The following is a 55,568-nucleotide window of genomic DNA, read 5'->3' on the forward strand; positions in this document are numbered from 1 at the left end:
CCAACGCCGCCGTCATCAAGCTGCTGGCCAAGGCGCTGGGGGTGGCGAAATCGCGGCTGGTGCTGGTGCGGGGCGCGACGGCCCGCGACAAGCTGTTCCGGATCGATTGAGGGGGGCTAGCTGCGTTCCAGCCGGTAATTCCCCTCGGGCAGGTTCAGGGCGGCGCGCAGCTCCTCCAGCTGTTCGATGGTCAGGACGATCTGCGCCAGCTCGCCGGTATCGGGGTCGAACTGCTCGACCACCACGCGGTCGTCAAAGGTCTGGATCACCACATCCTCGTTCAGCGGCCGGGTGTTGACCTCGCCCTCGGGCAGCTCGTCGATCAGGGTGATGATCGTGGCGTCGAAGTCATGCTCGATGGTGAACATCCGGGGTCCTTTCCGTTCAGCTTTCCTCAACAATCGCGTGATACGAAAAAAGGGGCAAGAGCGGGGCTTGGCGGTCGGACGATGCCGCGGCTAGAGTATGCACAAAAGGCGCGGTGAAGCCGCGGGTTGAGGCTGGGGTAAGGGCATGATCAGGGCGTGGCAGGCAGCGGCAGTGGTGCTGGGACTGGCGGGATGCGTGGTGGTTCCCGCGGGCCAGATTCCTGTCGGGACAACCGGCGGGCCGGTCGTGCCTTCGGTGCCCACCTCGCCCGACACGCCCCGGGGCGCCCGCGAATCGGCGCGCGCCTTCATCCAGGTGATCAGCCGCATGGAGCCTGCGGTCGAACGGGAATGCCACCAGCGCCGTACCCAGCCGATCAATTGCGACTTCCAGTTCGTTGTCGATGACCGCGCCGGGCTGGAGCCCAACGCCTACCAGACCATCGATTCGACCGGGCGCCCGATCATCGGTTTTACCCTGTCGCTGATCGGCGAGGCGCGCAACGCCGACGAGCTGGCCTTTGTCGTCGGGCATGAGGCAAGCCACCACATCCTTGGCCATATCAAGCGCAAATCCAGCGCGGCCTCGATGGGGGCGGTGATTCTGGGCGGGCTGGCCAGCGCTTACGGCGGCAATTCCGAATCGATCCAGACCGCGCAGGATCTGGGGGCGCAGTTCGGCGCGCGCTTCTATTCCAAGGACTGGGAGCTGGAGGCCGATTATCTCGGTGCCATCATCGCGCTGAACGCGGGCTACAATCCCGAGCATGGTGCGCAGTTTTTTGCCAGAATCCCCGACCCGGGTGATAAAATTCTGGGCACACACCCCTCGAACGCCTCGCGCATGGCCCAGGTGACGCGCGCCGTCGCCGATTACCGCTCGGGGCGCGCGCGCTGAAGCCGCTGTCTGTTGCTTTGGCGCAACATCGGGTGCGACACTTCCGCGCATTGATATACTGGGGAAAACCACAACTTTACCGCGAAATGCAGGGAAATTGCGGGGTGCAAGCCCGGTATGCCCTATTAACCTGACGTTATTCGGAAGAAGTCGTGTAGAATTCTCTTTAATAGGCGAGACTCTGCCGATAGTTTCCGAATTGGTTTTATTGAGTCACTGTTCATTTCAGAAGTTTTGGTTAGGGAGCGTTCATGATCGGGGTCATTCTCTGGAGCAATCCGGCTAAGGAAAAGGCCGTGATCTGGTGTGAGGATCATGGAGCGCTGGCCTATCTGCAAGGCCAGGAAAACCTGATCTTCCCCGGCGACTGGCCGGAAGCTGGCGACCTTGTTGAACTGGAATATGAAACCGTGAACGATCTGCGCCATGCCCGCTCGGTCTCGCTGGTTTCGGGAAACAAGCGCTCCGAACTGCCGGACCTGCTGCGCGGCATGGGCGAGAAATCTGCGGCGAATCAGCCGGCCCTGCGCGTCGTCTCCAATAGCGATCTTGGCCAGACCGGGCAGCCGCACAAGCTGGCGGCCACCCGTTAACCGCGTTCAGGCGCCGCGCGCCAGCGCGGCGACCCCGGTGCGGGCCTGATCCGACAGGCCCAGAGGCCGCATCAGATCAGCAAAGGCATCCAGTTTCTCGGGGGTGCCGGTGATCTCGAAGACAAAGCTTTCCAATGTCGAATCGACCACGCTGGCGCGGAAGATTTCCGCGATGCGCAGCGCCTCGACGCGTTTCTCGCCCTTGCCCGAGACCTTGAACAGGCCTAGCTCGCGCTCGACGCTGGGACCCTCGACGGTCAGGTCATGGACCTCGTGCACGGGCACGATGCGGCCAAGCTGCGCCTTGATCTGCTCGATGACCGAGGGCGTGCCGCGGGTCACGATGGTGATGCGCGAACGGTGACCGGAATGGTCCACCTCGGCCACGGTCAGGCTGTCGATATTGTAGCCCCGGCCGGAAAACAGCCCGATGACGCGCGCCAGCACGCCCGCCTCGTTGTCGACCAGCACCGCCAGGGTGTGGCTTTCGATGGTCTGGGAATGGGGGTCGCGCAGGTCATAGGCCGAATGGCTTGTTGCGCCTTTGTGGATGTTCAGTGCCGCCATGTTCGTCTCGCTTTCCTAAATTCTTGGACCAGCCTGAATCAGACCAGGGCGCCACCGGCGCCGGTGATGGCACCTTCGGTCGAGGCTTCACCCAGCAGCATCTCGTTATGCGGTTTGCCCGAGGGGATCATCGGGAAGCAGTTCTCATGCTTCTCGATCAGCACGTCGAGGATGAACGGGCCGTCATAATCCAGCATTTCCTGGATGGCGTCGTCCAGCTCCGCCGGGTCGGACACGGTGCGGCCTCGGCAGCCGAACGCCTCCGCCAGCTTCACGAAATCGGGCAGGCTGTCCGACCAGCTCTGGCTGTAACGCTCGCCATGCAGAAGCTGCTGCCATTGCCGGACCATGCCAAGGCGTTCGTTGTTCAGGATGAACTGCTTGACGGGCGCGCGGAACTGCACCGCCGTGCCCATTTCCTGCATGTTCATCAGCCAGCTGGCTTCGCCCGCGACGTTGATGACCAGCGCGTCGGGATGGGCGACCTGCGCCCCGATCGAGGCCGGCAGGCCATAGCCCATCGTCCCCAGCCCGCCCGAGGTCATCCAGTGGTTCGGGTCGTCGAAATGCAGGAACTGCGCCGCCCACATCTGATGCTGGCCGACTTCGGTGGCGATATAGGGCTTTCTTGCCGCCGTCAGCGCCTGCAGACGCTGCAGCGCGTATTGCGGTTTGATGACCGTCTCGGAATTGCGATAGGCAAGGCAGTTCACGGCCTTCCACTGTTCGATCTGCACCCACCATTGCTGCAGCCCGGCGCTGTTGGTCTTGCGTCCGCGCGCCTTCCAGATCTTCAGCATGTCTTCCAGCACATGGCCGACATCGCCGACGATGGGCAGGTCGACATGGATGATCTTGTTGATCGAGCTGGGGTCGATATCGATCTGCGCCTTGACCGAGCCGGGGCTGAAATCGGCCACGCGGCCGGTGATGCGGTCATCGAACCGGGCGCCGACCGCGATCATCAGATCGCAATCATGCATGGCCATATTGGCCTCATAAAGCCCGTGCATGCCCAGCATGCCGATCCAGCGCTTGCCCGAGGCGGGATAGGCGCCCAGGCCCATCAGCGTCGAGGTGACCGGGAAACCCGTCGCATCGGCCAGTTCGCGCAGAAGCTGGCTGGCGGCGGTCCCCGAATTGATGACGCCGCCGCCGGTATAGAAGATCGGGCGCTCGGCCTTCTCCATCAGCTCGACCAGCTTGGTGATCGCGGCCAGATCGCCTTTCTTGGCGGGCTGATAGCTGGGGGTCTCGATCTGCTTGGGGCCGACATATTCGCCGGTGGCGAATTGCACGTCCTTGGGAATGTCGATCAGGACCGGCCCCGGACGGCCCGAGGTGGCGATGTGGAATGCCTTGTGGATCGTCCCCGCCAGCTCATCCGTGTCCTTGATCAGCCAGTTATGCTTGGTGCAGGGACGGGTGATGCCGATGGTATCGGCCTCCTGAAAGCCGTCGGTGCCGATCAGGAAGGTCGGGACCTGCCCGGTCAGCACGACCAGCGGGATCGAATCCAGCAATGCATCGGTCAGGCCGGTGACCGCATTGGTCGCGCCCGGCCCCGAGGTGACCAGAACGACGCCCGGCTTGCCGGTCGAACGGGCATAGCCCTCGGCCATGTGGACGGCGCCCTGCTCGTGGCGGACCAGAACATGCTTGATATCGTTTTGCTGGAAAATCTCGTCATAGATGGGTAGCACCGCCCCGCCCGGATAGCCGAATACCGTATCGACGCCCTGATCGCGCAGAGCTTCGATAACCATCCTTGCACCCGTCATTTGTCGGGACATGCCCATTCTCCATCTCTAGAACCAGATCGCGGCGGGGCCGGGCCCATGCTGCGCCGCAGGAAACTATGGGCAGGTGGGGGCGCGGTCAATGGCGATTGTCCAAGAAAATGACCTTGCGGCGCGATTTCGCGACATATTATTTCAAAATTCGTCAGCTCTGGGTAACTATCGGCGATTTTGTGGCAGGGTGATGCGCGCGACCTGCTCGACGATGGGGTCTATGGACAGCGGATGGATGTCGGAGCTGTGCAGCGCCGGGTCGCCGATGGGTTGCCAGACGCCGCCCTTGTAGATCTCGAGCGCGGCGAAACGCGCCTTGTAATCCATCTTGCGGCTGCCCGGCACCCAATAGCCCAGATAGACAAAGGGCAGGCCGGCGCTGCGCGCCAGTTCGATATGGTCAAGGATGATATGGGTGCCCAGGCTGGATGCCTCGAGCGCGGGGTCATAGAAGCTGTAGACAAGGCTCAGCCCGTCATCCAGCACGTCGGTCAGGCAGACGGCGGCCAGCCGGTCGCTGCCGGGCTGTGCCGGATCGGCGGTTTTGCTGGGGGCGGTGCGATATTCGATGACGCGGGTGCGGACCGGGGTTTCCTCGATCATCGCGGCGAATTCAAAGATATCCATGTCGGCCATGCCGCCATCGGCATGGCGCTGGTCCAGATAGGCACGGAACAGATCGTACTGTTCCTCGGTTGCCCAGGCGCTGGTGGCCAGCCGCCGCAGGTGGTCGTTCTTGCGCGAGACGCGACGCTGCGTGCGCGAGGGGGTGAACTCGGACACCCGGATCCGCGCCGACATGCAGGCCACGCAGCTTTCGCAGCTGGGCCGGTACAGCACGTTCTGCGAACGGCGAAAGCCCTGCCGCGACAGGGTGTTGTTCAGCTCATTGGCCGAATCGCCCGCCAGCGCGGTGAACAGCTTGCGCTCGGCGCGCCCATGCAGATAGGGGCAGGGCTGCGGCGCCGTCACATAGAATTGCGGCGCATGCGGAAGGCTATGCCGCATTCGCCAACCCCCGCAGAAACGGGCTCGGCAGGCGCCAGAACGGGCGCTGTCGGTTCGGTCTGATCTGTGCGCGCATGCGGCGGGCCGGGCTCAGGGTCGGGTTGCGTCTTGCGCGAAGCCTAGCAACAGAATTTCACCGCGCCAAGCTTGGAAACCACAAGAATTGGCCGCAACGCTGCGGTGGAGGTTTTTCGGGCCGCATTGACCTTGCCTGCGCCCCGGCTAGGCTGCGCTCATGGATTTCGCAGCCCGCATCACCCGCCTTCCCCTGCCCGTGGATCTAGCCCGCGGACAATCCGCCCTTGAGGCCACCGGCATTGCCGATCCGCGTCTGGGCGACCTGATCCGGGGAACCGCCGGATGCAGCCCCTATCTGGCCGGGCTGATCCTGCGCGAGGCCGATTGGCTGGGTGAGGCGCTTGCGCATGAGGATGTCGTTGCCCGCGAAACCGCCGGTTTCGAGGTGCTGTCTGCCGATGACCTTGGCCCGGCGCTGCGCCGCGCCAAGCGGCGGGTGGCGCTGTGGACGGCCCTGGCCGATCTGGGCGGTGTCTGGCGGCTGGAACAGGTGACGGGCGCTTTGACCGATCTTGCCGACCGCGCCTCGGATCTGGCGCTGCACGTTCATGTCGCGGCCGAACGGGCGCGCGGCAAGCTGCCCCCGACCGATGCCGATGCGGGCGGGATCGTTGCTTTGGCCATGGGCAAGATGGGCGCCGGGGAACTGAACTATTCCTCGGATATCGACCTGATCGTGCTTTACGACGACAGCGCCTATGCCCGCGACGACCAGCACGAGGCGCGCGCCAGTCTGATCCGCGCCACCCGCAAGGCGGCGGCGACAATCTCGGACAATACCGATCAGGGTTATGTCTTTCGCACCGACCTGCGGCTGCGTCCCGATGCGGCGGTGACGCCGGTCTGCATCTCGATCTCGGCGGCGCTGGCCTATTATGAGGCCGAGGGCCGCACATGGGAACGCAGCGCCTATATCAAGGCGCGGCCCTGCGCCGGCGATCTGGCGGCGGGCGAGCGTTTCCTGCGCGACCTGCGCCCCTTTGTCTGGCGCCGGCATCTGGATTTCGCCACCATTCAGGACGCGCATGACATGCGGCTGCGCATCCGCGAGCACAAGGGCCTGCATGGCCGCCTTGCGGTTCCGGGCCATAACATGAAGCTGGGGCAGGGCGGCATCCGCGAGATCGAGTTCTTCACCCAGACCCGCCAGTTGATCGCCGGCGGCCGCGACCCCGACCTGCGCGTGCGCGGCACCGTCGAGGGGCTGGCCCGGCTGGCCGAAAAGGGCTGGGTTCCGCCCGATGTCGCCCGCGAGCTGACCGATCACTACCGCGAACATCGCGAGATCGAGCACCGCATCCAGATGGTCAACGACGCCCAGACCCATTCGCTGCCGAACTCGGCCGAGGGAATCGACACCATCGCCCGGATGATGGGTGATGCCGATACCGCGCATTGGTCGGCCCGGCTGGAAGGGCGGCTGGCGCGGGTCGAGGCCCTGACCGGCGACTTCTTTGCCCCCGCAGAGCGCAGCAATCGCCCCGTGCTTTCCCCCGAAGCCGAGGCCATGGTCGAACGCTGGCGCAGCTATCCGGCCCTGCGTTCACAGCGCGGGCGCGAGGTTTTCGCCCGGATCGAGCCGGAATTGCTGACCCGCTTGACCGCCGCCGCCCATTCGGACGAGGCGCTGGCGCGGTTCGACGGCTTTCTGGCCGGCCTGCCTGCCGGGGTGCAGCTTTTCTCGCTCTTCGAGGCCAATCCGCAGCTGATCGACCTGATCGTCGATATCTGCGGCACCGCGCCGGGGCTGGCGAATTACCTGGCCCATCATTCCGAGGTGCTTGACGCGGTGCTGGGCGGCAGCTTCTTTTCCGAATGGCCGGGCGGCGAGGCGCTGCACCGGCAGCTTGACCAGATGCTGCAAGGTGTGCTGACCGCGCCGGATGGTGGCTATGAACGGGCGCTGGATGCCGCGCGCCGCTGGGCGCATGAATGGCAGTTCCGCACCGGCGTCCACCACCTGCGCGCCCTGATCGGCGCCGAGGAGGCGGGCGGCCAATATGCCGATATCGCCGATGCCGCGGTCGCGGCGCTGTTCCCGGTCGTGGCGGGTGAATTCGCCCGCAGGCATGGCCCCCCCCCGGGACGTGGGGCGGTGGTGCTGGGCATGGGGTCGCTGGGTGCGCGCCAGCTGAACGCGGCCTCGGATCTGGACCTGATCGTGATCTATGACGCGGCGGGGGCGGAAAGCTCGGAGGGGCCGAAGCCCTTGGCGACGCGGCCTTATTATGCGCGGCTGACGCAAGCGATGATCACCGCGCTGTCGGCCCCGACCTCTGCCGGCCGGCTTTACGAGGTGGACATGCGGCTGCGCCCCTCGGGGCGGCAGGGGCCGGTTGCGACCTCGGTCCAGTCCTTTCGCGACTATCAGCTGACCGAGGCCTGGACCTGGGAACATCTGGCCCTGACGCGCGCCCGGGTGATCACTGGCCATGGCGCGGATGCGACAGCGCTTGGTGCCGAGGTCGAGGCGCTGCGCGTCGAGGTTCTGGAAAGCCGTGGCAATACCCCCCGCGTCATGCCCGATCTGGCCGAGATGCGCGACCGCATCTTTGCTGCCAAGGCCCCCGACGGCGCGTGGGAGGCCAAGATCGGACGCGGCCGGTTGCAGGATATCGAGCTTTTGGGCCAGTCCTTTGCCCTGCGCGCGGGCGTTCCGGCCCGCGCGGCGCAGGCGCAGTTGCGCGCCGGTCCCCGCGCCGGGCTGATCGCCCGCGACGAGGCCGAGACGCTGGCCGCCGCCCGGCGCTTTCTGTGGAACCTGCAATGCGCGGGCCGGCTTTTGACCGAAAAGCCGTTGGATATGGACAATCTGGGCAAGGGCGGACAGGCCTTCATGCTGCGCGAGGTCGGGGCGGACAGCCTTGAGGCGCTGGCTGCGCATCTGGCCGAGACGGTCGAACGCGCCGGAAAGATCATCGACAAGGCGTTGACCGTTCCCGAAGGCGCACTGACCGAGTGGGCGCCCTCTGGCACCTGACGACGCCTGATGCGCTGCGCGATCCCCGGGCGCAGGAAAAACCTGTCCCGCCGCTATCGCACCTCGCCCAGCAGCGGGATCAGGGTCCGGGGCGCGCCCACAGCCGATTCGATGCTGGCCATGATCTGTGCAGGGGCGGACACGGTCGAGACCACGCCTTTCTGTGCGGCCCCCAAGGGAATCAACTGCCCCGATCTTGTCGTTGCAGGTGCAGTCACCAGCACATCCTCGGCGCTTGAATCGAAAACCCCGTGCTGGGTCTTGTCCCAGTAAAAGGGCTTGACCACGACCTCGTAGATTGCCTTCCACGCGGCCAGACAGCCCAGCGGGAAGTAAAGATGCATCGTCGGCACCCATGGCAGCAGATGGCGGTGGCGGGATCCGCGCACCGCCCAAAGGCCGATCGAGATATTCAGCAGTTCGGACAGCATGAACAGGCCAAAGAGGCACGCCGTCGCAGGACCGCCCAGCATGCCCTGCAGCGGATGTGGCAGGCCAAAGCTGAGCAGCCAGAAGCTCCACAGAACCGGTGCCAGCAGATATTGCGAGACGGCGGCGAAAAGCTGCACCTGCAACGCGATGAACCGCCGCGCGCCAAGATCGCGCCACAAGGCCACCGGGTCGCGCATATGCACGCCCCAGGTCATCGCGAACCCCTTGAGCCAGCGCGAGCGCTGCTTGACCCAGGGGACAAGGCGGCAATTCGCCTCTTCGTGGGTGACGGTGTCGAGCATCTGCGTGCGATAGCCGCGCCGGGTCAGGCGCACGCCCAGATCGGCATCCTCGGTCACATTCCACGCGTCCCAGCCGCCGACCTTTTCCAGAAGATCGCGGCGAAAGAACAGCGTCGTTCCCCCCAGCGGCACCACCAGATCCAGCGCCGCCGCGCCCGCCAGCGTACCGCGAAACCACGAGGCATATTCGATGGTGAAGGCGCGGGCGAGCCAGTTGCTGCGCGGGTTGTAGTAATCAAGCACGCCCTGCAGGCAGGCGACATCGGGGGCCGCGAAATGAAAGCCGCGCGCGACCTTGTGCAGCTGGTCCGGCTCGGGCCTGTCCTCGGCATCCCAGATGCCGATGATCGAGCCACGGCAGAAATTCAGCGCATAGTTCAAGGCCCGCGGTTTGGTGCGGATCGGGCCGTCCGGCACCTTGACCACGCGCATCCAGCGCGGCAGGGCCGCATCCTCAAGCGCCTGGCAGGTCACGCGGTCGGTTTCCTCGGCCACCAGCAGGATATCCATCAGCTCGCGCGGGTAATCCAGACAGGCCAGCCGGCCGATCAGCTTGTCGGCAATATCCGCCTCGGCGAACAGGGGCACCATGACCGAAATGACCGGCAGGGGTGCCGTCATTTCCGGGCGTGTGGCGTGGCCCTGCGCCACCGCCAGATCCTGCATGGACTGGCGGGCGTGCTGGCGCAGGATGGCGCGGAACGAAAACAGCTTGAGCGTGGTCGAGGCGATCAGCGCCAGCACCGCCCAAAGCGTCAGCAGCGCCACCACCATCAGCGGTGCAAAGGCCAGCCCCAGCACCGCGCCCGCCATCAGCAAAACGGCGATGCGGGCGGTGCGGCGTTCGTTGCGGGTGCGGCAGCTTTCCTGCGGTGCCACGCGCATTTCGGCCTGCCGGATCAGCGCGGTGCGGCGTTGTGCGAGAATCGCCTCGCGCGCGGCGGTTTCCGAGCACAGCAGCATGCGCACCGGCCCAAAGCTTTCGGGAAGATGCGGGCGCAGCGCGTCGAATGCTTCGGGGCGAGCGGTGGCGACAAAGGTCACGCCGCCGACGCGGCGCCAGGGCACGATCCCCTCGGCCAGGCACAGATCTGCCCCAAGCGCATCGATCAGGCGCGGATCGGCGGGCAGGGCGGCCAGATCGACAATGCTGGTGCGCCATTGCCGCGACAGGGCGCGGGTCAGCGCCGCTTCCTGCACCCAACCCTTGGTCAGCAGGATTTCCTCAAGCCGGGCGGACTGGCGCTGGCGCATGACCAGCGCCTTCATCAGGTTATGCGGATCGACCGCGCCATCCTCGATCAGGATCTGGCCCAGAGGGCGCAGGCTGCGGGGTTGAACCGGCTTCGCCGCCACCGGCGGCGCGGCAGCCGGCACCGCGGCCGGTTCGGGCCGCGTCGGCACGAGGTTGAGGAAAGCGGTGCGGCGAGCCATGCGCATTTCCGTTCGGGGTCCAAGGTCGACCCCTCATTGGCATGGCAGGTGTTAAGAACGGGTTAATGGCCCGCGCCCACCCAAGTTAACGTTGCGGAAGGCAACATATGGGCGGTCCGGCGCGGGTGGCAGGAATTCAGGCAGCGCGGCGCTTGCGCATCGCGTCTGCGAAGCGGTCGAACAGATAGGCGCTGTCTTGCGGACCGGGACTGGCCTCGGGGTGGTACTGCACCGAAAAGACCGGCTTGTCGGCCATGCGCAGCCCGCAATTGCTGCCATCGAACAGGCTGACATGGGTCTCGATCACGCCGGCGGGCAGGGTCTGGGCATCGACCGCAAAGCCATGGTTCATCGAGGTAATCTCGACCTTGCCGCTTTCCACATCCTTGACCGGATGGTTGGCGCCGTGATGGCCGTGATTCATCTTGATGGTCCTGGCCCCCAGCGCCAGGGCCAGCATCTGGTGGCCAAGGCAGATGCCAAAGATCGGCATGTCGCGGGCCAGAAGCTCGCGGATCATCGGCACCGCATAGGCGCCGGTCGCGGCCGGATCGCCGGGGCCGTTCGACAGAAACACCCCCTCGGGGTCATGGGCCAGCACCTCGTCGGCGGTGGCGGTGGCGGGCAGGACCGTCACCTCGGCGCCGCTTTGCGCCAGCGAGCGAAGAATGTTGCGTTTCGCACCGTAATCCAGCGCCACCACGCGGAAGGGTTTCGCCTCATCGCCCTTGCCGAATTCACCCGGCCAGGCCCACAGGCCTTCGTCCCAACGATAGCTTTGCCGGCAGCTGACGTCCTTGGCCAGATCCAGACCGACCAGCCCCTTCCAGTCGCGGGCGCGGGCGATCATCGCGGCAATGTCGAAATTTCCTTGCGGATCATGGGCCAGAACGACATGCGGCGAGCCCTGCTGGCGGATCGCACGGGTCAGGCGGCGGGTGTCGATGCCGCCGATGCCGATGCGGCCGCGCCGCGCCATCCATTCGACCAGATCGCTGCTGGCGCGCCAGTTCGAGGGCTCGGTCGGGTCCCATTTCACCACGATGCCCGAGGCGACGGGCTCGGGCGCCTCGTCATCCTGCGCGGTCACGCCGGTATTGCCGATATGGGGAAAGGTGAAGGTGACGATCTGGCTCGCGTATGAGGGATCGGTCATGATCTCCTGATAGCCGGTCATGGCGGTGTTGAAGACCAGTTCCGCCACCACCTCGCCGGCCGCGCCGAAGCCCTGCCCATAGAAAACGGTGCCGTCGGCAAGTGCAAGACATGCGGTCGGTTTCTGGGGCATCTGCGACTCTCCGGCTAAATCGCCGGGAAACTAGGTAAAGGGGGGGCGGGCGTCAAGGCGGAAGGCGGTCGGTCGCGGAACTTTGACGCCGGGGGCCGGTTGGGGCATGCTGCACCGGGGGCGCCCGGATGTCAGGGGAACTTGACGGCAGGGGCGAAGCCGGGCACCACCCCGCCCCGAACCATTCAGCGAGGATCCCATGGGACTGCGTGACCGTATTCTGGCCGACACCAAAGAGGCGATGAAGGCCAAGGAACCCGCGCGGCTGTCGACGCTGCGGCTGATCTCGGCCGCGATCAAGGACCGCGAGATCGCCGCGCGCAGCGACGGCGGCGACAAGGACGGGTTGAGCGAGGCTGACTTGACCGCGATCCTGTCCAAGATGGTCAAGCAGCGGCAGGAATCGGCCAAGGCCTATGAAGAGGGTGGCCGGCTGGAACTGGCCGAGCGCGAACTGGAAGAGATCGCCCTGATCCAGTCCTATCTGCCGCGTCAGCTGGATGATGCGGAAACCCGCGCCGCCATCGACAAGGCCATCACCGATCTTGGCGCCGAGTCGATCCGCGACATGGGCCGGGTCATGGCTGAATTGCGCACGCATTACGCCGGGCAGATGGATTTCGGCGCCGTCGGCCCAGTCATCAAGGAAAGGCTGATGAAGTGAGCGAAACCAGCCGCAGCCGCCAGCGTGCTGCCGTCATGGCACTGGCGGCACGGCGGGGCGAGATCAGCCCCGTCTCGCTGCGCGATCTGGCGCGCGAGATGCATGACAACCTGCCCGAGGCCGAGCTGACCGCCATTGCCCGCGCCCGGCCCGCCGATCCGCCTGACCGCCGCGGCGAGGATTAGGACGAATCGCCCCGCCTGCGCCCGCGTCCAGGACTGCGGGCACAGGCATCCATGAGGGCGGAACTGCGCCGCTTTCTTACCCCTTCCCGATAGGATTTTGCCGCAGCGTCATGATTGGCGCGGCGGGTTGCGGGTTTTTGTTTACATTCCCCGCCCGGACCCGCCATCAAAGCCCTTGGGCATGCCATGGGAGGACGCGATGAAAGCGCTGGTTCTGGAAGAAAAGGGCAAACTCTCGCTACGGGAATTCGATATTCCCGGTGCGCTGGGACCAAAGGATGTGCGCATCAAGACGCATACGGTCGGCATCTGCGGCTCGGACGTGCATTACTATACCCATGGCAAGATTGGACATTTCATCGTCAACGCGCCTATGGTCCTGGGCCATGAGGCCGCTGGCACGGTGATCGAGACCGGCGTTGACGTCACCCATCTGAAACCCGGCGACCGCGTCTGCATGGAGCCGGGCATCCCCGACCCGACCTCGCGCGCGGCGAAACTGGGCATCTATAACGTCGATCCGGCGGTGACCTTCTGGGCGACGCCCCCGATCCATGGCTGCCTGACGCCCGAGGTCATCCACCCCGCCGCCTTTACCTACAAGCTGCCCGAGAATGTCAGCTTTGCCGAAGGCGCGATGGTCGAGCCCTTTGCCATCGGCATGCAGGCTGCGCTGCGTGCGCGCATCCAGCCTGGCGACGTGGCCGTGGTCACCGGCGCCGGCCCCATCGGCATGATGGTGGCGCTGGCCGCGCTGGCCGGCGGTTGCGCCAGGGTGATCGTCGCCGATCTGGCGCAGCCCAAGCTGGACATCATCGGTGCCTATGACGGCATCGAGACCGTCAATATCCGCAACCGCCCGCTGGCCGAGGCCGTGGCCGAGGCGACCGATGGCTGGGGCGCCGATATCGTCTTTGAATGCTCGGGTGCTGCGCCTGCGATCCTTGGCATGGCGGCGCATGCGCGGCCGGGCGGCGCGATCGTGCTGGTCGGCATGCCGGTCGATCCGGTGCCGGTCGATATCGTCGCCCTTCAGGCCAAGGAATTGCGGGTCGAGACGGTGTTTCGCTATGCCAATGTCTATGACCGCGCCATCGCTCTGATCGCCTCGGGCAAGGTGGATCTGAAACCGCTGATTTCGGCCTCGATCCCGTTTGCCGACAGCATTGCCGGCTTTGACCGCGCCGTCGAGGCGCGCGACACTGACGTCAAGCTGCAGATCGTGATGCCGGAATAAGGGGACGGGAATGTATCTGGGACTGGATCTGGGCACATCCGGCATCAAGGCGATGCTGGTGGACGAAAACTTCGCGACCATTGGCGTGGCCCATGCGGGTCTGACCGTCAGCAGGCCCCATCCCGGCTGGTCCGAACAAGCCCCCGCCGACTGGATCACCGCCAGTGAGCAGGTGATCGGCGAGTTGGCACGCCAGCACCCGCAGGCGATGGCGCGCCTGCGGGCCATCGGCCTGTCGGGGCACATGCATGGGGCGACGCTCCTGGATGCCGCGGACAACGTGCTGCGGCCCTGCATCCTGTGGAATGACGGCCGCTCGGGTCCGCAATGCGCGGAACTGACGGCGCGGGCCGATTTTCACGGCATTGCCGGCAATCTGGTCATGGCAGGCTTTACCGCGCCCAAACTGCTTTGGGTGGCCGAGAACGAGCCGCAGATCTTTGAAAAAACCGCCAAGGTGCTGCTGCCCAAGGATTACCTGCGACTATGGCTGACCGGCGAGCATGTCGCCGAAATGTCCGATGCCGCGGGCACGCTGTGGCTGGACGTGGCCCGGCGCGACTGGTCGGATGAACTGCTGGCTGCGACCGGGCTGTCGCGCGCGCAGATGCCCGCGCTGGTCGAGGGCAGCGATGTGTCTGGCAGCTTGCGCGCCGATCTGGCCGAACGCTGGGGCGTGCCGCGCGTGCCGGTCGCCGGGGGCGGGGGCGACAATGCGGCGACCGCCTGCGGCATGGGGGTGATGACGCCGGGCACGGGGTTTCTGTCACTGGGCACCTCGGGCGTGCTGTTCGCCGCGACCGAAAGCTATGCGCCCAATACCGGCGATGCGGTCCATACCTTCTGCCATGCCGTGCCCGCGACATGGCACCAGATGGGGGTGATCCTGTCGGCCACCGACAGCATGACCTGGCTTTCCGAGATCACCGGTCGCCCGGTCCCGGAACTGGCTGCGCTGGTTTCCGAGACCGTCGCCACGCCCTCTCCGGTCAGCTTCCTGCCCTATCTGTCGGGCGAGCGGACGCCGCTCAACGATCCCGATGCGACCGGGGCCTTTTTCGGCCTGCGCCGAGCCCATGGCCTGCCTGATCTGGCCCAGGCGGTGATGGAGGGTGTCGCCATGGCCTTTACCGATTGCATTCATGCGCTGCGCAAGGCCGGCACGCCCATCGAGGCCGCCTATGCCGTGGGCGGCGGTGCGCGTTCCCGCGCCTGGCTGCGGATCATGGCCTCAGCCACCGGGCTGCGGCTGCTGGAGCCCGAGGACGGCGATTTCGGCGCCGCCTTCGGCGCAGCCAAACTGGCGGCGGCCTGCGCCACCGGCGACACGTCCGAGCGGGTCTTTGCCAAGCCGGCGGTTCGCGCCGAGGTTGTTCCTGATGCCGCCTTGGCCGATGCCTATGCGAAAAAGTATGAGGCTTATCGCGCCGCCTATCCGCGCCTGCGCGACCTTCCGGGATTGGCCGGATAGGCGCGAAAATCCAAGGAAAACAGCTATCCCCATGCCCTGCAAGGCCCGCGCTGCTGCAATGCGGCGCGGGCCTTCTGCTGTGCGGCATGAGTTCCGTTTCCGGCCATCGACTGCTATGTGCGTTTCCCGTCGCAACCGGATCAAAAAAGTATCGTTAATTTCTGTGCGGTGATGTGGAGCCGCCAAAGAAGCCCGGCTTATGCTGGTCATCGACGTCCGGATCCGTCTTGGGGGTTGCGCAGGGAACGAGGTGCGCGCCCCGGCCCGATGGTCCCATGACGCGCGCCCCGAGGAGGAAGGCAATGCAACCCGATCTGGAACTGGTCCATATCCGCAAGGGCGAATCCTTCGCCGCGTGGATGCATGGCTATCCGTTCCGCACCGTGCGCTGGCATTACCATCCCGAATACGAAATCCATCTGGTCACCGCGACCTCGGGCACGTTTTATATCGGCGATCATGTCGGCAGCTTCGGCCCCGGCCAACTGATCATGACCGGCCCGAACCTGCCGCAGAACTGGATCAGCGACGTCCAGCCCGGTGAGATCGTGCCCGCCCGCTCGCTGGTGATCCAGTTCCCCGAGGACTTCATCGAGGACGCCGCCGCCATGCCGGAGATGCAGGCGCTGCGTCCGCTGCTGGAACGCAGCCGCCGGGGGCTGTTGTTCGATGACGCCACCAGCACCCGCGTCCGCCCGCTGATGGAGCGGCTGGTCGAGGCGCATGGCCTGCTTCGGCTGGCGCTGTTCTGGGAAATCCTTGACCTGCTGGTGAACGCCCCCGAATATGAGGTGCTGGCAAGCCTGAGTTTCGAGCTGGACCTGACCCGGATCGGCGACAGCGGCATCAACCGCGCGCTGTCGCATCTGCGCGAGCACCTGACCGAACAGGTCGAGGAAAGCGATCTGGCCGCGATGGTCGGGCAAAGCCCCAGCGCATTCTCCCGCGCCTTCAAGCGCCATACCGGGACCACGCTGGTGCGCTATCGCAACCAGCTTCGCGTCGATCTGGCCTGCCAGATGCTTCTGACCGATCCCGACGTCAAGGTGGCCGAGATCTGCTATGATGTCGGCTTCTCGAATCTTTCGAACTTCAACCGGCATTTCCTGAAGCTCAAGGGAATGTCGCCGTCCCAGTTCCGCACGACATTCGCGGCCAACAAGGCGCTGGTCATGGCGGAATAGGACCGACCGATACCGCGACTTTCACCAATTCGGGCGGCAAGGCGTCGCCCGGAAACGGGCAGGGCATGCCTGCCTTCATCCAAATGGGAGGAAATTCCAGATGAAATCGACCCTTCTGACCGCCTCGGCCGTGCTGGCCCTGCTGGCTGCGCCGGCCTTTGCGCAAGACGACAAGCTGAAAATCGGCATGACCTTTCAAGAGATGAACAACCCCTATTTCGTCTCGATGCAGGAGGCGCTGAACGAGGCCGCCGCCGGCCTTGGCGCCGAGGTGGTGGTGACCGATGCCGGTCATGACGTCGCCAAGCAGGTCGCGGATGTCGAGGACATGCTGCAACAGGATATCGACATCCTGCTGCTCAATCCGACCGACAGCGCCGGGATCGAGGCCGCCGTCCATGCCGCGAAAGCCGCCGGCGTGATCGTGGTCGCGGTGGACGCCAACGCGAACGGCCCCGTCGATACCTTTGTCGGCTCAAAGAACCGCGATGCGGGCTATATGTCGTGCAAATATCTGGGCGAGGCGCTGGGCGGCAAGGGCGAGGTCGCGATCCTTGACGGGATCCCGGTCGTGCCGATCCTGCAGCGCGTCGAGGGCTGCAAGGCGGCGCTGGCCGAATTCCCCGAGATGCAACTGGTCGATACCCAGAATGGCCGTCAGGACCGCTCGGTCGCCTTGGGCGTGGTCGAGAACATGATCCAGTCGAAACCGAACCTCGCCGGCATCTTCTCGGTCAATGACGGTGGTGCCATGGGTGCGCTCGCGGCCATTCAGGGCTCGGGCAAGGATATCAAGCTGGTTTCGGTCGATGGCGCGCCGGAAGCGGTCACGGCCATCGCCGAGGGCGGCCCCTTCATCGAGACCACGGCGCAATTCCCCCGCGATCAGGTCCGCGTCGGTCTGGCGCTGGCGCTGGCGCAGAAATGGGGCGCGCGCGTCGTGCCGAAGGAAGTGCCGATCGACGTCATGGTCGTCGATGCCAAGAACGCCGCTGAGTTCAGCTGGTAACCTCACTCCCCGCCTCCCGTCCCTGCGCGCCGCGCGGGGGCGGGCCTTTTCCCGCCGCAAGAGATGAGGGGCATCATGCTGGAACTGACAGCTATCAGGAAAAGCTTTGGCAAGATCGAGGTCCTGCACGGCGTCGATCTTGAGGTCCGCGCCGGCGAGGTCCACGCCCTTCTGGGCGAGAACGGCGCCGGAAAATCCACGCTGATGAAGATCCTGTGCGGCATCATCCAGCCCTCGGCCGGGACGATCCGCATCGAGGGGCAGGAACGCCATTTCGCCGATTATGACGAGGCCATCGCCGCCGGCGTCGGCATCGTCTTTCAGGAATTCAGCCTCATCCCCCATCTGAACGCGGTCGAGAACATGTTTCTGGCCCGCGAATTGCGCGGGCGCTTCGGCGTGCTGGACCGCCGCGCCATGCGCCAGCGCGCCACCGAGATCATGCGCCAGCTTGCCGTCGATGTGGACATGGACGTGCCGGTCAATCGCCTGTCGGTGGCCGAGCAGCAATTCGTCGAGATCGCCAAGGCGCTGTCCCTGAACGCCCGCATCCTTGTGCTGGACGAGCCCACGGCGACGCTGACCCCCTCCGAGGTCGAGCACCTGTTCAAGGTCATGCGCGAATTGCGCAAGCAGGGCGTGGCCATCGTCTTCATCTCGCATCATCTGGAAGAAATCTTCGAGATCTGCGACCGCATCACCGTGCTGCGCGACGGCGAATTCGTCGCCTCATGCGCGGTCTCGGATGTCGACAATGACCGGCTGGTCGAGATGATGGTCGGCCGCCGCATCGAGAACAACTTTCCGCCGAAACCCGCTGCCGACCCGGCCGCCCCCGCGATCATCGAGGTCGAGAAGGTGCAGCTGAAAAAGGGCGGCCCCGTATCCGGCTTTACCCTGCGCAAGGGCGAGATCCTGGGCTTTGCCGGGCTGGTCGGCTCGGGGCGGACGGAGACCGTGCTGGCGATGCTCGGCGCCTGGCCGGCCGCGCGCTGTCTGGTAAAGATGGACGGCGTCGAAAAGCGGTTCTCCGACCCCGCCGAGGGGCTGATGCATGGCATCGGCCTGCTTCCCGAAAGCCGCAAGGAACAGGGGCTGATCACCAGCTTTTCGATCCTACAGAACATCTCGCTGAACAATTACGGCAAGTATCGGCAGGGGCACTGGTTCATCGACCTGAAAAAGGAACTGGCCGCGACAAAGGCCGCGATGGATCAGGTCCGCGTCAAGGCGCAGGGGCCGCATGCCCGCGTCGATACGCTGTCGGGCGGCAACCAGCAAAAGGTGGTCATCGCCCGCTGGCTGAACCACGACATGCGGGTGCTGATCTTTGACGAGCCGACGCGCGGCATCGATGTCGGCGCGAAATCCGAAATCTACGCCTTGATGCGCGAATTCACCGCCGCCGGCGGGTCGATCATCATGGTGTCCTCGGAACTGCCCGAGGTGATCGGCATGTCGGACCGGGTCTGCGTTTTCCGCTCGGGCGGGATCGTGGCGACGGTTCAGGGCGCCAGCATCAATTCCGAAGAAATCATGACCCATGCCACGACCGGGAGAGTTGAAAATGTCGCATGACGCAAACACCGGCGCGGCCGGAAAATCCGGCCTGAACCTTGGCCGCATCCTGCATTCGCCGCTGGCGCTGCCGCTGATCGGGTTGATTGTGGTGTCGATCCTGATGGGCTTTGCCAGCGACAATTTCTTCAGCCTCGGCAATATCATGAACGTGCTGAGGCAGGTCTCGATCGTGGCGATTCTGGCGGTCGGCATGACCTTCGTGATCCTGACCGGCGGCATTGACCTGTCGGTGGGCGCGGTCATGGCGCTGGTCGGCACGCTGTCGACCGGGATGATGGTGAACATGGGCCTGCCCGCGCCCTTGGCGCTGGTGGCAGGAATCTTCATCGGGCTGGGCATCGGTCTGGCCAATGGCGCGCTGGTCGCCTGGGGCAAGATGCCCGCGATCATCGTCACGCTGGCCACCATGGGCATGGCGCGCGGTCTGGGCCTGATCTATTCGGGCGGCTATCCGATCAGCGGCATCCCAAGCTGGCTTTCGTGGTTCGGGGTCGGGCGCATCGGCTTTCTGCCGGTGCCGGTCATCATCATGTTCGTGATCTATGCCGTGGCCTGGGTGCTGTTGCAGCGCACCGCCTTTGGCCGCCATGTCTATGCGCTTGGCGGCAATGAGACCGCGGCGCGGCTCTCGGGCGTCAAGACCCAGCGCGTCAAGCTGGCGGTCTATGGCATTTCCGGCCTGACCGCCGCGCTGGCCGCCGTCATCCTGACCGGGCGCCTGATGAGCGGCCAGCCCAATGCGGGCGGCGGTTTTGAACTGGATGCCATCGCCGCCGTGGTTCTGGGCGGCACCGCGATCGCCGGCGGGCGCGGGCTGATCCTTGGCACGCTGATCGGGGCGGTGCTGCTGGGCATCCTGAACAACGGCCTGAACCTCATGGGCATCAACCCCTATCTGCAGGACGTCATCAAAGGCGCGATCATCCTGCTTGCCATCTATATCGGCCGCGAATGGCGCTGAGCCCGGCCCCAACCCATCATTCAGGAGAAACACATGTCTGAATCACTGCAAGGCAAGATCGCCGTCATCACCGGGGCCGCCTCGGGTATCGGTCTCGCCACCACCCGGGCACTGCTGGATCAGGGCGCAACCGTGGTCATGGTCGACTGGAACGAGGTCGCGCTGAACGAGTTGATCGCCGATCTGGGCCCCAAGGCCATCGCGCAGGTCACGAACCTGCTGGACGCGGAAAGCTGCGCCGCCATGGTGCCGGAAATCCTTGCCAAGGTTGGTCATATCGACATTCTTTACTGCAATGCCGGGACCTATATCGGCGGCGACCTGACCGAGACCAGCAATGACGCCATCGACCGCATGCTGAACCTCAACGTCAATGCGGTGATGAAGAACGTCCATGACGTCGTGCCGCATATGATCGAACGCAAGACCGGTGACATCATCGTCACCTGCTCGATCGCCGGTCATTTCCCCACCTATTGGGAGCCGGTCTATTCCGGCTCGAAATGGGCGATCACCAGCTTTGTGCAGGGCATGCGCCGGCAGATGATCCCGCATGGGGTGCGGGTGGCGCAGGTCTCGCCGGGGCCGGTCGTCTCGGCGCTGCTGGCGGACTGGCCCGAGGAGAACCTGCGCAAGGCCAAGGAATCGGGCAGCCTGATGGACCCCGAGGAGGTCTCGGACGCGGTCATCTACATGCTGACGCGCAAGCGCACGGTGACGATCCGTGACATGATCGTGCTGCCCACCAATTTCGACCGCGTCTGAGGCGCGGATAACCAGCGGAGAGCGCAGATGCCCCAATATCTGATCGGCGTGGATGTCGGCACCGGCTCGGCCCGGGCAGGGGTGTTCGACACTGCCGGCACGCTACTGGCCACCGCCAAGCGCCCGGTCGAGATGCATCGCGAGGATGGCGGCATCGCCGAGCAATCCGGCGAACAGGTCTGGGGGGCGGTCTGCGCATCCGTGCGCGAGGCGGTGACCCGGGCGGGGATCGACCCTGCCGGGGTCGCGGGCATCGGCTTTGACGCCACCTGCTCGCTGGTGGTGCGCGGGCCGGACGGCGCCAGCCTGCCGGTGGGCGATCCCGCCCATCCCGAACGCGACATCATCGTCTGGATGGACCATCGCGCGGTCGAACAGGCCGAACGCATCAACGCGCAAGGCCATGCGGTCCTGCGCTATGTCGGCGGCCGCATCTCGCCCGAGATGCAGACGCCGAAGCTGCTGTGGCTGGCCGAGAACCGCCCCGACATCTATGCCCGCGCCGCGAACTTCTTCGACCTGACCGATTTCCTGACCTGGAAGGCCACCGGCGCGCTGGATCGTTCGGCCTGCACGGTGACCTGCAAATGGACATATCTGGCGCATGAAGGGCGCTGGGACGCGGACTATTTCCGCCAGATCGGGCTTGGCGATCTGGCCGATCAGGACTTCGCCCGCATCGGCCAAAGCGTTGTCGATCCGGGCACCGCGCTGGGGCAGGGGCTGGTGCCGGATGCCGCCGCCGCCATGGGCCTGCGCCCGGGCATCGCGGTCGCGGCGGGGCTGATCGACGCCCATGCCGGGGGCGCGGGCACGGTCGCCGCCGGGGGCGATGCGACGGCCTGTCTGGGCTATGTCTTTGGCACCTCGTCCTGCACCATGACCACGACGCTGGCACCGGCCTATGTGCCCGGCGTCTGGGGGCCTTACTATTCCGCCATGGTGCCCGGCGCCTGGCTGAACGAGGGTGGCCAATCCGCCGCTGGCGCTGCCATCGACCAGTTGGTCCAGCTGCACCCGGCCACCTCCGAGGCAGGCGCGCTGGCCCAAGCGGCGGGAAAATCGCTGCCGCAATGGCTGGCCGACCGGGCGCTGGAACTGGCGGGCTCGGCCAGCGCCGCCGTGCATCTGGCGGACGATCTGCATGTGGTGCCGGAGTTTCTGGGCAATCGTGCGCCCTTTGCCGATCCCCATGCCCGCGCGGTCATCATGGGGCAGGGGATGGAGACGGGGCCGGATTCGCTGGTCGCGCTTTACGTCGCGGGGATCTGCGGGCTGGGCTACGGGTTGCGCCAGATCATTGAAACACAAGCCCAGCACGGCGCGCCGATTGAGACCATCAGCGTCTCGGGCGGGGCGGGCGCGCATCCGCTGACCCGCCAGTTGCTGGCCGATGCGGCCGGCCGCCCGGTCGAGATCACCGAATGCGCCGAGCCGGTGCTGCTGGGCTCGGCCATGCTGGGCGGGGTGGCGGCACGGGTCTATCCCGACCTGCAGGCGGCGATGCCCGCCATGTCGCGCGTGGCTACCCGCTGCGTCCCCGATCCCGGGACCAAAGCCGTTCAGGCGGCGCGCTTTGCCGCCTTCCTGAACCTGCAACAGACCGCGCGCGAGATCCGCGCCGCCATGGCGGCCCTGTCCGCCTGACCCCTTTCAACCCAAGCGAGGACCCATGCAGTTTTCCGGCAAATCCGTCATCATCACCGGCGCGGGCAAGGGCATTGGCCGCGCCTGCGCGCAGGTCATGGCCGCCCGCGGCGCCGAGGTCGTGGCGCTGAGCCGCACCGCCTCTGATCTGGACAGCCTGCGCGCCGAGATCGGCGGCCGCTCGATCCTCGTCGATCTGGCCGATCCCGCCGCCACCCGCGCTGCCATGGCCAAGGCCGGGACCTGTGATTACCTGATCAACAGCGCCGGCATCAACGTGCTGGAAAGCGTGCTGGACATGACCGAGGCCGGGTATGAGGCCGTCATGGGCATCAACCTGCGCGCGGCGCTGATCACCTGTCAGGAATTCGCCCGTGCGCGCGTGGCGGCGGGGGGCGGCGGCGCCATCGTCAACATCACCTCGATCGCCGGGCATCGCGGCTTTCAGGATCACCTGTGCTATGCGGCGTCAAAGGCCGGGCTTGATGGCGCAACGCGGGTCCTGGCGAAAGAGCTTGGGCCCCATGGCATCCGCGTCAACGCCGTCGCGCCGACAATCACCCTGACCGAGCTTGCGGCGGCGGCATGGTCCGAGCCGGCGAAAAGCGCACCGATGATGGTGCGCCACCCCCTGAACCGCTTTGCCGAGACCGAGGAGGTCGCGCAAAGCATCGCCATGCTTCTGTCCGAGGACAGCCGCATGGTCACAGGAGTGGTGCTGCCGGTGGATGGCGGCTTTCTGGCCGTGTGACGGAAAAAGGGCCGGGCGCGATCACGCCCGGCCCCGAAAATCGCCTTGGCGCCCGCTCAGTCGGTCAGCAGCGCGCCCTTGCGGGTTTCCAGAACCTCACTGCCGGCGATCTTGCCGATGACCTTGCCGCGCCAGGCATATGGCTGGCTGTGGCGGGCAAAGAGCAAGCCATCGGTTTCGGCCAGAACCTCGACGGTCTCGCCCAGCGGATCGACGATCTCGGCCACGACCTCGCCGGCGCGGACGCTGTCGCCCAGCCGGCGGCGATAGGCGACAAGGCCCAGCACCGGCGCCTTGACCTGCGACATGGCGGTCAGCTGCGTCGCCTGCGCCTGCAGCGCCGGCAGGGCGCGCGGCTCTCCGGCGATCAGCCCGCGCCGTTCAAGGATGCGGTAAAGCGCCGCCGCCTGATCGCGGGCCAGTTCCATATCCACGTCGTCATTGCTGCCCAGTTCCAGCGTCGCGGCCAGACAGGCGGGCGGGATTGCGGCTTCGGGATGGGCGCGCGCCAGGGCCCACCACGGGCCGCTGAGTGCCTCGTCAAAGGGGTTCCCGCCCGAGACCTCGGCCAGCAGGATGGCACGGGCGTCGATCTCGGCGGCGATGTCGGCGGCATCGGGCCAAAGCGCGGTGCCGGTATAGATATGGGGCAGGGCCTGATTGTCGGCATGCAGGTCAAGGACCAGATCGGCGTCATGGGCCAGCGACATCAGCCGGTGGCGCAGGGCGGTCAGGGCCTTGCGTGGCTTCATCGCGGCCAGCGCCTTGCCCATGGCCTCGCGGATCAGCGCGACGTTTTCTGCCGCGTCCTGACCCAGCCCGGACAGATCGCCCAGCTTTTCGGTCAGGTCGGGATAGGCACGGTTGAAGTTCTCGCCGGTCTCGGCCTCGTGACGGCCATAAAGAAAGCCATTCGGATGCTGGGTCAGGCCCAGCGGATTGGCCTGCGGCAGGATCAGGATCTCGCCCGTGATCAGCCCGCGCTCGGCGGCACGTTCCAGCATCGGGCGCAGGACATGCAGGGCCAGCATGCCGGGGAACTCATCGGCATGCAGCCCGGCTTGCAGGTAGGCCTTGGGGCGGGCGCCCTCGGTGCCATAGCGAAAACAGGTGACCTGGTGAACAGCCCCCGCCCCGGTCGGGGGCAGGGGGAAATACAGCGTCTCGGACAGGCTCATGCGATCAGGCGCCCTTGGCGTCGGATTTGGCCGGCGTGGCCGGGGTTTCGATGACGGCGGCCTCGGTGACGACTTCCGCGATCACCTCATCGGCGGCGGGGGCGGCCAGCGCGTCCTCCAGCGAGAAGGTCTCGACCTCGTAATATTCGGCGGCGGCGGCGTTCAGGACCGACAGGGCGTCGCCGCCCTCGGCCTTGGCGGCGGCCTCGATCAGCTTGCTGGCCGGGGGGATGTCGCGCGTCTCGATATCTGCCGCGTCAAGAAGGGCTTGAACCTGCGCCGCGGTCTCGGCCCCGTTCTTGCCCGAGCCCAGAACCAGCACCGCCTCGACGATGGCCAGCGGCGAGGTGAAGCGCTTGCGCAGCGCGGCGATGGCGGGGGCGGCCTTTTGGGCCGCATCCTCGTCCGAGATCAGTTGCGTGATGGCCTTGGCGTCGAAATACATGGCTTGTGTCTCCTGTGATTGAAATGGCGCGGGGGTCAGCCGTGCCGGTCGCGGATGCTCTCGATATCGAGATGGCCGGTGCCATTGCCCTCGGGGCGGTAGCGCAGCGCGATATGGGCCTCGACCTGATGGCCGGGGCGGGTGTCGGTGCCGAAGCTGCCGCAGCAATCCTCGACCACTTCCTTGACCATGAGGTCCAGCATGGTGCTTGCGGCCTGCGGATCGCCCTTGCGGATGACGGTGCCGGTCTTGAGGTCGATGACATCGCCCGGCAGGGCAAAGGCCAGCTTCGTGCCCGGCGCGGTGAAGTCGTCGCCCTGCAGTTCGGTATGGATCAGGTCGATCTCGATCAGGACCGCGCCATGGGCGCCGATCACGGTCAGCTTGGTGTTGTCGTGATTGGCGATGACGCCGCTTTCCTCAAGGACGCCGATGCCGAAGCGCACGCCCTCTTCGGCGCAGGCGACGGCCAGACGGCCAAGACGGCGCGCGGAATGCAGGTTCTGGTCCAGAATGGCGGTGCCAAAGATGCCCAGCCCTTCCTGAATGACCAGCCCGCGCCGGCCCATGTCGGAGGCGATGCCAAAGCGCAGCGCCTCATAGCTGGTGCCGCCCGCGATCATGAAGCCCGACAGCGCCGAGGCCGCCCCGCTGACCGCGATCACCGTGGCGCCGGCCGCATGGGCGCGGGCGATGGCGGTCAGAACGGGCGTGATTTCGCCCCGGTGCAGCAGGGTCTCGATCAGGCGGATCTGGTTGCCGCCGGTCAGCAGGATGGTTTTCAGCCCGGCGATCTGCTCGATCAGTTCCTGATCGCGCGACAGGCGTTCGACATTGTCGATGGTGATGCCGAAATCGATCGTATCGATGCCGGCCGCCTCAAGACCGCGCATATAGGTGCGGGCCTCGGCGCGGGGATCGGCCGAGGCGGCGGCGATGATGCCGACCGGCCCCTTGGCCTGCGCCTTGATCTCGCCCATCAGCGCCGAATCCGCGCGCAGGGGCGTCGAGCCCAGCAGCATCAGCCGCGCGGCGCGGCCCGGCTTGACGCCATAGTCGCGCGCCAGCGCCGTACGGCGGTTCGCGGCCAGCTGCTTGGCGTTCAGCTTGCGCGTGCTCATGCCGGCGCGGAAATCGATGGCGGTCATGCGGAAATCGCGGTCGCGCTCGAACATCAGCGCCTGCGAGTCGGGCACGCGCGCGAATTCGACGGTAGTGGCATAGCCGGCCTTCGGCTCGATCGCGCGGGCGCGGTCGGCGGGATAGGTCTTGGCATCGCCCAGCACCAGCCGCGCCAGCAGGTCGTAAAGCGTATAGGCGCCAAAGACATTGCGCAGCGATCGCGCGGCGGCGCGATAGGCGATGTCGCGCGACCCCACCGGGCGCTTTTCCGGGCCGGGCAGGACGCGGCCCTTGGCCAGGTCGATGCTGTCGCCGTCATCGGCATAGCTGAAGGTCACGTTCTCGATGCTGTGGCGGCGCCTGTCCTGCTTGGACCCCTTGAGGTCCAGGATGAAGGCGCCGAATTCGCCGATCACATGGCCCTGCGCGCCATCGACGAACAGTGCCGTGTTCTCGTCAATGCCGAAGCCGCGCCTGACCCGGCTTTCGGCCATGGCGATCAGCAGCCGGCCAAAGCGGCCGCGCTTGATGAAATGCTGGTCCACCATGCCCCAGGGGAAAAAGCCCAGGCCCTGACCCATCAGCAGCCCCGCCTTGTCGGGGTCCGAAACGACGCCGTAGGTCGCCGCCTCAAGCGAGGTCCCGCCCGAGATCATCACCTCGGACATGATCGCCGCCCCGGCGGACGAGCCGGCAATCAGCCCGCCCGCCGCATGGGCGGCGCGGATCGCGGCCAGAACCGGGCTTTCGCCGCCTTTGGGCGCCAGTGCGTCGGTGATCAGCGCCTGATCGCCGCCGGTAAAGAAGACGCTGCCATAGTCGGCCACCTGCGCCACGATGGCGGGGTCGCGCGCGGCTTTGGCCGCATTCTCGCCATGGACGGCGGCCAGCACCACATCAAAGCCGTGGTTGCGAAACACCTCGACCGTCTCGGCGCCCACCACATCGGGTTCCGAGGAGGCCGTTGGAAACACCACGATCCGGCCGCCGGACAGGCGGTGCATTTCGGCATAGATCGCATCGTTATCGTCCTCAAGCCGGCCGCCGATGACGGCCAGCTTGGGATTGTTCCCCGCAAGGGGCACGTTTTTCACAGTCATTATCAACCTGAACGGTCAGAGGTCAGGATGCGGGCGCGATGAGCACGCCGCGATCATCCGTGACGACGGTGAAGCCGTCGGGAATGTCGAAGCTGCTGTCCTGCACCCGCCGCGCGGCGCGATCCTCTTCGGGTTCCGCCGCCTCGAAGGCAGGGGTGAAGTTGATGATCTGCTTCCACGAACGGGTGATCGCCTCGCAGAAGAACAGGATCAGGTCGTCGCGCTCGGCCATGTTCAGCGCGGCGGCCAACGCGTCCTGCTCTTCCTCGATGATGGTGATGGCGCTTTCGGGCACTCCAAGGTCGATCAGCGCGGCGCGCATCAGCCGCGGCATCTCGTCGGGGGCGCGGTTGCGCAGGTCGTCGTCGCGGTGGCAGATATAGGTGTCGAAATGCCCCGCGACCTTGGCGGCGATATCGCGCAGATCCTCGTCCCGACGGTCGCCGGGGCAGGTGACGCAGACGATGCGCTTGCCGCGCGGCCGCAGCCGGTCGACCAGATCGACCATGGCGCCGATGGCGGCCTCGTTATGGCCGTAATCCAGAATGACGCGGAAGCCGTGCTCGTCGAAGACGTTCATCCGGCCCGGCGACTGGAAGAAGGTGTTGTCGAAGGTGCGCAGCCCGGTACGGATCTGGTCCAGCGTCTTGCCAAGCGCATAGGCCATGGCGGCCGCGAACATGGCGTTCTCGACGTTGTGCAGCGCCTTGCCCTCCAGCGTCGCCGGGATCAGATGCGTCCAGATCAAGGGGATATGGGTGCCGTTGTCATAGATGACGATCTGGTCGCCATTGATCCCCTGCTCCAGCACCACCGCGCGCTTGCCAAGGCGGATATGCTCGCGCACCAGCTCGTGCTCGGGGTTGCGGGTGACGTAAAGGATGTGCTTGGCCGGCGAATAGGCGGCCATTTTCAGCGTATACTGGTTGTCGGCGTTCAGAACGACCGTGCCGCGCGTGACCTCGGCGATGACGCGCTTGACCTCGGCCAGCCCGTCCAGCGTATCGACGCCGCCCAGACCCAGATGGTCCGAGGTGACGTTCAGCACCGCGCCCACGTCGCAGAAGTTATAGCCCAGCCCCGAACGGACGATGCCGCCGCGCGCGGTTTCCAGCACGGCGATATCCACGGACGGATCGCGCAGCACCATCTTGGCCGAGACCGGCCCGGTCATGTCGCCTTTGACCGTCACGTTGCCGTCGATATAGACCGCGTCGGTCGAGGTCTGGCCGACGACATGGCCGGCCATCTTCAGCAGATGGCCCAGCATCCGGGCGCAGGTGGTCTTGCCGTTGGTGCCGGTCAGCGCGGCGATCGGCACGCGGCTCTGGCTGCCCGGCGGGAACAGCATGTCCATGATCTTGCCGCCGACGTCGCGCGGCTTGCCCTCGGAGGGGGCGATGTGCATGCGCAGGCCGGGGCCGGCGTTGATCTCGCAGATGGCGCCGCCGGTTTCGCGATAGCTGCGGGTGATGTCGGTGGTCAGGAAATCGACCGCGCCCACATCCAGCCCGATGGCGCGGATGGCGCGTTCGGCCATCAGCTTGTTGTCGGGATGGATGGTGTCGGTCACATCGACCGCCGTGCCCCCGGTCGAGATATTGGCGGTCTTGCGCAGATAGACCTCTTCGCCCTCGGGGGGGACGGTTTCGGTAGTATAGCCGCGCTCTTCCAGCAGGCGCAGGGCCTGCGCGTCCAGCTCCAGCCGGGTCAGCACGTTTTCATGGCCGACGCCGCGGCGCGGGTCCTGATTCACGATATCCACCAGCGAGGCGATGGAATGCTTGCCGTCGCCCTTGACATGGCCCGGCACGCGGCGGGCGGCGGCGGCCAGTTCGCCGTTCACCACCAGCAGGCGGTGATCGTCGCCCAGGATCATGCTTTCCACGACCACGGCGCTGCCTTCCTGATCGGCGACGGCGAATGCCGCCTCGACCCCGGCCTCATCGGTGATGTTCACGGTCACGCCGCGCCCGTGATTGCCGTCCAGCGGTTTCACCACCACCGGATAGCCGATGCGGTTCGCAGCCGAGACCGCCTCGTCGGCGTCATAGACCAGCCGCTGTTTCGGCACCGGCAGGCCCAGATCGCTGAGCAGTTGGTTGCACATGTTCTTGTCCGAGGCGATCTCGACCGCGATATGCGAGGTCTTGCTGCTCAGCGCCGCCTCGATGCGCTGCTGATACTTGCCCTGACCGACCTGAATGAGGCTCGCCTCGTTCAGGCGATACCACGGAATGTCGCGGGCCTCGGCCGCGCGCACCAGCTCCATGGCCGAGGGGCCCAGCGTGCGCTTGTCGGCAAAGCGCAGGAAGCGGTCGACGTCTTCCTCGAGATCGGCGGGGGCGTCGTCCTCGGCATTGGCGATGGCGGCCAGAAGGTCGCAGGCGACCTCGCCGGCTTCAAGGCCGATATCCTCGGAATCGAAGCTGTAGAAGACCTCGATCACGTCGCGCTCGTCGGTCGGTTCGGCCCAGGCCAGATCGCCGCGCTGACCGGCGGCGCGTTGCAGTTCCAGCGCCAGACGCGCCAGCATGTCGCCCAGGTCAAAGCGGTTCGCGGACCGCACTTCGGCCAGCCAGTCGGCGTCGCGGGCACCCGGCGCGGCCCAACCCGGCAGCACGGCCAGAAGCGGGTCCAGAACGCGCCCGCCCAGCTGGGCCAGGCGCTCGGCATAGGACGGTTTCACGTCGATGGTCAGGCGGATCAGCGGCTCTTTGGCATGGACGTTGGGACCGACATAGACCGAGGTGCCCTCGATATTCATTCGCGCTTCCTTCCTGTGTAACTTTTGAAATACGGGGCGGCCGCAAGGGCCGGTTCTGTGACTGGATCACTGCCCGACAACGGGCGCAAGCGCGTTGTCGGGCAGCCGGTTCATTCCGTGATGCGGGGGACGATCATCCGCGGGATGGGGGCGTGGCGCAGGATCTTGCCCGAATTCGAGCCGACAAAGACCCGCATCAGCGGTCCCAGGCGGCTTGAGCCGATGACCAGCAATTCGCAGGGCTTCCAGTCCAGCGCGCCGACCGCCTCTTTCCAGTTCCGCCCGTCGCCAAAGACCGAGTCGGGCAGATCGGCTCCGCGCCATCCGGCGCGGATGGCGTCATGCACGGCATTGGCCTGGGTCAGGAACTTGTTCGAGACGAGGCTTTCGACATCATAGCCCGCGCCGCTGGGATACATCTGGCGGTCGCGCACGATGAAGGTCGCCAGCCGCAGCGGCACATGGAAGCTGGCGGCGATCTCGCCGGCCTTGTGCGCCAATGCCATCGAGTCGCTTGAGCTGGCGATGGCGCAGGTGATGCGGCTCAGCTTGGCTTCCGGCGCCCGATAGCCACGCGGGGCCAGCGCCACCGGGATGCGGGCGCTGCGCAGGACCTCGGTTGCGACCGTGCCCTCCTGAAAGCGCGCCATCGGCGCCTTGCGCGACGATCCCAGCACGATGGCATCGACGCCCATTTCCTCGGCCAGAGCCAGAAGCCCGGCGCTGGCCGATTCCGCATGGCGGTGCAGAAATTCCGCCGGCACGTCCGCGGGCATCTCGGCGCGCGCCGCCGCCAGCGTCTTTTCGGCGTGGCGTTCAAGGAACTGGACATATTCCACGTCCACCATCGCGGGCGAGGGGTGGTCCCAGGTCTCGGGCAGGATCACCGCCGCGACCACGCTGCCGCCGGCCGAGCGCGCCAGCATCGCCCCCAGCCGCAGGGCCTCGCAGCCGCCCTTGTCCGCCGAATATCCGACCAGATAGCGTTTCATTCAGACAGATCCGCGTTGGCGTCCGAACCCGGCTCAAGGACCGAGTTCCGCGAGGAATAGAAGATATACATGATCCCGGCCAGAACCGCCCAGATCGCGGTCAGCTTGAACACGATCGAGGACAGGCTGGAGATCAGATACAGGCACGAGATGATGCTGAGGATCGGCAACACCGGGAAGAACGGCACCGAGAAGCCGCGCGGCGCGTCGGGCCGGCGATAACGCAGGATGATGACGCCTGCCGAAACCACGGTGAAGGCAACCAGCGTCCCCATGCTGGTCAGGTCCCACAGAACCGCCGAGGGCAGGAAGGCCGCGATCGCCGCCACCACACAGCCGACGATGATCGTGTTTGCCGTCGGCGTCAGCGTATGCGGATCGACGCGGCTGAAGATCGGCGGCAGCATGCCGTCGCGCGACATCGCGAACAGCACCCGGGTCTGGCCGTAAAGCACGACCAGCGTCACCGAAAAGACCGAGATGACCGCGCCCGCCGACAGGATGACCGAGGGGATCGACGAGCCGGTGACGTTTTGCAAGATCACCGACAGCCCGGCCTCTTGCCCCTCGAACATGCCCTGCGACTGGGCGCCCAGGGCGGCGATGGTCACCAGCAGATAGAAGCTGATGACGATGATCAGCGCATAGATGATGGCGCGCGGCAGGTTGCGGCGCGGGTTCTCGACCTCTTCGCCGGCAGTCGAGACGGCGTCCAGACCCACGAAGGTAAAGAAGATCGAGCCGGCCGCCGCACTGATCCCGGCAACGCCATGCGGCGCGAAGGGGGTGAAGTTCTCGGCCTTGAAGGCGGTCAGGGCGATGGCGATGAACAGCGCCAGCACCCCCAGCTTGATCACCACCATGATGGCATTGGCGCGCGCCGATTCCCGCGAGCCGCGGATCAGCAGCACACAGCACATGCCGACAAGGATCGCGGCCGGCAGGTTGATATAGCCGTCGCCGCCGAATTTCAGCGAATAGCCCTCGGCCACCAGCGGCGCGTGCAACAGCGCGCGCGGCAGCTCATAGCCGGTGGTAATCAGCAGAAGGTTGTGCAGATATTCGCTCCAGCCGACGGCGACGGCGCCGGCCGAGACGCCGTATTCCATCACCAGACAGGCGGCGACAAGGAACGCCAGACCCTCGCCCAGCGTTGCATAGGCATAGGAATAGCTGGAGCCCGAGACCGGGATCATCGAGCTCATTTCCGCATAGCAAAGCGCGGTCAGACCGGCCGCGAACCCGGCGATCAGGAAGGAAATCAGAACCGCAGGCCCGGCCACCGGCACCTGCTCGGCCAGCACGAAGAAAATCCCCGTGCCGATGGTTGCGCCGACACCGAACATGGTCAGCTGGAACAGCGTGATCGAGCGCTTCAGCTCGGCGCCGTGACCATGCGATTGCGACTGTGCGAGAAAGGTCTCAATCGGTTTCTTGCGCAAAAGGCGCTGCGCAAGGCTTGGCGCGCTGTTCATTCGTGACCCCCGTTTTCAGTGCTGTTTTGTGGTCGCAACGACCCTGTTAACGAAACTTTACACAGCGTGAGCGCAGAAAGTCCTTTCGAACTTGATCCGGCTTTTGGCACATGCTGCGCCCGCCACCCCCCGCCAAGGCACGAACTGCCAGCGTCGTTGCGGCCCGATCGCCGATCCCGGCGATTTTGAACAAGAATCGGCTTGCGCAATCCGTGGGTTGCGGGGCTATCTTTATAGCCACACGCCGGAGAGACGCGATGAAGGACAATGAAGGAAGCCTGACGCTGGACCAGATCGACCTGCGCATCCTTGAAAGGTTGCAGGTGGATGGCCGCATGACCAACCAGGAACTGGCCGAGGCCGTCGGCCTGTCGCCCAGCCCCTGCCTGAACCGGGTCAGACGGCTGGAAAAGGCCGGTGTCATCTCCAGCTACCAGGCCCATGTCGAGCTGACCAAGGTTTGCCGCCATGTCGACGTGATCGCTGCCGTCACCCTGCGCGACCACGGGCTGGAGGATTTCGAGGTCTTCGAGGAGATGGTCGCCGGGATGCGCTTTGTCATCGAATGCACCAAGATCAGCGGCACGATCGACTATCTGGTGCGCTTCATCTGCCCCGACATTGCCGCCTATCAGATGCTGTCGGACGAGCTGCTGAAGCTGGGGCCCAAGATCAACAACCTGTCCAGCTATATCGTGCTGAAGACCGTCAAGCCGTTCCGCGGCATGGCGCTGGAGGGACTGGTGCCGTTCCGCTGACAAGGCCGCCAAGGCCGCCATGGCTGACATCGGCGCGCCTCAGCCCAGAAGATAGGCGGCGGCGCCGCTGTCAAAGCCGGTGATGCGCTGGCCTTTGGCAAAGGCTTCGGTCAGGGCGGCGCGCAACTCCATGCGCGCTTGCAGCGCCGCAGCCGGATCGTCGCGCAAAAGCGCGTCGATATCGCGCGGGATCGCGACCTTGCTGACGGCATTCGGAGGGGGCGGGGTCCGGCCCTCGGCGCGGGCGGCGACGCCCTCGCTTTCCAGATGCCAGTCCAGCATGATCCGGTCCGAGGGCAGGCCGGCGTTGATGCCCGCCATCACCCCGTAATAGTCGTTCAGATAGCTGTCCGAGACCCCGCCCAGAGAGGCAACGTTCAACCCGGCATTGACGGCGCGCAGCGGATCATAGGTCCAGCGCACGCGGGTGATGTCGCGCGCCAGACACCATTCCCGCTGATACCATTTCAGCCGCACGCCCAGCCGCAGCCCGCGCGCCTCGGCCAGCACCGCCAGCCGGTGCGAATGCTGCACGCCCGGCGTGGCGCTGGGGAATGCAAACAGAAAGCCCAGCATTCGCCCGTCCCGAAAGGCGCCCGCGACCAGCCCGCCCTCATGCTGGATGGCCAGCATCAGGTCGGCATTGTCGGGCATGTCGTCATCGCCCCAGACCTGCCGCTGCACCTCCTCGGCCAGCTTCAGCTCGTCAAGCGAGGCGAGTTCGCGGAAAGTGACCTCGCTCATGCCCGGAAAACCTCGGTCTGGCTGGTGACGCGGTTCAGGAAATCATGGTTCAGCGTGACGCCCAAGCCGGCACCGTGGCGCGGCACTGCCATCAGCCCGTTTGCCGCCTCAAGCGGCTCATTGACGATATCGTGCCGGAAATAGCGGCTGGATGACGACGTGTCGCCCGGCTTGGTGAAATTGGGCAGCGTCGCCAGATGGATGTTCTGCGCCCGGCCGATGCCCGATTCCAGCATGCCGCCGCACCAGACCGGCACGTCAAAGGCGGCACAAAGGTCGTGGATCGCGCGGGATGCGGCAAAGCCGCCGACGCGGCCCACCTTGATGTTGATGACCCGCGCGGCATTCGCCACCAGCGCATGACGCGCATCCGTGGCCGAGCGGATGCTTTCATCCAGACAGATCGCGGTCAGCAGATGCGCCTGAACCTTCGCGTGGTCCTGAATGTCGTCGAAGGCCAAAGGCTGCTCGATATAGTCCAGCGCGAAGGCATCCATCGCCTTCAGCAGCGGCAGATCGTTCAGCCGGTAATCGGTATTGGCATCGACCGTCAGCTTGGTCTTGGGGAATTCGGCGCGCACGGCGGCCAGCAGGTCCAGATCATGGCCGCGCTTGATTTTCAGCTTGATGCGGCGATAGCCGCCCTCGACCGCCTCGCGCACGCGTTCAAGCGTGCGCGGGATATCGGCGATGCCCAGGCTGACGCCGACCTCGACCGCGTCCCGCACCCCGCCAAGCGCCGCCGAAAGCGGCAGGCCAAGCGCCTTGGCCCACAGGTCCCAGACCGCCATTTCGACCATGGCCTTGCTCATCCGGTGGCCGCGCCACGGGTCAAGGATGGCGCCCAGTTCCGCCGGGCTGGCGAAGCGCTTGCCGACGATCTGCGGCAGCAGCGCCTCGCGCAGAAAGGGCAGGGCGCCTGCTTGGGTTTCCTCAAGATAGTCGGGCAGGATGTCCATGACGCCCTCGGCATGGCCTTCCAGCCCCTCGGCCTTCAGGGTCAGCAGCGGAAAGACCTTTTCGGTCATGGTGCCGGTCGAGATGACAAAGGGCGTCAGCAAAGGCAGCCGCACGAGGCGCAGCTCGGCGGCCTCGATACGGATACCGGGGAAGAGGGGCGTCATGGGAATCTCCGGAAGGGCAGGCCCGAAGGTTGCGGCAAGGTCGCCCCCGCCACAAGGGGATGGATCAGGCGGTTTTCGCGCGCTGCACCATGCCGAACAGATCGCGCGGATCGTCGGGATCGGCGATCATGTCGAGATCCTGGAACAGGCCCGCCTGTTTCAGCTGCGAATGGACATAGCGCAGGGCCGAAAAATCCTCGACGGCAAAGCCGACGCTGTCGAACAGCGTGATCTGGCGCGCATCCTTGCGGCCCTCTGCCTGGCCGGTAATGACCTGCCACAGCTCGGTCACAGGATAGTCGGCGTCCAGCTGCTGGATCTCGCCCTCGATCCGGGTCTGGGGCGGATATTCGACAAAGATGCCCGAGCGCAGCAGGATATCCTTGTGCAGTTCGGTCTTGCCGGGGCAATCGCCGCCCACCGCGTTGATATGGACGCCGCTGCCGACCATGTTGTCGGTCAGGATGGTGGCATATTGCTTGTCGGCGGTGCAGGTGGTGATGATCTGAGCGCCCAGAATGGCGTCCTGCGAGGTCTTGCAGGGCACGACCGTCAGGCCCAGACCCTGTAGATTGCGGGCGCATTTCTCGGTCGCGGCCGGGTCGATATCGTAAAGCCGCACTTCCTCGATGCCGCAGATCGCCTTGAAGGCCAGCGCCTGGAACTCGGCCTGGGCGCCATTGCCGATCATCGCCATGACTTTTGATCCCTCGGGCGCCAGCCATTTCGCGGCCATGGCCGAGGTGGCGGCGGTGCGCAGCGCGGTCAGGATGGTCATTTCCGTCAGCATCAAGGGATAGCCCGTCGCCACATCGGCCAATAGGCCAAAGGCGGTGACGGTCTGCAACCCCTTCTTCATGTTCGAGGGATGGCCGTTGACGTATTTGAAGCCATAAGTTTCCCCGTCCGAGGTCGGCATCAGCTCGATCACGCCGACATCGGAATGGCTGGCGACGCGCGGCGTCTTGTCGAACAGCGGCCAGCGGATGAAGTCGGCCTCGATCTCATCGGCCAGGTCCTTCAGCATCGGTTCAAGCCCGATGTGATGGACAAGACGCATCATGTTCTCGACGCTGACAAAGGGGACATAGGCGGTTTGCGAGGGTTTCAGCATGATGATGATACTCAGTGGAAACTGCGGGTGGGGCGGTCGAAGACCTTCTTGCCCATGAGCGAGCCGACCAGATCGACCATCAGCTTGGCGGTGCGCCCGCGCTCATCCAGAAAGGGGTTCAGTTCGACCAGATCAAGCGAGGTCATCAGGCCGCTTTCGTGCAAGAGCTCGCAGACCAGATGCGCCTCGCGGAAGGTGGCGCCGCCGGGAACGGTGGTGCCGACAGCGGGCGCGATCGAGGGATCAAGGAAATCGACGTCCAGGCTGACATGCAAAAGGCCGTTAGCGGCGCGCACGCGGGCCAGGAATTCGCGCAGGGGGGCGACGATGCCGCGTTCGTCCAGCACGCGCATGTCGTTCATGGCGATGTCATAGCGCAGCAGGGCCTCGTGCTCGGCGGCATCGACGCTGCGGATGCCAAAGAGACAGATCCGCTCGGCCGGGATCGGCGCGGGAAAGGGCGGAAAGGCGTCAAAGCCGCTGCGCCCGGCGATATAGGCGACGGGGGTGCCGTGCAGGTTGCCGGAAACCGTGGTCATCGGGGTGTGGAAATCGCTATGCGCATCCAGCCACAGCAGGAACAGCGGCCGGCCGGCGCGGGTCGCATGCTCGGCCGCACCCGCGACCGAACCCAGCGCCAGCGAATGATCGCCCCCCAGCGTGATCGGCATGCGGCCACCGGCCAGCACCTCGGACACGCGGTGGCGCAGCACCTTGGTCCAGCCCAGTGTCTCGTCAAGCTGGTCCACGGCCGGATTGTCGCAGCTGGCATGAGGCAGCACGCCCGGCGTCAGGTCGCCCAGATCGCGGACCTCGTGGCCCAGATCGGCCAACAGCCTGTCGATCCCGGCGACGCGATAGGCGGCGGGACCCATCAGACAGCCAAGGTTGCGCTGGCCGGAATCGATAGGGGCGCCGATAAGGGAAATTCTGCTCATTCCAGTCTCCATGTCTTGCACCCCAAAATCCTGTCGGTTTGTGGTGACTTCAAGCATATCTTTGGCTAGTTTGCGCAGGAAGATGACCGAATTGGAAAGCTAAACTGCCGTTATGGACGATCTGGATACCGGATTGATCGCCGAGCTGCGCCGCGACGGGCGCGCCTCGATCTCGGAACTGGCGGAACGGCTCAAGGTCAGCCGGGCCACGGTCAGGACCCGGCTCGAGCGGCTGAAGGAGGCGGGCGAGATCGCCGGCTTCATCGTGCTGACCCGCGCCGATATTTCCGAGGCGCCGGTGCGCGGGCTGATGATGATCGGGATCGAAGGGCGCGGCGGCGACCGCATCATGGCGCGGCTGACGGGCCTGCCGGCGGTGACGGCGGTGCATTCCACCAATGGCAAATGGGACCTGATCGTCGAGCTTGCGACAGAATCACTGGCCGATCTCGACGAGGTGATCCGCCGCATCCGCAATATCGAGGGCGTGATGACCTCGGAAACCAATCTGCTCTTGTCGACGCGTCGGGCGACCAGCCGGCGCGCGCTGCCCTGAACCGGGCCAATTCTTCTTCAGAAAAATATCCTCGGGGGGTGCGGGGGGCGGAAAGCCCCCCGCCTGCGCCGGGCCGCATGGCCCGGCAATCGTTCAGTCGTTCTCGCCCACGGCTTTCCAGATCACGGCGCCGATCACCGCGCCCAGAATCGGGGCGACCCAGAACATCCACAGCTGGCCGATGGCCCAGCCGCCGGCAAACAGCGCCTGGCTGGTCGAGCGCGCCGGGTTGACCGAAGTATTGGTCACCGGGATCGAGATCAGGTGGATCAGCGTCAGACCCAGACCGATGGCGATGGGGGCAAAGCCCTTGGGCACGCGGCCATGGATCGAGCCCAGGATGATGATCAGGAAGAACGCGGTCAGCACGGTCTCGATCACGAAGCCCGACACCATCGAATAGCCGCCCGGCGAATGCTCGCCATAGCCATTGGCCGCGAAACCGCCCAGATCGACGCCGGCCTTGCCCGAGGCGACGATGTATAGCGTCGTCGCCGCCAGCACGGCGCCGACCAGTTGCGCGATGATATAGGGGACCAGCGCATTGGCGTCGGATTTGCCGGCGACGGTCAGGCCGACGGTGACGGCGGGGTTGAAATGCCCGCCCGAGATTCCACCCACGGCATAGGCCATGGTCAGCACGGTCAGGCCAAAGGCCAGCGCGACGCCGTAGAATCCGATCCCCAGTTCAGGGAAGGCGGCGGCCAGAACGGCGCTGCCGCAGCCGCCGAAGACCAGCCAGAAGGTGCCGAGTGCCTCGGCTGCAAGTCGTTTCTGCATGTTGAACAAGTTCCTCGTTCCAGTGTTCAAACGAGTGTCGGTCTTGCGGGCAGGTGCAGTCTGCGCAGCCCCCGCGCCCAAGCGGCACGCGTTGCCGACTTCGATGACGCGAAATTCGGTTTGCGTCAACTGTCGCCACGCGTCACCCGGGCGCGCGCCCGGATAGGGGGCATTGACCTGACCCGTGCGGCCCGCGCAATCTTGGTGGCAGGACCGATCGCGGCAGCTGGGGAAGGGGCCGGAATGATGCAGGACGATGACGGGTGCGACACTGATCCCGATGGCTATCCGCGCGGCCGGGCGGCGATCCGCACCACGGCGATGCCCGCCGACACCAACCCGGCGGGCGATATCTTCGGCGGCTGGCTGATGGCGCAGATGGACCTTGCCGCCGGGAATGTCGCGGCGCGGCGCGCGCGCGGGCGCTGCGCCACGGTGGCGGTCGATTCCTTTACCTTTCACCAGCCGGTCAAGGTCGGCGACGAGGTCTCGGTCTTTGCCCGCATCCTGCGCGAGGGCCGCAGCTCGATGCATCTGCATGTCGAGGCCTGGCGCCGCCTGCGCGAGGCCGAGGACCGGCAGAAGGTGACGCAGGCGACATTCGTCTTCGTGGCGCTGGACGACGAGGGGCGACCGCGGCCGCTGCCAAAACCCGAAGCCGCCGGCAAGCCCTGACATGGCCGCTTGTCGCGACTTGCCTGCCCATTCGTCGCGCCGGTTCAACCGACCAGCCGAACAAGTCAGTTGCAATCTGTGGGGGCGCCTGCTTACTCTGACCCTGCGGAACTAAGAACCATATAAAACAGGGAGCCCGCATCGTGACTGCGCAACCCGGCAACGACGCATTCGTTGTCTTCGATCACGTTCAGAAAAGCTATGACGGGCAAACCCTTGTCGTCAAAGACCTGAACCTTTCCATCGGCAAGGGCGAGTTTCTGACCATGCTGGGGCCGTCTGGCTCGGGCAAGACCACCTGCCTGATGATGCTGGCCGGATTCGAGACCGCAACCCATGGCGAGATCCTGCTGGACGGCAAGAATATCAACGACGTTCCCCCGCACAAGCGCGGCATCGGCATGGTGTTTCAGAACTATGCGCTGTTCCCGCATATGACGGTGGGTGAAAACCTGTCCTTCCCGCTGGAAGTGCGCGGCATGTCCAAATCCGAGCGCGAGGAACGCGTCACCCGCGCCCTTGACATGGTGCAGATGGGCAAGTTCAAGAACCGCCGCCCTGCCCAGCTTTCGGGCGGTCAGCAGCAGCGGATCGCGTTGGCCCGGGCGCTGGTCTTCGACCCCAAGCTGGTCCTGATGGACGAGCCCCTGGGGGCGCTGGACAAGCAGCTGCGCGAGCATATGCAGTTCGAGATCAAGGCCCTGCATGACCGCCTTGGCATCACCGTGGTCTATGTCACCCATGACCAGGGCGAGGCGCTGACCATGTCGGACCGCATCGCCGTCTTCAACGATGGCCGCATCCAGCAGCTGGCGCCGCCGCCGTCGCTCTATGAGCAGCCCGAAAACAGCTTCGTCGCCGGGTTCATCGGTGAAAACAACGCCCTGCGCGGCACCATCCAGGAACTGCAGGGCGACAAGGCGCTGGTGCGCCTGACCAATGGCGAACTGATCGACGCCACCGCCGTCAATATCCGCGAGCGCGGGCAGGAAACGACGGTCTCGATCCGCCCGGAACGGGTCGAGTTCAAGCCTGAGTTGATGCCCAGGGATGCCCATACGATCGAGGCCAAGGTCCGCGACGTGGTTTATATGGGCGACATCCTGCGGGCGCGGCTCTGCGTCGCCGGGCAGGACGATTTCGTGATGAAATATCGCAATACTCTGGGGCAGGTGAAACTGTCCCCCGGGCAAAGCATCCGTATCGGCTGGCACCCCGAGGATGCGCGCGCCCTTGATCCGGTCTGATCCGGTTCAGTTTTCGACCAAGACCCTGAAGGAGCAAAGATGAAACACACGCTAATTCTGACGACCGCGCTGGTCGTCGTGGCAGCGGGGGCCCAGGCCCAGGACAAGCAGGTGGACCTGCTGTCATGGGGCGGGGCCTATGGCAACAGCCATGTCGAGGCCTATGCCAAGCCCTTCGAGGCCAAGACCGGGATCAAGGTCAATGTCGCCGATGCCGACAATCCCGCCACCCCGATCAAGGCCCAGGTCGAGGCCGGCAATGTCACCACCGATGTCGCCTCGGTCGAATATGCCGATGCCGTGCGCCTGTGCGACGAGGGTCTGCTTGAGGAAATCGACGCCTCGATCCTGCTGCCGGCCGGCGATGGCACCGCCGCCGCCGATGACTTCATCCCCGGCGCGGTCACCGACTGCTTCGTGGGCACGGATGTCTATTCGATGGTGCTGGCTTACGACGACACCAAGTTCACCGACGCCAAGCCCGCAGGTCCGGCCGATTTCTTCGACATGGCGAAATTCCCCGGCAAGCGCACCATGCGCAAGGGCGCCAAGTTCAATCTGGAATTCGCGCTGATGGCCGACGGGGTCGCCCCCGATCAGGTCTATGAGCTGCTGGGCACCCCCGAGGGTGTCGATCGCGCCTTTGCCAAACTCGACACCATCAAGAAGGACGTGATCTGGTGGGAGGCCGGCGCCCAGCCGCCGCAGCTTCTGGCCGATGGCGAGGTCAGCATGGCATTCGCCTTCAACGGCCGGATCTTCAATGCCGCCCAGGGCGAGGGGAAACCCTTCAAGATCGTCTGGGACGGCCAGATCTATGAGATGGAGGGCTGGGTCGTACCCAAAGGTGCCCCCCATCCCGAGGCCGCCAAGGAATTCATCGCCTTCTCGACCGCGCCGGAACAGCAGGCCCGCGCCGCCGAGTTCATCAGCTACGGCCCGCCGCGCAAATCGGCGGCAGCCTTGGTCGGCAATGTCGAGGGTACGGATGTCCCGATGGGGCCGAACCTGCCGACCTTCGCCGACAACATGAAGCTGGCCCTGGGATCGAACCTTGATTTCTGGGTCGATCACGATGCTGAATTGCAGGAACGTTTCAACGCCTGGCTGGCGGCGAAGTGACAAGACGGTCGCGGCGGGGGCAACCCCGCCGCGATGAATAAAGGGCCTGAACGGGCCAAAAGACGGCCGAAAAAGGCCGGAACAATCCAACGGGAGTAAATCATGAAGAAAATGCTGATCCTGACCTCGGCCCTGTGCGGGATGGGTTTTGCGGCACAGGCCCAGAACAAGGAGGTCAACGTCGTCTCCTGGGGCGGCGCCTATGAGAAATCGCAGGTCGAGGCCTATAACATCCCCTTCGCCAAAGAGACCGGGATCAAGGTCAACATGCTGGCCGCCGACAACCCCGCAACGCCGCTGAAGGCGCAGGTCGAGGCCAAGAACATCACCGGCGACGTCTTTGACATCGAAGTGTCGGACGCGATTCGCCTGTGCGACGAGGGCGCGCTGGTCGAGATCAACCCCGCAGACCTGCCGGCCGCGCCCGATGGCACCCCGGCTGCCGATGACTTCATCCCCGGCGCGTTGCGCGAATGCGCGGTGGCGAACATCTTCTGGGGCACGGTCATCGCCTTTGACAAGACCAAGTTCGGCGACAACGCGCCCAAGACTGCTGCGGATTTCTTTGATACCGCGAAATTCCCCGGCAAACGTGGTCTGCCCAAGAACCCGAAACGCACGCTCTATCTGGCGCTGATCGCCGATGGCGTGGCGCCCGACGCGATCTATGACACGCTGGACACGCCCGAAGGCGTCGACCGCGCCTTCGCGAAACTCGACACCATCAAGAAGGACGTGGTCTGGTGGGAAGCCGGCGCCCAGCCGGTGCAACTGCTGGCAGATGGCGAAGTGACGATGGCGACCGGCTATAACGGCCGATTCTTCGACGCCATGGTCGCCGAGGGCAAGCCCTTCGAGATCATCTGGGACGGCCAGTACATGGATCTGGACATGTTCGCGATTCCGAAAGGCTCGCCGAACCCGGAAGCGGCGATGCAATACCTGAAATACGCCACCGACACCCAGCGTCTGGCCGATCAGGCGAAATACATCGCCTATGGCCCGTCGCGGAAATCCTCGGCGGCGCTGGTCGGCCTGTTCCAGGACGGCAAGACCGAGATGGCCCCGCATATGCCGACGAACCCCGAGCATATGAAGACCGCCGTCATGGATGACCCGGAATGGTGGGCTGACCACGACGCCGAGATGGCCGAGCGCTTCAACGCCTGGTTGGCGGCGAACTGATGACGGGCCGCCGCCCGGTCTGAACCGGGCGGCGGCTTTCCGATCAAGCTCTTGCCTGACGAAGGATCAAGATGTCGAACCCGCTCGACCCCCATGCCGCTATCGTCACCGAGGCCGCCGGCCTCGATCAGGGCGGGATGCTGCGCACCGCAGACGGACAACCGCTGGCCAAGGCGCTTGCGCGCAGTTCGCGCCGGGCCCGGCGGCGGGCATTCTTTCTGGTGCTGCCGCTTCTGGCATTCGTGCTGCTGACCTTTGTGCTGCCCATCGGGCAGATGCTGATGCGCTCGGTCAAGAATGACGGCTTTTCGGCCTATATGCCGCAGCTTTCGGCGTGGTTTGAAGCCAATCCCGATGTGACCGAACCCGATGACGCGGCCTGGGCGGCGCTTGCCGCCGATCTTGAGGCCAGCGCCAAGGACCGCACCATCGGCATCGTCGGCACCCGCATCAATTACGAGATTCCGGGCACGCGGTCGCTGTTCACCTCGGCCGGGCGCAAGGCCCGCGGCGGGATCGAGCCGCCCTATCGCGAGGCCATGCTGGACATGGACGAGGAATGGGGCGATCCCAAGCTGTGGGGGGTGATGCGTCAGGCATCCGATCCCTATACGGCGAATTTCTATCTGGCGGCGATGGACCGCACCCGCGACGAGGCCGGAAATATCGTCCTGGCCCCCGAAGAGCAGCGCATCTATCTGCACCTGTTCCTGCGTACCTTCTGGCTGTCGCTGATCATTACCGGCACCACTTTCCTGTTGGGCTTTCCCATCGCGCATCTGCTGGCGACGCTGCCAATGCGGCAGTCGAACCTGCTGATGATCCTTGTGCTGCTGCCGTTCTGGACCTCGCTTCTGGTGCGCACGACCGCGTGGATGGTGCTGTTGCAGCAGCAAGGCGTGGTGAATGACGTCTTTGTCTGGCTGGGCCTGATCGGCGACGGCCAGCGCTTGCAGATGATCTATAACCAGACCGGCACGATCATCGCCATGACCCATATCCTGCTGCCCTTCATGATCCTGCCGCTTTATTCGGTGATGCGCACGATCAACCCGTCCTATGTCCGCGCCGCGCGCAGCCTGGGCGCGACCAGCTGGACCGCGTTCCGCCGCATCTATTTCCCGCAGACCCTGCCGGGACTGGGGGCAGGGGCGCTTTTGGTCTTCATCCTTGCGGTCGGCTACTACATCACGCCGGCATTGGTCGGGGGATCAAGCGGGCAGCTGATCTCGAACCTGATCGCGATGCACATGACGCAGACGCTGAACTGGTCCATGGCCGCCGCCCTGGCCGCGATGCTGCTGGGTGGGGTGCTGATCCTTTACTGGGTCTATGACCGCCTTGTCGGCATCGACAATCTGAAACTGGGATAATCGCCATGGCACTTCCGACCTATGCCTCGACGACGGAAAAGATCTGGCACTACACCTATCTGGTGATCTGTGCGGCGATCTTTTTCTTCCTGATCGCGCCGATCGTCGTGGTGATCCCGCTATCCTTCAACGCCGAGCCCTATTTCACCTTTACCGACAAGATGCTGTCCTTTGATCCCGAGGGCTACAGCATGCGCTGGTATGACAGCCTGCTGACCTTCGGCATGTCGAACCCCGACGCGCCCCGCGACATGAGCTGGTGGTCGGATGCCTGGCAGAACGCGAAATGGATCAAGGCGGCGAAAAGCTCGATCATCATCGGGGTGTTCTCGACCATTCTGGCGACGGTTTTGGGCACGCTGGCCGCGCTTGGCCTGTCGCGCCCCGAGATGCCCTATCGGCGCATCATCATGGCAGTGCTGATCTCGCCCATGATCGTGCCGATCATCATCACCGCGACGGGGATGTTCTTCTTCTACTCGAACCCCTGCGAGCCGCTGACATGGATCGGGCTGAACCCGGAATGCGGCAAGCTGGCGGGCACCTATCTGGGCGTGATCCTGGCCCATGCCACACTGGGCATTCCCTTTGTCATCATCACGGTGACGGCGACGCTGATCGGGTTCGACCAATCGCTGAACCGCGCCTCGGCCAGCCTTGGCGCCAATCCGCGGACGACGTTCTTCCGCATCACCATGCCGCTGATCCTGCCCGGCGTGATCTCGGGGGCGCTGTTTGCCTTTGTCACCTCGTTTGACGAGGTGGTGGCGGTGCTGTTCATCGCCGGCCCCGACCAGCAGACCATTCCGCGCCAGATGTGGAACGGCATCCGCGAACAGATCAGCCCGGCGATCCTGGCGGTGGCAACGCTGTTGGTGATCTTCTCGATTGCGCTTTTGACCACAGTCGAGCTGCTGCGCCGCCGGTCCGAGCGGCTGCGGGGCGTCACCCCGCATTGATCGACTATCATTGGAATGCAGCCAACGCCGCCCCTTTGGGGCGGCGTTTTCCGTTCAGGGCAACACGCTCAGCCAGAACCAGATCGTCAGCACCGACAGCGCCGTCGCGACCAGCACCGCCGAGGCCGCCACCCGTTTCGCCACCCCGTAAAGCGAGGCGAAAAGATAGGCGTTCACCCCCGGCGCCATGCTGGCCGTGACGACCGAGGAACGCATCTCGGCCACGCTGAGATCAAAAAGCTTGCCAAGGCCAAAGGTCACGCCCGGATGCAGCAGCAGGGACGCCACGCAGCACAGCGCAATCGCCCGCATCTCGCCCTCGGGGCGGTAACGGTAAAGCACGCCCCCAAGGGCGAACAGCGCGGCGGGCAGGGCGGCGCTGGCCAGCATCTTGACCGCGCCCCAGAAACCCTCGGGCATGACCAGCCCGGCCTGCGTCAGCAGGTTCATCACCAGCCCGCACAGGATGCCGATGACCAGCGGTGTGTGCAGCACGCCCGACAGCGCCCGCAGCGCCACCCGGCCCACCGAAAGGTTCTGCCCGCGTGCACGGGCGAATTCCATGACCGTGATCCCGAAGGTGTAAAGCAGCGGCGAATGGATGGCGATGATGGTGAAATTGCCCTCAAGCGCGTCGGGGCCATAGGCGCGCTCGGTGATCGGAATGCCCAGCAGCAGCGAGTTCGAGAACAGGCAGACAAAGCCAATGGCGATGGAGTCCTCAAGCGGGCGCTTCAGCCACAGGCGCGCGGCGCCCATGCCGACGCCAAAGGACAGGAACGCCCCGATGTAAAAGGCCAAAAGCAGGAACGGGTCGAAATTCGCCCCCAGATCCAGCTTGGCGATGGCCTGAAACAGCAGGACCGGGACGGCAAAGTTCTGCGCGAAACGCATGATGCCATCGACCGCGACCTCAGAGAGCATGCCGCGCCAGCAGATGACATAGCCAAAGCCGACGACCAGAAAGACCGGCAGGATGACATCGAAAAGCGCGCTCATATCAGCTCGATCCTCAATCCGTCATGGGCGGGGACGATATGGTCGGGCGTTTCGGCCATGACCGTGTCGTAATCCAGATCGATATGCATGTTGGTCAGGATACCACGCTTGCATTGCGCGCGCGCCATCCAGTCCAGCGTCAGTGCCAGATGCGCGTGGCTGGGATGCGGCGTGCGGCGCAGCGCGTCGCAGATGAAGACATCGCAGCCCTCGATCAGCGGCCAGGCATCCTCGGGGATGGTCAGGACATCGGGCAGATAGACCAGGCTTTCCTCGCGCCCGCCGATGCGGAATCCCAGCGCGGGCGTGCCGCCGTGATCGACCTCGAAGGGGGCGAAGTCGATGGGGCCGCCGGCGCCCGTGATCTCGAACGGGCCACGGATTGGGTGCAGGTCGCAGATCGGCGGATAATACGAGCCGGGCGGCGTCTGGAAGATATAGCCAAAGCGCGCCATCAAGGCCTCGGTCGTGGGGGCATCGGCCCAGACCGGGATCATGGCGCGGATGTTGAAGACGATCTGGCGCAGGTCGTCGATGCCGTGGATATGGTCGGCATGCGGATGGGTATAGACGACCGCGTCGAGTTCACCCACGCCCGCATCCAGAAGCTGCGGCACCATGTCGGGGCCGGTGTCGATCAGCACGCGCGTGGTGCCGTCATGGCCGATCCGTTCGACCAGAAGCGAGCAGCGGCGGCGGCGGTTCTTCGGGTTCAGCGGGTCGCATTCGCCCCAGCGATCCCCCAGACGCGGCACGCCCCCCGACGATCCGCAGCCCAGGATCGTCGCCCGGATCATGCGGCGGCCTTGGAAAACAGCCGGTCGAAATTGGCGGTGGTCAGGGCGGCGAACTCGGCCGCCGCCATCCCCAGCGCCTCGGCGCCCGCACGGGCGGTATGGGCGACATAGGCCGGCTCGTTGCGCTTGCCGCGATGGGGCGGGGGGGCCAGATAGGGGGCGTCGGTCTCGATCAGGATGCGGTCGCGGGGGGCGGCGGCGAAAATCTCGCGGATCTCGGTCGAGCGGGGAAAGGCCGCGATCCCCGACATGGACAGGTAAAACCCCAGATCCAGCGCCGCGCGGGCCAGATCCGGGCCGCTGGTATAGCAATGCATGACGCAGTCGAAGCGGCCGGCGCGATGTTCCTCGGTCAGGATGCGGGCCATGTCGGCATCGGCATCGCGGGAATGCACGATCAGCGGCAGGCCGGTCTGGCGCGCGGCCTCGATATGGATGCGCAGGCTTTCGGCCTGAATGGCGGCGCTGTCGGCAGTATAGTGATAGTCGAGCCCGGTTTCGCCGATGCCGACGAATTTCGGATGCGCGGCCAGCGCGACCAGTTGCGCGACGGTGACCGGCGGCTCTTCGGCGGCATACATCGGGTGGATGCCGGCGGCGTAATAGACCTCGGGGAAGGTTTCGGCGATGGCGCGGACGCGCGGCTCATTGCCCATGCGGGTGCAGATGGTGACCATGCGGGTGACGCCCGCCGCCCGCGCCCGCGCGACCAGATCGGCCTGCTCTCCATCGAAATCAGGAAAATCCAGGTGGCAATGGCTGTCCACCAGGTTCAGAGGGGGATGTTCGGACATGCGTGTTCCCGTCAGGTCGCGGGCTGGTTGGCCAGCCCGATCAGCATATCCAATACCAGCGCCGAGGCGTCAAGATTGACCGCCCGCCCGCTGCGCGCCCGTGCCGACAGCTCGGCCTGCGCATTGGCCCAGATCCGGGCCGCCGACGGGTCGGGGGATAGCCGGGTCAGCACCCCGGCCTCGCCCTCGGCGGCCTCGGGCAGGGGGGCGCCCATCAGCCCGGTGCGCGCGGCCCGGGTCAGAAAACGGTCCAGAAGCGTGATCATCAGATCGAAGGGATCGCCATCGGCGCCGGCGCGCCCCGCCGCCATTTCGGCTAAGGTGGCGGCGGTGCGGCGGTCCATGCGCGGATATTCGGCGAACAGCTGGATGATGCGCGCATAAAGCGCCAGCCCGTCTTGTCCGGCCAGACGCAGCGCCTCGCCAACCGAGCCGCCGGACAGGGCGGCAAGCTGCGCCGCGTCATGATCGACGCCCAGATCGGCCAGCACATGGCCCATGTCCAGCGGGGTCAGCGGGTGCAGGCGCAGTTCGCGGCAACGCGAGCGGATGGTCGGCAAAAGCCGCGCTGGCTGATGCGCGACCAGCAGGATCGTCGCGTCATGCGGCGGCTCCTCCAGCAGCTTTAGCAACGCATTGGCCGAGGCCTGGTTCATCTCGTCCGCCGCATCGATGATGGCAACGCGGCGCCCGCCCTCGGCGGCGCTTAGATGGAAAAAGCTTTGCAGCCGGCGGATTTCATCGACGGTGATTTCGGCGCGCAGGCGCTGGGTCTTTTCGTCGACGGGGCGGCGCACCAGATGCAGGCGCGGTTCCGATAAAGCACGGATGCGGCGGATCACCGGGGCGTCGGGATCGGTGCGCAGATCGTCGCTGGTCCCGTCCGAAAGCAGCCATTTGGCGATGGACCATGCCAGCGTCGCCTTGCCGGTGCCGCGTGGGCCGCTGATCAGCCAGCCGTGATGCAGCCGATGCGCGCGGGCGGCGCTGACGAAATCGGCCACCGCGGTGTCCTGACCCACAACCCGCAGAGCCTCACGCGGATGCGGGGCACCGGGAACCCGGTCGGGTTCGGGAAGGGTCTCGTCGCTCATGGCAGCGCGGCAAGGACGCGGGCGGCGACCTCATCCTCATCGCCTGAGCCGTCGATCAGCCGGATGCGGTCGGAGTTTTCAGCGGCCAGTGCGTGAAAGCCGTCGCGCAGCCGGCGCTGAAAGTCCAGGCCCATGCCCTCGAAGCGGTCCTCATTGCCGCCGCGCGCCTGACCGCGGCTCAGCGAGATTTCGGGGTCGATGTCGATGATGAAGGTCAGGTCGGGCTCGATGCCGATCATCAGCCGGTGCAGGTCATCGACCAGGGCGCGCTGTTCGGCCCGGGCGGCGCCCTGATAGACGCGGGTCGAATCGGCGAAACGGTCGGTCACCACCCAAGCGCCCCGGGCCAGGGCCGGGCGGATCAGCCGTTCCAGATGGTCGCGGCGGGCGGCGGTGAACAGCAGAAGTTCTGTTTCCGGGGACCAGCGTTCGCTGCCGCCCTCGACCAGAAGGCGGCGGATTTCCTCGGCGCCGGGGCTGCCGCCGGGCTCGCGGGTCAGGACGGTTTCGGTTCCGCGCTCTGCCAAGGCGCCGGCGAGACGCCGCGCCTGCGTGGATTTTCCGGAACCGTCGATACCCTCGAAACTGATGAACATGGGCCGGGGCTAGTTCATGACCGACTGATAGGCACGTTCGCCCAGCCGGAAGGCCGCGCTTTGCAGCCGGCCGATGACGCCCGCGCGCGGCACGTCCACCGAGGCGTAAAGCGGCAGGCGCGACTGGCCGGCGCCGGGGATGTCCACGAGCAGATCGCCCAGCTTGTCACCGGCGGTGATCGGGGCCTCGATCGGGCCCTTGAACACCGCCTCGGCGGTGATGCCCGATTGCGCGCCGGCCGGAATCAGAACCTTGACGCCATCTTCGGTGGTCAGGCCGATCTTGCCTTTCTTACCCAGCCAGACCGGGGCTTCAGCGACGATTTCACCCTTGGGGACGATGGTGCGCATGGTGAACTGGCGATAGGCCCAGCTGACGATGCGCTCGGACTCTTCGGCGCGGGCCTTGTCGCTTGGCAGGCCCGAGATCACGAAGATTACCCGGCGATCACCCTGAATGGCCGATCCGACCAGCCCGTAGCCCGCCTCTTGCGTATGGCCGGTCTTGAGGCCATCCGCCCCGATCCCCAGTCCCAGAAGCGGGTTGCGGTTGTGGCGGTTCGCGGGCGCGCGATTGTCGAAACGCCATTCCTCGATGGCGAAGTTCTTGTAATATTCGGGGAAATCCTGAACCAGATGCTGGGCCAGCACGCCCAGATCATGCACCGACATGCGGTGGCGCGGATCAGGCCAGCCCGAGGCATTGGCAAAGGTCGAATTGGTCAGCCCCAGCGCCTTGCCGCGTTCGGTCATCTGGCGGGCAAAGGCCTCTTCGGTGCCGGCGAGCCCCTCGGCGACGACGACGCAGGCGTCATTTCCTGACAGCACGATGATGCCCTTGATCAGCTCCTCGACGGTGGGGCGGTCCTGTTCGTTCAGGAACATGGTCGAGCCCTGCATCTGCCGCGCCTTGGTCGAGACGGGCAGGCGGGTGTCCAGTTGCAGACGCCCCTCTTTCAGGGCCTCGAAGAGCATATAGACCGTCATCAGCTTCGACATCGAGGCCGGCGGCAAGGGCTCGTCGGCGTTCTTTTCCATCAGCACGGTGCCGGTCGCCACGTCATAGACCCAGGCGGCGCGCGCATTGGTGTCGAAAGCCCGCGCCGGCAGCGCGGCGAGCATGACCAGAGCGAAGATGCGGAACGTCAGAGCGCGCATGGATAATCCTTGACCTGTCGCGTTTGACACATGGTTAACCCAGCGGCTGCCGGCCCGCAACGCCGCTTGGGTGCAAGTGTCGTGCAAGTGAAGGGCTGTGGTTGTGCCGCCGCGTCGCATCGTGCAGGCACGACGCCCGGGCAGCACGCGCCATCAATAGCTGCGGATCAGCCCGACCAGACGGCCCTGCACGCGGACCTTGTCCTCGGGCAGGACGCGGGTCTCATAGGCGGGGTTTGCCGCCTCAAGCGCGATCATGCCGCCCTTGCGGCGATAGCGCTTCAAGGTCGCTTCGTGCCCTTCGACAAGGGCCACGATGATGTCGCCGTTATCGGCGGTCGACTGTTCGCGGATGACCACGACATCGCCATCGTTGATCCCCGCCTCGATCATGGAATCGCCTTTGACCTCAAGCGCGTAATGGCGGTCCTGACCGGCCAGCATCGAGCCGGGAACGGCGATGTGATGCGACACCTCGGAGATCGCTTCGATCGGGACGCCAGCGGCGATGCGGCCCATGACCGGCAGTTCCACCGCCGAGACCGAGATTTCCAGCGCACCGCGCGGCAGCGGGGCGGGGCGTTCGGGGGCGCTGCCCTCGATCACCCGCGGCTGAAAACCGGTGCCCTTGCTGAGGCTGTCAGGCAGGCGGACGATTTCCAGCGCGCGGGCGCGATGCGGCAGGCGGCGGATGAATCCGCGTTCTTCAAGGGCGGTCACGAGGCGATGAATTCCCGATTTCGAGCGCAGATCCAGTGCCAGCTTCATTTCGTCGAACGAGGGCGGCACCCCGTCGCGGGCCATGCGCGCCTGAATGAATTCAAGCAGCTGGATTTGCTTTTTGGTCAGCATCGTTGATCCCTGCTCTGCTGCGAGTGCCATCATGTTCCTTGAATGTTCTAGCGGACTCAACCCTTTGCGTCAATCTTTATGACGATTCGGGTAAAGAAGCCGTTAAAGCGCCAGGAACGTGACCTGTTCGCCGGCCTTGCGGGCCGGGTCATGGGCGGGCCGGACCAACAGTGCATCGGCCTCGGCCAACAGCCACAGCCGGGCACTGTCCTGGTCAGTGAAGGGGTTGATTTCGGGCAGACCGGTGCCGGGGCGCAGCTTGGCGCGGTGATTGTGCTGACGGTCGCCTTCGGGGGGCAGGTCGCGGGTCAGCACGGCCTGCGCCAGATCCGGGCCGGGCGGCAGGCCCAGCATGGCGCGGATCAGAGGTTGCATGAAAAGCTTCGCGCAAACAATTGCTGATACAGGGTTTCCCGGCAGACCAAGCATGGCCGCGCGGCCCAGCCGCCCGGCCATCAACGGCTTTCCGGGGCGCATCGCCAGCTTGTAGAAGGCACGTTGCATGCCCAGCCCCTCGGCAACCTTGCCGATCAGATCGTGATCGCCGACCGAGGCGCCACCTATGGTCACGATCAGGTCGGCGCCCTCAGCCTCGGCAAAGCGGTCGCGCAGCGATTCCTCGGTGTCGCGGGCCAGGGGCAGGATGAAGGGATCGGCGCCGGCCGCGCGTGCCATGGCCGCGATGGCAAGGTCGTTCGAGTTGATGATCTGGCCCGGCGCGGGCTCGGCACCGGGGCGGATCAGCTCGTCGCCGCCGGCCAGTACGGCGACGCGCGGGCGGCGCAGCACCGTGACGCGCGGCAGGTTCATCGCAGCGATCAGCCCAAGATCCGAGGGGCGCAGCGGCCGGTCGGGCAGAAAGCCGCAGCCTTTCCGGAAATCATTGCCCTGACGGCGGATATGGCGGTTTTCGCCGGCATTGGTGACGGTGATCGTGTCGCCGTCACGGCTGACGATTTCCTGCATGACGACGCGGTCGTAATCGGCGGGGACCGGGGCGCCGGTAAAGATGCGGATGGTGCTGCCCGGGGGCGTCGCGCCCGTATAGGGCTGGCCTGCGGCGGCGGTGCCGACGACCCGCAGCGGCCCCGGCAGATCGGCCGAGCGCAGCGCATAGCCGTCCATGGCCGAGGCGTCAAAGGGCGGCTGGGTCAGCTGCGCCACGACCGGGCTGGCCAGCGCGCGGCCAAGCGCATCGTATAGCGGGATATCCTCGGTCCCGGGCGAGCGCGCGAGGCCAAGGACAAGGGCGCGGGCGTCGTCGACAGTGATCATCAGGTCCCCCTTCAGGGCGCGGCACGGAATTCGCCGGATTTGCCGCCGGTCTTGACCAACAGACGGATGCCCTCGATCCGCATGTCCTTTTGCGCCGCCTTGAGCATGTCATAGACGGTCAGGCAGGCGGTCGAAACGGCGGTCAGTGCCTCCATCTCGACGCCGGTGCGGCCGGTGGTCCGGACGGTGGCGGTGACGCGGATACCGGGCAGGGCGGGGTCGACGGCCAGATCGACCGAGACCTTGGCGATGGGCAGCGGGTGGCAAAGCGGGATCAGGTCCGAGGTGCGTTTCGCGCCCATGATCCCGGCCAGCCGGGCCACGCCCATGACATCGCCCTTGGCCGCGCCACCCTGCGCCAGCGCCAGCGTTTCGGGGGACATCACGACCAGCCCCTCGGCCACGGCCTCGCGCGTGGTCTCGGGCTTGGCCGAGACATCGACCATATGCGCCTGACCCTGCGCGTCGAAATGCGTCAGCTCGCTCATGCCGGCAGGCCCAGGATCTCGCGGGTGGCGCGGGTGACGTCGGCCTGCCGCATCAGGCTTTCGCCGATCAGAAAGCGGCGGATGCCGGCATCGCCCATGCGGTTCAGGTCGTCGGGCGTGAAGAGGCCGCTTTCGCAGACCAGATCGCGGTCCTTGGGGGTATGGGGCGCCAGTTCAAGCGTGACTTCAAGACTGACCTCGAAGGTCTTGAGATTGCGATTGTTTACCCCGATCAGCGGCGATTTCAGCCGCAGCGCGCGGTCCAGTTCCTCGCGGTCATGGACCTCGATCAGCGCATCCATGCCCCAGTGCAGGGCCGCGTCCTCAAGCTCGGCGGCAAGCGTGTCGTCGACCGAGGCCATGATGATCAGGATGCAATCGGCGCCCCAGGCGCGGGCCTCGGCCACCTGATAGGTGTCGTAAAGGAAATCCTTGCGCAGCGCGGGCAGGTCGCAGGCGTCGCGCGCGGCGGTCAGGAATTCCGGCGCGCCTTGAAAGCTGGGCGCATCGGTCAGCACCGACAGGCAGGCCGCGCCGCCCGCCTGATAGGCGCGGGCCAGCGTTGGCGGGGCGAAATCGGCGCGGATCAGCCCTTTCGAGGGGCTGGCCTTCTTGATCTCGGCGATCAGGGCGTGGCCGGTCCCGGCCTTGGCGGCAAGCGCCTTGGCAAAGCCGCGCACGGGGCTGGCGGCGCGGGCCTCGGCCTCGACGCCCGCAAGCGGACGGGCAGCCTTGGCGGCGGCGATTTCTTCAAGCTTGTAGGCTTTGATGCGGTCAAGAATATCCATGACGCGGGTTTAGCGCGCGGCGGCGCTTTCGGAAAGAGCCCAGTCTATGGGCATATCGCCACGGGCGCGCAGCCAGTCATTCACCCGGCTGAAGGGGCGCGAGCCAAAGAACCCCCGCCGTGCCGACAGGGGCGAGGGATGGGCGGTCTCGATCACCAGATCCTGCGGGCGCGGCAGGCCCGCCAGCGCCTTTTGCGCATGCGCCCCCCACAGGATGAAGGCCAGGGGGCGCGCGGCCTGCGCGCGGGCGACGGCCTGCCGCGCCAGCCGGTCCCAGCCCCATTTCGCATGCACCCCCGCCTGACCCGGCAGCACCGAAAGCGAGGTGTTCAGCAGCAGCACCCCTTGCCGCGCCCAATGGCCGAGGTCGCCATTCGCGGGGGCGGTGCCCAGATCGTCCCGCATCTCGGCATAGATGTTTTTCAGCGAACGCGGCAGCGGCGTTTCCAGCGTGACCGAAAAGGCCAGCCCGTTCGCATGTCCCGGCGTCGGATAGGGGTCTTGTCCCAGAATGACCACGCGCGCGGCCTCGGGCGGCGTCAGGGCCAGCGCGGCAAAGACCCGCTCGGGGCCGGGCAGCCAGTCCTGATCCCGCAGCCGGGCGGCGATGGCCGGCCAGTCATCGCGGAAAAAGGCCAGATCTGCCCAAGCCTGAGGCAGGCTCATGCCTCGGGCGCGCCGACTTGCGCGGCCAGCGCGTCCAGTTTCGCCTGCGCGGCACCGCTGTCGATAGCCTCGGCGGCGATCTCGGCGCCCTCGGCCAGATTGGCGGCCTTGCCGGCGATCAGCAGCGCGGCGGCCGAGTTCAGCAGCACCGCATCGCGATAGGCGCCGGTTTCGCCCGCCAGCAGCGCGCGCAGCGCGGCGGCGTTCTGGGCCGGATCGCCGCCAAGGATCGCGTCAAAGGAATGCAGGGGCAGGCCGGCATCCTCGGGCGAAATCTCGAATTCGGTGATCTCGCCATCCTTCAGCGCGGCAACCCAGGTCGGGCCGGCAATCGAAATCTCGTCGGTGCCGTCGCTGCCATGGACGATCCAGACCGATTCCGACCCCAGCTCGCGCAGGGTTTCCGCCATGGGGCGGTTCCAGATGCGGTCGAAGGTGCCGGTCAATTGGCGGCGCACGCCGCCCGGATTTGTCATCGGCCCCAAGAGGTTGAAGACCGTGCGCGTGCCCAGCTCTGCCCGCGCCGGCCCGACATGGCGCATGGCGGGGTGGTGCATGGGCGCCATCATGAAGCAGATGCCGGTCCGGGCCAGCGCCTGCTCGGCAAGTTCCGGCGTCGCCATCACGTTCAGGCCCAGATGGGTCAGCGCGTCGGCCGAGCCTGATTTGGACGACAGGTTGCGGTTGCCATGCTTGGCCACCGGCACGCCCGCGCCCGCGACCACGAAAGCCGTGGCGGTCGAGATGTTCAGCGTGCCCTTGCCGTCGCCGCCGGTGCCGACGATGTCCATGGCGTCCGCAGGGGCCTTGATGCGGTTCATGCGGGCGCGCATGGCGCGGGTGGCGGCGGCGATCTCGTCAACGGTTTCACCGCGCACGCGTAAGGCCATCAGCAGCCCGCCGATCTGGGCGGGGGTGGCGGCGCCCTCGAACAGCGCGCCGAATGCCGCCTCGGCCTCGGCCCCGGTCAGGGGACGGGTGGCGGCAATGCCGATCAGCGGGCGGATATCGGTCGCGCCGCTCATGCCGCGCGGTCCAGATTGGTGCAGCGGCGCAGGAAGTTGCGGATCATGTCGTGGCCATGTTCCGAGGCGATGGATTCGGGATGGAACTGCACGCCCTCGATCGGCAGGGTCTTGTGAACCAGCCCCATGATGGTGCCATCCGCCGTGGTGGCGGTGACGCGCAGGCAGTCGGGCAGGCTCTCTGGC

At 65.8% G+C, this 55,568-nt stretch carries 53 protein-coding genes (2 of these 53 cut by a window edge); 23 read left to right on the forward strand and 30 right to left on the reverse strand.

Features of this window, described 5'->3' with window-relative positions:
* Positions 1–110, forward strand: the final stretch of a protein-coding gene (locus tag DFP89_RS08570; protein ID WP_114348970.1) for a DUF167 domain-containing protein. The gene continues 139 nt to the left of window position 1, outside the view; 110 of the gene's 249 nt are visible here — the last part of the coding sequence; the start codon falls outside the window, past its left edge; the stop codon is at positions 108–110.
* Positions 111–116: 6 nt separating this feature from the next.
* Here the strand turns inward: DFP89_RS08570 and DFP89_RS08575 are convergent, their stop codons facing one another.
* Positions 117–368, reverse strand: a complete 252-nt coding sequence (locus DFP89_RS08575) for a hypothetical protein (protein WP_114348971.1) — start codon at positions 366–368, stop codon at positions 117–119.
* Positions 369–513: 145 nt separating this feature from the next.
* Between DFP89_RS08575 and DFP89_RS08580 the strand changes: the two genes are divergently transcribed.
* A complete protein-coding gene (locus DFP89_RS08580) occupies positions 514–1,266 on the forward strand; it encodes a M48 family metalloprotease (protein WP_114348972.1) in 753 nt (250 codons plus the stop codon).
* Between the two features lie 251 nt (positions 1,267–1,517).
* On the forward strand, positions 1,518–1,859 hold the full coding sequence (locus tag DFP89_RS08585) for a hypothetical protein (RefSeq protein WP_114348973.1): 342 nt from the start codon (positions 1,518–1,520) through the stop codon (positions 1,857–1,859).
* A 6-nt stretch (positions 1,860–1,865) separates the two neighbouring features.
* On the opposite strand, the gene ilvN is transcribed toward DFP89_RS08585, so the two are convergent.
* The 3 genes from ilvN to DFP89_RS08600 all read right to left on the reverse strand — a co-directional run bounded on the left by ilvN (position 1,866) and on the right by DFP89_RS08600 (position 5,227).
* The gene (gene ilvN, locus DFP89_RS08590) at positions 1,866–2,426 is read right to left on the reverse strand and encodes an acetolactate synthase small subunit (protein WP_114348974.1); all 561 of its coding nucleotides are present in this window, start codon (positions 2,424–2,426) and stop codon (positions 1,866–1,868) included.
* Between the two features lie 38 nt (positions 2,427–2,464).
* Positions 2,465–4,219 (reverse strand): acetolactate synthase 3 large subunit, encoded by a 1,755-nt coding sequence (locus tag DFP89_RS08595; RefSeq protein WP_114349044.1) that lies wholly within the window; start codon positions 4,217–4,219, stop codon positions 2,465–2,467.
* A 165-nt stretch (positions 4,220–4,384) separates the two neighbouring features.
* Complete coding sequence (locus DFP89_RS08600) at positions 4,385–5,227, reverse strand: arginyltransferase (protein ID WP_114348975.1); 843 nt, start codon at positions 5,225–5,227, stop codon at positions 4,385–4,387.
* Positions 5,228–5,462: 235 nt separating this feature from the next.
* On the opposite strand from DFP89_RS08600, the gene DFP89_RS08605 reads away from it, so the two are divergent.
* The gene (locus tag DFP89_RS08605; protein WP_114348976.1) at positions 5,463–8,285 is read left to right on the forward strand and encodes a [protein-PII] uridylyltransferase family protein; all 2,823 of its coding nucleotides are present in this window, start codon (positions 5,463–5,465) and stop codon (positions 8,283–8,285) included.
* 53 nt (positions 8,286–8,338) lie between these two features.
* Here the strand turns inward: DFP89_RS08605 and DFP89_RS08610 are convergent, their stop codons facing one another.
* Together DFP89_RS08610 and carA are read right to left on the reverse strand one after the other, a co-directional pair.
* Positions 8,339–10,453, reverse strand: coding sequence for a glycosyltransferase family 2 protein (locus tag DFP89_RS08610; RefSeq protein ID WP_114349045.1), 2,115 nt, complete (start codon positions 10,451–10,453; stop codon positions 8,339–8,341).
* 136 nt (positions 10,454–10,589) lie between these two features.
* The gene (gene carA, locus DFP89_RS08615) at positions 10,590–11,741 is read right to left on the reverse strand and encodes a glutamine-hydrolyzing carbamoyl-phosphate synthase small subunit (RefSeq protein ID WP_114348977.1); all 1,152 of its coding nucleotides are present in this window, start codon (positions 11,739–11,741) and stop codon (positions 10,590–10,592) included.
* Between the two features lie 199 nt (positions 11,742–11,940).
* On the opposite strand from carA, the gene DFP89_RS08620 reads away from it, so the two are divergent.
* The 11 genes from DFP89_RS08620 to DFP89_RS08670 all read left to right on the forward strand — a co-directional run bounded on the left by DFP89_RS08620 (position 11,941) and on the right by DFP89_RS08670 (position 23,196).
* Entirely contained in the window at positions 11,941–12,405 is a 465-nt protein-coding gene (locus DFP89_RS08620) for a GatB/YqeY domain-containing protein (protein WP_114348978.1), read from the forward strand.
* Positions 12,402–12,590 (forward strand): DUF3008 family protein, encoded by a 189-nt coding sequence (locus DFP89_RS08625; protein WP_114348979.1) that lies wholly within the window; start codon positions 12,402–12,404, stop codon positions 12,588–12,590. Before DFP89_RS08620 ends, DFP89_RS08625 begins: the two co-directional genes overlap by 4 nt.
* Positions 12,591–12,789: 199 nt before the next feature.
* Positions 12,790–13,827: an NAD(P)-dependent alcohol dehydrogenase gene (locus tag DFP89_RS08630; protein ID WP_114348980.1), complete on the forward strand. Its 1,038-nt coding sequence runs from the start codon at positions 12,790–12,792 to the stop codon at positions 13,825–13,827.
* Between the two features lie 10 nt (positions 13,828–13,837).
* Entirely contained in the window at positions 13,838–15,298 is a 1,461-nt protein-coding gene (gene xylB / locus DFP89_RS08635; protein WP_114348981.1) for a xylulokinase, read from the forward strand.
* A 302-nt stretch (positions 15,299–15,600) separates the two neighbouring features.
* On the forward strand, positions 15,601–16,482 hold the full coding sequence (locus DFP89_RS08640) for an AraC family transcriptional regulator (protein WP_114348982.1): 882 nt from the start codon (positions 15,601–15,603) through the stop codon (positions 16,480–16,482).
* 100 nt (positions 16,483–16,582) lie between these two features.
* The gene (locus tag DFP89_RS08645; RefSeq protein WP_114348983.1) at positions 16,583–17,491 is read left to right on the forward strand and encodes an ABC transporter substrate-binding protein; all 909 of its coding nucleotides are present in this window, start codon (positions 16,583–16,585) and stop codon (positions 17,489–17,491) included.
* A gap of 75 nt (positions 17,492–17,566) precedes the next feature.
* Positions 17,567–19,069, forward strand: a complete 1,503-nt coding sequence (locus DFP89_RS08650) for a sugar ABC transporter ATP-binding protein (RefSeq protein WP_114349046.1) — start codon at positions 17,567–17,569, stop codon at positions 19,067–19,069.
* Entirely contained in the window at positions 19,059–20,033 is a 975-nt protein-coding gene (locus tag DFP89_RS08655) for an ABC transporter permease (protein ID WP_114348984.1), read from the forward strand. The genes DFP89_RS08650 and DFP89_RS08655 overlap by 11 nt, the downstream gene beginning before the upstream one ends.
* 33 nt (positions 20,034–20,066) lie before the next feature.
* Positions 20,067–20,798, forward strand: coding sequence for an SDR family oxidoreductase (locus DFP89_RS08660; RefSeq protein WP_114348985.1), 732 nt, complete (start codon positions 20,067–20,069; stop codon positions 20,796–20,798).
* 27 nt (positions 20,799–20,825) lie between these two features.
* Complete coding sequence (locus tag DFP89_RS08665; protein WP_114348986.1) at positions 20,826–22,445, forward strand: FGGY-family carbohydrate kinase; 1,620 nt, start codon at positions 20,826–20,828, stop codon at positions 22,443–22,445.
* 25 nt (positions 22,446–22,470) lie between these two features.
* Entirely contained in the window at positions 22,471–23,196 is a 726-nt protein-coding gene (locus DFP89_RS08670; protein ID WP_114348987.1) for an SDR family oxidoreductase, read from the forward strand.
* 56 nt (positions 23,197–23,252) lie between these two features.
* Here DFP89_RS08670 and DFP89_RS08675 read toward each other — a convergent pair whose 3' ends face one another.
* The 6 genes from DFP89_RS08675 to DFP89_RS08700 all read right to left on the reverse strand — a co-directional run bounded on the left by DFP89_RS08675 (position 23,253) and on the right by DFP89_RS08700 (position 32,275).
* The gene (locus DFP89_RS08675; RefSeq protein WP_114348988.1) at positions 23,253–24,374 is read right to left on the reverse strand and encodes a succinylglutamate desuccinylase/aspartoacylase family protein; all 1,122 of its coding nucleotides are present in this window, start codon (positions 24,372–24,374) and stop codon (positions 23,253–23,255) included.
* Between the two features lie 4 nt (positions 24,375–24,378).
* Positions 24,379–24,819, reverse strand: coding sequence for a PIN domain-containing protein (locus DFP89_RS08680; protein ID WP_114348989.1), 441 nt, complete (start codon positions 24,817–24,819; stop codon positions 24,379–24,381).
* A gap of 35 nt (positions 24,820–24,854) precedes the next feature.
* A complete protein-coding gene (locus tag DFP89_RS08685) occupies positions 24,855–27,041 on the reverse strand; it encodes a cyanophycinase (RefSeq protein ID WP_114348990.1) in 2,187 nt (728 codons plus the stop codon).
* 22 nt (positions 27,042–27,063) lie between these two features.
* Positions 27,064–29,808 (reverse strand): cyanophycin synthetase, encoded by a 2,745-nt coding sequence (cphA, locus tag DFP89_RS08690; RefSeq protein ID WP_114348991.1) that lies wholly within the window; start codon positions 29,806–29,808, stop codon positions 27,064–27,066.
* A gap of 110 nt (positions 29,809–29,918) precedes the next feature.
* On the reverse strand, positions 29,919–30,800 hold the full coding sequence (locus DFP89_RS08695) for a universal stress protein (protein ID WP_114348992.1): 882 nt from the start codon (positions 30,798–30,800) through the stop codon (positions 29,919–29,921).
* Positions 30,797–32,275 (reverse strand): amino acid permease, encoded by a 1,479-nt coding sequence (locus DFP89_RS08700; protein WP_114348993.1) that lies wholly within the window; start codon positions 32,273–32,275, stop codon positions 30,797–30,799. The genes DFP89_RS08695 and DFP89_RS08700 overlap by 4 nt, the downstream gene beginning before the upstream one ends.
* A gap of 257 nt (positions 32,276–32,532) precedes the next feature.
* Between DFP89_RS08700 and DFP89_RS08705 the strand changes: the two genes are divergently transcribed.
* Positions 32,533–33,033 (forward strand): Lrp/AsnC family transcriptional regulator, encoded by a 501-nt coding sequence (locus DFP89_RS08705; protein ID WP_114348994.1) that lies wholly within the window; start codon positions 32,533–32,535, stop codon positions 33,031–33,033.
* Positions 33,034–33,072: 39 nt separating this feature from the next.
* Here the strand turns inward: DFP89_RS08705 and DFP89_RS08710 are convergent, their stop codons facing one another.
* The 4 genes from DFP89_RS08710 to rocF all read right to left on the reverse strand — a co-directional run bounded on the left by DFP89_RS08710 (position 33,073) and on the right by rocF (position 36,953).
* A complete protein-coding gene (locus DFP89_RS08710) occupies positions 33,073–33,777 on the reverse strand; it encodes a GNAT family N-acetyltransferase (protein WP_114348995.1) in 705 nt (234 codons plus the stop codon).
* Positions 33,774–34,901 (reverse strand): o-succinylbenzoate synthase, encoded by a 1,128-nt coding sequence (gene menC / locus DFP89_RS08715; RefSeq protein ID WP_181870289.1) that lies wholly within the window; start codon positions 34,899–34,901, stop codon positions 33,774–33,776. The genes DFP89_RS08710 and menC overlap by 4 nt, the downstream gene beginning before the upstream one ends.
* A gap of 64 nt (positions 34,902–34,965) precedes the next feature.
* Positions 34,966–36,015, reverse strand: coding sequence for an ornithine cyclodeaminase (locus tag DFP89_RS08720; RefSeq protein ID WP_114348997.1), 1,050 nt, complete (start codon positions 36,013–36,015; stop codon positions 34,966–34,968).
* An 11-nt stretch (positions 36,016–36,026) separates the two neighbouring features.
* Entirely contained in the window at positions 36,027–36,953 is a 927-nt protein-coding gene (rocF, locus tag DFP89_RS08725) for an arginase (protein ID WP_114348998.1), read from the reverse strand.
* 112 nt (positions 36,954–37,065) lie between these two features.
* Here rocF and DFP89_RS08730 point away from each other — a divergent pair, with 112 nt between their 5' ends.
* Positions 37,066–37,509, forward strand: a complete 444-nt coding sequence (locus DFP89_RS08730) for an Lrp/AsnC family transcriptional regulator (RefSeq protein WP_114348999.1) — start codon at positions 37,066–37,068, stop codon at positions 37,507–37,509.
* A 93-nt stretch (positions 37,510–37,602) separates the two neighbouring features.
* Here DFP89_RS08730 and aqpZ read toward each other — a convergent pair whose 3' ends face one another.
* Entirely contained in the window at positions 37,603–38,289 is a 687-nt protein-coding gene (gene aqpZ, locus DFP89_RS08735) for an aquaporin Z (RefSeq protein WP_114349000.1), read from the reverse strand.
* A 243-nt stretch (positions 38,290–38,532) separates the two neighbouring features.
* Between aqpZ and DFP89_RS08740 the strand changes: the two genes are divergently transcribed.
* The 6 genes from DFP89_RS08740 (at position 38,533) to DFP89_RS08765 (ending at position 44,850) form a co-directional block, all read left to right on the forward strand.
* Positions 38,533–38,964, forward strand: a complete 432-nt coding sequence (locus DFP89_RS08740) for an acyl-CoA thioesterase (RefSeq protein ID WP_425452653.1) — start codon at positions 38,533–38,535, stop codon at positions 38,962–38,964.
* 143 nt (positions 38,965–39,107) lie between these two features.
* Positions 39,108–40,211, forward strand: a complete 1,104-nt coding sequence (locus tag DFP89_RS08745) for an ABC transporter ATP-binding protein (protein ID WP_114349001.1) — start codon at positions 39,108–39,110, stop codon at positions 40,209–40,211.
* A 39-nt stretch (positions 40,212–40,250) separates the two neighbouring features.
* The gene (locus DFP89_RS08750) at positions 40,251–41,333 is read left to right on the forward strand and encodes an ABC transporter substrate-binding protein (RefSeq protein ID WP_114349002.1); all 1,083 of its coding nucleotides are present in this window, start codon (positions 40,251–40,253) and stop codon (positions 41,331–41,333) included.
* A 102-nt stretch (positions 41,334–41,435) separates the two neighbouring features.
* Positions 41,436–42,518 (forward strand): ABC transporter substrate-binding protein, encoded by a 1,083-nt coding sequence (locus tag DFP89_RS08755; protein ID WP_114349003.1) that lies wholly within the window; start codon positions 41,436–41,438, stop codon positions 42,516–42,518.
* 71 nt (positions 42,519–42,589) lie between these two features.
* The gene (locus tag DFP89_RS08760; RefSeq protein ID WP_114349004.1) at positions 42,590–43,891 is read left to right on the forward strand and encodes an ABC transporter permease; all 1,302 of its coding nucleotides are present in this window, start codon (positions 42,590–42,592) and stop codon (positions 43,889–43,891) included.
* 5 nt (positions 43,892–43,896) lie between these two features.
* Complete coding sequence (locus tag DFP89_RS08765; protein ID WP_114349005.1) at positions 43,897–44,850, forward strand: ABC transporter permease; 954 nt, start codon at positions 43,897–43,899, stop codon at positions 44,848–44,850.
* 54 nt (positions 44,851–44,904) lie between these two features.
* Here the strand turns inward: DFP89_RS08765 and DFP89_RS08770 are convergent, their stop codons facing one another.
* From DFP89_RS08770 to DFP89_RS08830, 13 genes are all read right to left on the reverse strand, one after another.
* Positions 44,905–45,849 (reverse strand): AEC family transporter, encoded by a 945-nt coding sequence (locus DFP89_RS08770; RefSeq protein WP_114349006.1) that lies wholly within the window; start codon positions 45,847–45,849, stop codon positions 44,905–44,907.
* Positions 45,846–46,646 (reverse strand): MBL fold metallo-hydrolase, encoded by an 801-nt coding sequence (locus DFP89_RS08775; protein ID WP_114349007.1) that lies wholly within the window; start codon positions 46,644–46,646, stop codon positions 45,846–45,848. The genes DFP89_RS08770 and DFP89_RS08775 overlap by 4 nt, the downstream gene beginning before the upstream one ends.
* A complete protein-coding gene (locus DFP89_RS08780) occupies positions 46,643–47,440 on the reverse strand; it encodes a TatD family hydrolase (RefSeq protein WP_114349008.1) in 798 nt (265 codons plus the stop codon). Before DFP89_RS08780 ends, DFP89_RS08775 begins: the two co-directional genes overlap by 4 nt.
* 11 nt (positions 47,441–47,451) lie before the next feature.
* Positions 47,452–48,534, reverse strand: coding sequence for a DNA polymerase III subunit delta' (locus DFP89_RS08785; RefSeq protein ID WP_114349009.1), 1,083 nt, complete (start codon positions 48,532–48,534; stop codon positions 47,452–47,454).
* Complete coding sequence (tmk, locus tag DFP89_RS08790; protein WP_114349010.1) at positions 48,531–49,130, reverse strand: dTMP kinase; 600 nt, start codon at positions 49,128–49,130, stop codon at positions 48,531–48,533. Before tmk ends, DFP89_RS08785 begins: the two co-directional genes overlap by 4 nt.
* 9 nt (positions 49,131–49,139) lie before the next feature.
* The gene (locus tag DFP89_RS08795; protein WP_114349011.1) at positions 49,140–50,288 is read right to left on the reverse strand and encodes a D-alanyl-D-alanine carboxypeptidase family protein; all 1,149 of its coding nucleotides are present in this window, start codon (positions 50,286–50,288) and stop codon (positions 49,140–49,142) included.
* A 153-nt stretch (positions 50,289–50,441) separates the two neighbouring features.
* Positions 50,442–51,140, reverse strand: coding sequence for a transcriptional repressor LexA (gene lexA, locus DFP89_RS08800; RefSeq protein ID WP_114349012.1), 699 nt, complete (start codon positions 51,138–51,140; stop codon positions 50,442–50,444).
* Between the two features lie 102 nt (positions 51,141–51,242).
* Positions 51,243–52,415 (reverse strand): molybdopterin molybdotransferase MoeA, encoded by a 1,173-nt coding sequence (locus DFP89_RS08805; protein ID WP_114349013.1) that lies wholly within the window; start codon positions 52,413–52,415, stop codon positions 51,243–51,245.
* Positions 52,416–52,426: 11 nt separating this feature from the next.
* Positions 52,427–52,903, reverse strand: coding sequence for a cyclic pyranopterin monophosphate synthase MoaC (gene moaC / locus DFP89_RS08810; protein WP_114349014.1), 477 nt, complete (start codon positions 52,901–52,903; stop codon positions 52,427–52,429).
* Positions 52,900–53,691, reverse strand: a complete 792-nt coding sequence (trpC, locus tag DFP89_RS08815; protein ID WP_114349015.1) for an indole-3-glycerol phosphate synthase TrpC — start codon at positions 53,689–53,691, stop codon at positions 52,900–52,902. The genes moaC and trpC overlap by 4 nt, the downstream gene beginning before the upstream one ends.
* A gap of 9 nt (positions 53,692–53,700) precedes the next feature.
* On the reverse strand, positions 53,701–54,357 hold the full coding sequence (locus DFP89_RS08820) for a uracil-DNA glycosylase (protein ID WP_114349016.1): 657 nt from the start codon (positions 54,355–54,357) through the stop codon (positions 53,701–53,703).
* The gene (gene trpD / locus DFP89_RS08825) at positions 54,354–55,382 is read right to left on the reverse strand and encodes an anthranilate phosphoribosyltransferase (protein WP_114349017.1); all 1,029 of its coding nucleotides are present in this window, start codon (positions 55,380–55,382) and stop codon (positions 54,354–54,356) included. Before trpD ends, DFP89_RS08820 begins: the two co-directional genes overlap by 4 nt.
* Positions 55,379–55,568, reverse strand: the 3' portion of a protein-coding gene (locus DFP89_RS08830) for an anthranilate synthase component II (protein ID WP_114349018.1). It continues 401 nt past the right edge of the window; only the last 190 of its 591 coding nucleotides appear in the window; the start codon falls outside the window, past its right edge — the gene reads right to left on this strand; the stop codon is at positions 55,379–55,381. The genes trpD and DFP89_RS08830 overlap by 4 nt, the downstream gene beginning before the upstream one ends.

It is taken from the genome of Paracoccus lutimaris, from assembly GCF_003337565.1.
Classification (GTDB): domain Bacteria; phylum Pseudomonadota; class Alphaproteobacteria; order Rhodobacterales; family Rhodobacteraceae; genus Paracoccus; species Paracoccus lutimaris.

What these genes read in the sequence shown, in the direction of transcription:
- DFP89_RS08820 (WP_114349016.1), bottom strand. Translation starts at nt 54,357, where the DNA reads ATGAGCCTGCCTCAGGCTTGGGCAGATCTGGCCTTTTTCCGCGATGAC.
- DFP89_RS08740 (WP_425452653.1), top strand. Translation starts at nt 38,533, where the DNA reads ATGATGCAGGACGATGACGGGTGCGACACTGATCCCGATGGCTATCCG.
- DFP89_RS08595 (WP_114349044.1), bottom strand. Translation starts at nt 4,219, where the DNA reads ATGTCCCGACAAATGACGGGTGCAAGGATGGTTATCGAAGCTCTGCGC.
- menC (WP_181870289.1), bottom strand. Translation starts at nt 34,901, where the DNA reads ATGACGCCCCTCTTCCCCGGTATCCGTATCGAGGCCGCCGAGCTGCGC.
- DFP89_RS08620 (WP_114348978.1), top strand. Translation starts at nt 11,941, where the DNA reads ATGGGACTGCGTGACCGTATTCTGGCCGACACCAAAGAGGCGATGAAG.
- carA (WP_114348977.1), bottom strand. Translation starts at nt 11,741, where the DNA reads ATGCCCCAGAAACCGACCGCATGTCTTGCACTTGCCGACGGCACCGTT.
- DFP89_RS08710 (WP_114348995.1), bottom strand. Translation starts at nt 33,777, where the DNA reads ATGAGCGAGGTCACTTTCCGCGAACTCGCCTCGCTTGACGAGCTGAAG.
- DFP89_RS08695 (WP_114348992.1), bottom strand. Translation starts at nt 30,800, where the DNA reads ATGAAACGCTATCTGGTCGGATATTCGGCGGACAAGGGCGGCTGCGAG.
- DFP89_RS08575 (WP_114348971.1), bottom strand. Translation starts at nt 368, where the DNA reads ATGTTCACCATCGAGCATGACTTCGACGCCACGATCATCACCCTGATC.
- DFP89_RS08755 (WP_114349003.1), top strand. Translation starts at nt 41,436, where the DNA reads ATGAAGAAAATGCTGATCCTGACCTCGGCCCTGTGCGGGATGGGTTTT.
- trpD (WP_114349017.1), bottom strand. Translation starts at nt 55,382, where the DNA reads ATGAGCGGCGCGACCGATATCCGCCCGCTGATCGGCATTGCCGCCACC.
- DFP89_RS08705 (WP_114348994.1), top strand. Translation starts at nt 32,533, where the DNA reads ATGAAGGACAATGAAGGAAGCCTGACGCTGGACCAGATCGACCTGCGC.
- DFP89_RS08730 (WP_114348999.1), top strand. Translation starts at nt 37,066, where the DNA reads ATGGACGATCTGGATACCGGATTGATCGCCGAGCTGCGCCGCGACGGG.
- DFP89_RS08750 (WP_114349002.1), top strand. Translation starts at nt 40,251, where the DNA reads ATGAAACACACGCTAATTCTGACGACCGCGCTGGTCGTCGTGGCAGCG.
- DFP89_RS08770 (WP_114349006.1), bottom strand. Translation starts at nt 45,849, where the DNA reads ATGAGCGCGCTTTTCGATGTCATCCTGCCGGTCTTTCTGGTCGTCGGC.
- DFP89_RS08630 (WP_114348980.1), top strand. Translation starts at nt 12,790, where the DNA reads ATGAAAGCGCTGGTTCTGGAAGAAAAGGGCAAACTCTCGCTACGGGAA.
- DFP89_RS08660 (WP_114348985.1), top strand. Translation starts at nt 20,067, where the DNA reads ATGTCTGAATCACTGCAAGGCAAGATCGCCGTCATCACCGGGGCCGCC.
- DFP89_RS08650 (WP_114349046.1), top strand. Translation starts at nt 17,567, where the DNA reads ATGCTGGAACTGACAGCTATCAGGAAAAGCTTTGGCAAGATCGAGGTC.
- xylB (WP_114348981.1), top strand. Translation starts at nt 13,838, where the DNA reads ATGTATCTGGGACTGGATCTGGGCACATCCGGCATCAAGGCGATGCTG.
- DFP89_RS08645 (WP_114348983.1), top strand. Translation starts at nt 16,583, where the DNA reads ATGAAATCGACCCTTCTGACCGCCTCGGCCGTGCTGGCCCTGCTGGCT.
- DFP89_RS08605 (WP_114348976.1), top strand. Translation starts at nt 5,463, where the DNA reads ATGGATTTCGCAGCCCGCATCACCCGCCTTCCCCTGCCCGTGGATCTA.
- ilvN (WP_114348974.1), bottom strand. Translation starts at nt 2,426, where the DNA reads ATGGCGGCACTGAACATCCACAAAGGCGCAACAAGCCATTCGGCCTAT.
- DFP89_RS08700 (WP_114348993.1), bottom strand. Translation starts at nt 32,275, where the DNA reads ATGAACAGCGCGCCAAGCCTTGCGCAGCGCCTTTTGCGCAAGAAACCG.
- cphA (WP_114348991.1), bottom strand. Translation starts at nt 29,808, where the DNA reads ATGAATATCGAGGGCACCTCGGTCTATGTCGGTCCCAACGTCCATGCC.
- tmk (WP_114349010.1), bottom strand. Translation starts at nt 49,130, where the DNA reads ATGTTCATCAGTTTCGAGGGTATCGACGGTTCCGGAAAATCCACGCAG.
- DFP89_RS08795 (WP_114349011.1), bottom strand. Translation starts at nt 50,288, where the DNA reads ATGCGCGCTCTGACGTTCCGCATCTTCGCTCTGGTCATGCTCGCCGCG.
- moaC (WP_114349014.1), bottom strand. Translation starts at nt 52,903, where the DNA reads ATGAGCGAGCTGACGCATTTCGACGCGCAGGGTCAGGCGCATATGGTC.
- DFP89_RS08610 (WP_114349045.1), bottom strand. Translation starts at nt 10,453, where the DNA reads ATGGCTCGCCGCACCGCTTTCCTCAACCTCGTGCCGACGCGGCCCGAA.
- DFP89_RS08720 (WP_114348997.1), bottom strand. Translation starts at nt 36,015, where the DNA reads ATGCTGAAACCCTCGCAAACCGCCTATGTCCCCTTTGTCAGCGTCGAG.
- DFP89_RS08655 (WP_114348984.1), top strand. Translation starts at nt 19,059, where the DNA reads ATGTCGCATGACGCAAACACCGGCGCGGCCGGAAAATCCGGCCTGAAC.
- DFP89_RS08775 (WP_114349007.1), bottom strand. Translation starts at nt 46,646, where the DNA reads ATGATCCGGGCGACGATCCTGGGCTGCGGATCGTCGGGGGGCGTGCCG.
- DFP89_RS08805 (WP_114349013.1), bottom strand. Translation starts at nt 52,415, where the DNA reads ATGATCACTGTCGACGACGCCCGCGCCCTTGTCCTTGGCCTCGCGCGC.
- DFP89_RS08675 (WP_114348988.1), bottom strand. Translation starts at nt 24,374, where the DNA reads ATGAGCCTGTCCGAGACGCTGTATTTCCCCCTGCCCCCGACCGGGGCG.
- DFP89_RS08640 (WP_114348982.1), top strand. Translation starts at nt 15,601, where the DNA reads ATGCAACCCGATCTGGAACTGGTCCATATCCGCAAGGGCGAATCCTTC.
- DFP89_RS08765 (WP_114349005.1), top strand. Translation starts at nt 43,897, where the DNA reads ATGGCACTTCCGACCTATGCCTCGACGACGGAAAAGATCTGGCACTAC.
- DFP89_RS08665 (WP_114348986.1), top strand. Translation starts at nt 20,826, where the DNA reads ATGCCCCAATATCTGATCGGCGTGGATGTCGGCACCGGCTCGGCCCGG.
- DFP89_RS08600 (WP_114348975.1), bottom strand. Translation starts at nt 5,227, where the DNA reads ATGCGGCATAGCCTTCCGCATGCGCCGCAATTCTATGTGACGGCGCCG.
- DFP89_RS08780 (WP_114349008.1), bottom strand. Translation starts at nt 47,440, where the DNA reads ATGTCCGAACATCCCCCTCTGAACCTGGTGGACAGCCATTGCCACCTG.
- DFP89_RS08670 (WP_114348987.1), top strand. Translation starts at nt 22,471, where the DNA reads ATGCAGTTTTCCGGCAAATCCGTCATCATCACCGGCGCGGGCAAGGGC.
- DFP89_RS08585 (WP_114348973.1), top strand. Translation starts at nt 1,518, where the DNA reads ATGATCGGGGTCATTCTCTGGAGCAATCCGGCTAAGGAAAAGGCCGTG.
- aqpZ (WP_114349000.1), bottom strand. Translation starts at nt 38,289, where the DNA reads ATGCAGAAACGACTTGCAGCCGAGGCACTCGGCACCTTCTGGCTGGTC.
- DFP89_RS08785 (WP_114349009.1), bottom strand. Translation starts at nt 48,534, where the DNA reads ATGAGCGACGAGACCCTTCCCGAACCCGACCGGGTTCCCGGTGCCCCG.
- lexA (WP_114349012.1), bottom strand. Translation starts at nt 51,140, where the DNA reads ATGCTGACCAAAAAGCAAATCCAGCTGCTTGAATTCATTCAGGCGCGC.
- DFP89_RS08760 (WP_114349004.1), top strand. Translation starts at nt 42,590, where the DNA reads ATGTCGAACCCGCTCGACCCCCATGCCGCTATCGTCACCGAGGCCGCC.
- DFP89_RS08680 (WP_114348989.1), bottom strand. Translation starts at nt 24,819, where the DNA reads ATGTATTTCGACGCCAAGGCCATCACGCAACTGATCTCGGACGAGGAT.
- rocF (WP_114348998.1), bottom strand. Translation starts at nt 36,953, where the DNA reads ATGAGCAGAATTTCCCTTATCGGCGCCCCTATCGATTCCGGCCAGCGC.
- DFP89_RS08685 (WP_114348990.1), bottom strand. Translation starts at nt 27,041, where the DNA reads ATGACTGTGAAAAACGTGCCCCTTGCGGGGAACAATCCCAAGCTGGCC.
- trpC (WP_114349015.1), bottom strand. Translation starts at nt 53,691, where the DNA reads ATGGATATTCTTGACCGCATCAAAGCCTACAAGCTTGAAGAAATCGCC.
- DFP89_RS08580 (WP_114348972.1), top strand. Translation starts at nt 514, where the DNA reads ATGATCAGGGCGTGGCAGGCAGCGGCAGTGGTGCTGGGACTGGCGGGA.